General features: G+C 49.3%; 58 protein-coding genes, 1 other RNA gene and 1 other annotated feature (2 of these 60 running past the window's edge). Of the genes, 45 read left to right on the top strand and 14 right to left on the bottom strand.

Annotated elements, in window-relative coordinates:
- Positions 1 to 493: the 3' portion of a YpmS family protein gene (locus tag ACFSUB_RS00680; protein WP_380711265.1), read on the top strand. 83 nt of this gene lie to the left of the window's left edge; only the last 493 of its 576 coding nucleotides appear in the window; its start codon lies beyond the left edge, outside the window; the stop codon is at positions 491 to 493.
- A gap of 12 nt (positions 494 to 505) precedes the next feature.
- On the opposite strand, the gene ACFSUB_RS00685 is transcribed toward ACFSUB_RS00680, so the two are convergent.
- From ACFSUB_RS00685 to ACFSUB_RS00705, 5 genes are all read right to left on the bottom strand, one after another.
- Positions 506 to 1,054 (bottom strand): DUF3267 domain-containing protein, encoded by a 549-nt coding sequence (locus tag ACFSUB_RS00685; RefSeq protein ID WP_380711266.1) that lies wholly within the window; start codon positions 1,052 to 1,054, stop codon positions 506 to 508.
- 424 nt (positions 1,055 to 1,478) lie between these two features.
- The gene (locus tag ACFSUB_RS00690; RefSeq protein ID WP_380713141.1) at positions 1,479 to 2,024 is read right to left on the bottom strand and encodes an HTH-type transcriptional regulator Hpr; all 546 of its coding nucleotides are present in this window, start codon (positions 2,022 to 2,024) and stop codon (positions 1,479 to 1,481) included.
- Positions 2,025 to 2,140: 116 nt separating this feature from the next.
- Entirely contained in the window at positions 2,141 to 2,497 is a 357-nt protein-coding gene (locus tag ACFSUB_RS00695; RefSeq protein ID WP_380711267.1) for a YtxH domain-containing protein, read from the bottom strand.
- A gap of 249 nt (positions 2,498 to 2,746) precedes the next feature.
- Positions 2,747 to 3,829, bottom strand: coding sequence for a 3-phosphoserine/phosphohydroxythreonine transaminase (serC, locus tag ACFSUB_RS00700; RefSeq protein ID WP_380711268.1), 1,083 nt, complete (start codon positions 3,827 to 3,829; stop codon positions 2,747 to 2,749).
- 83 nt (positions 3,830 to 3,912) lie between these two features.
- Positions 3,913 to 4,341 carry an HIT family protein gene (locus ACFSUB_RS00705; protein WP_380711269.1) on the bottom strand — a complete coding sequence of 143 codons (429 nt, stop codon included), beginning with the start codon at positions 4,339 to 4,341 and terminating at the stop codon, positions 3,913 to 3,915.
- Between the two features lie 143 nt (positions 4,342 to 4,484).
- Here ACFSUB_RS00705 and ACFSUB_RS00710 point away from each other — a divergent pair, with 143 nt between their 5' ends.
- From ACFSUB_RS00710 to ACFSUB_RS00725, 4 genes are read left to right on the top strand one after another with little or no spacing between them, the layout of a single operon-like run.
- The gene (locus ACFSUB_RS00710) at positions 4,485 to 5,789 is read left to right on the top strand and encodes an AMP-binding protein (RefSeq protein WP_380711270.1); all 1,305 of its coding nucleotides are present in this window, start codon (positions 4,485 to 4,487) and stop codon (positions 5,787 to 5,789) included.
- Between the two features lie 17 nt (positions 5,790 to 5,806).
- A complete protein-coding gene (locus ACFSUB_RS00715; protein WP_380713142.1) occupies positions 5,807 to 6,544 on the top strand; it encodes an ABC transporter ATP-binding protein in 738 nt (245 codons plus the stop codon).
- Complete coding sequence (locus ACFSUB_RS00720) at positions 6,544 to 7,773, top strand: ABC transporter permease (protein WP_380711271.1); 1,230 nt, start codon at positions 6,544 to 6,546, stop codon at positions 7,771 to 7,773. The genes ACFSUB_RS00715 and ACFSUB_RS00720 overlap by 1 nt, the downstream gene beginning before the upstream one ends.
- A 2-nt stretch (positions 7,774 to 7,775) precedes the next feature.
- Positions 7,776 to 8,516: an EcsC family protein gene (locus tag ACFSUB_RS00725; RefSeq protein ID WP_380711272.1), complete on the top strand. Its 741-nt coding sequence runs from the start codon at positions 7,776 to 7,778 to the stop codon at positions 8,514 to 8,516.
- Between the two features lie 137 nt (positions 8,517 to 8,653).
- Here ACFSUB_RS00725 and ACFSUB_RS00730 read toward each other — a convergent pair whose 3' ends face one another.
- Positions 8,654 to 9,829 (bottom strand): amidohydrolase, encoded by a 1,176-nt coding sequence (locus ACFSUB_RS00730; RefSeq protein WP_380711273.1) that lies wholly within the window; start codon positions 9,827 to 9,829, stop codon positions 8,654 to 8,656.
- Between the two features lie 17 nt (positions 9,830 to 9,846).
- Positions 9,847 to 10,563, bottom strand: coding sequence for a cytochrome c biogenesis CcdA family protein (locus tag ACFSUB_RS00735; RefSeq protein WP_380711274.1), 717 nt, complete (start codon positions 10,561 to 10,563; stop codon positions 9,847 to 9,849).
- Positions 10,564 to 10,724: 161 nt separating this feature from the next.
- Here ACFSUB_RS00735 and ACFSUB_RS00740 point away from each other — a divergent pair, with 161 nt between their 5' ends.
- From ACFSUB_RS00740 to hemY, 5 genes are all read left to right on the top strand, one after another.
- Positions 10,725 to 10,904: a hypothetical protein gene (locus ACFSUB_RS00740; RefSeq protein WP_380711275.1), complete on the top strand. Its 180-nt coding sequence runs from the start codon at positions 10,725 to 10,727 to the stop codon at positions 10,902 to 10,904.
- Positions 10,894 to 13,047 (top strand): transglycosylase domain-containing protein, encoded by a 2,154-nt coding sequence (locus tag ACFSUB_RS00745; protein WP_380711276.1) that lies wholly within the window; start codon positions 10,894 to 10,896, stop codon positions 13,045 to 13,047. Before ACFSUB_RS00740 ends, ACFSUB_RS00745 begins: the two co-directional genes overlap by 11 nt.
- Before the next feature lie 232 nt (positions 13,048 to 13,279).
- On the top strand, positions 13,280 to 14,314 hold the full coding sequence (gene hemE, locus ACFSUB_RS00750) for a uroporphyrinogen decarboxylase (protein ID WP_380711278.1): 1,035 nt from the start codon (positions 13,280 to 13,282) through the stop codon (positions 14,312 to 14,314).
- Positions 14,315 to 14,333: 19 nt separating this feature from the next.
- Positions 14,334 to 15,272 carry a ferrochelatase gene (gene hemH / locus ACFSUB_RS00755; protein ID WP_380711279.1) on the top strand — a complete coding sequence of 313 codons (939 nt, stop codon included), beginning with the start codon at positions 14,334 to 14,336 and terminating at the stop codon, positions 15,270 to 15,272.
- A gap of 10 nt (positions 15,273 to 15,282) precedes the next feature.
- The gene (gene hemY, locus ACFSUB_RS00760; protein WP_380711280.1) at positions 15,283 to 16,659 is read left to right on the top strand and encodes a protoporphyrinogen oxidase; all 1,377 of its coding nucleotides are present in this window, start codon (positions 15,283 to 15,285) and stop codon (positions 16,657 to 16,659) included.
- 259 nt (positions 16,660 to 16,918) lie between these two features.
- Here the strand turns inward: hemY and ACFSUB_RS00765 are convergent, their stop codons facing one another.
- Entirely contained in the window at positions 16,919 to 17,179 is a 261-nt protein-coding gene (locus ACFSUB_RS00765) for a hypothetical protein (RefSeq protein ID WP_380711281.1), read from the bottom strand.
- 147 nt (positions 17,180 to 17,326) lie between these two features.
- Here ACFSUB_RS00765 and ACFSUB_RS00770 point away from each other — a divergent pair, with 147 nt between their 5' ends.
- The 4 genes from ACFSUB_RS00770 to pheA all read left to right on the top strand — a co-directional run bounded on the left by ACFSUB_RS00770 (position 17,327) and on the right by pheA (position 20,624).
- Complete coding sequence (locus tag ACFSUB_RS00770; protein WP_380711282.1) at positions 17,327 to 17,857, top strand: Spo0B C-terminal domain-containing protein; 531 nt, start codon at positions 17,327 to 17,329, stop codon at positions 17,855 to 17,857.
- 9 nt (positions 17,858 to 17,866) lie between these two features.
- Positions 17,867 to 19,147 (top strand): GTPase ObgE, encoded by a 1,281-nt coding sequence (gene obgE, locus ACFSUB_RS00775; RefSeq protein ID WP_380711283.1) that lies wholly within the window; start codon positions 17,867 to 17,869, stop codon positions 19,145 to 19,147.
- A 94-nt stretch (positions 19,148 to 19,241) separates the two neighbouring features.
- Positions 19,242 to 19,694, top strand: a complete 453-nt coding sequence (locus ACFSUB_RS00780; RefSeq protein WP_090925651.1) for an ACT domain-containing protein — start codon at positions 19,242 to 19,244, stop codon at positions 19,692 to 19,694.
- A gap of 45 nt (positions 19,695 to 19,739) precedes the next feature.
- On the top strand, positions 19,740 to 20,624 hold the full coding sequence (gene pheA, locus ACFSUB_RS00785; RefSeq protein ID WP_380713143.1) for a prephenate dehydratase: 885 nt from the start codon (positions 19,740 to 19,742) through the stop codon (positions 20,622 to 20,624).
- A 32-nt stretch (positions 20,625 to 20,656) separates the two neighbouring features.
- Here pheA and ACFSUB_RS00790 read toward each other — a convergent pair whose 3' ends face one another.
- Positions 20,657 to 21,199, bottom strand: coding sequence for a transcription repressor NadR (locus ACFSUB_RS00790; RefSeq protein ID WP_380711284.1), 543 nt, complete (start codon positions 21,197 to 21,199; stop codon positions 20,657 to 20,659).
- Positions 21,200 to 21,398: 199 nt separating this feature from the next.
- Here ACFSUB_RS00790 and safA point away from each other — a divergent pair, with 199 nt between their 5' ends.
- The 10 genes from safA to yajC all read left to right on the top strand — a co-directional run bounded on the left by safA (position 21,399) and on the right by yajC (position 28,906).
- A complete protein-coding gene (gene safA, locus ACFSUB_RS00795; RefSeq protein ID WP_380711285.1) occupies positions 21,399 to 22,346 on the top strand; it encodes a SafA/ExsA family spore coat assembly protein in 948 nt (315 codons plus the stop codon).
- 93 nt (positions 22,347 to 22,439) lie between these two features.
- The gene (locus ACFSUB_RS00800; RefSeq protein ID WP_380711286.1) at positions 22,440 to 23,168 is read left to right on the top strand and encodes a YhcN/YlaJ family sporulation lipoprotein; all 729 of its coding nucleotides are present in this window, start codon (positions 22,440 to 22,442) and stop codon (positions 23,166 to 23,168) included.
- A gap of 176 nt (positions 23,169 to 23,344) precedes the next feature.
- Entirely contained in the window at positions 23,345 to 24,094 is a 750-nt protein-coding gene (locus ACFSUB_RS00805) for a YebC/PmpR family DNA-binding transcriptional regulator (RefSeq protein ID WP_380711287.1), read from the top strand.
- A 61-nt stretch (positions 24,095 to 24,155) separates the two neighbouring features.
- Positions 24,156 to 24,440, top strand: coding sequence for a BofC N-terminal domain-containing protein (locus ACFSUB_RS00810; protein ID WP_380711288.1), 285 nt, complete (start codon positions 24,156 to 24,158; stop codon positions 24,438 to 24,440).
- A gap of 75 nt (positions 24,441 to 24,515) precedes the next feature.
- Positions 24,516 to 25,115, top strand: a complete 600-nt coding sequence (gene ruvA / locus ACFSUB_RS00815) for a Holliday junction branch migration protein RuvA (protein WP_380711289.1) — start codon at positions 24,516 to 24,518, stop codon at positions 25,113 to 25,115.
- Positions 25,116 to 25,144: 29 nt separating this feature from the next.
- Positions 25,145 to 26,149, top strand: coding sequence for a Holliday junction branch migration DNA helicase RuvB (gene ruvB, locus ACFSUB_RS00820; protein WP_380711290.1), 1,005 nt, complete (start codon positions 25,145 to 25,147; stop codon positions 26,147 to 26,149).
- Entirely contained in the window at positions 26,142 to 26,360 is a 219-nt protein-coding gene (locus tag ACFSUB_RS00825) for a DUF2905 domain-containing protein (RefSeq protein ID WP_380711291.1), read from the top strand. The genes ruvB and ACFSUB_RS00825 overlap by 8 nt, the downstream gene beginning before the upstream one ends.
- Before the next feature lie 54 nt (positions 26,361 to 26,414).
- Positions 26,415 to 27,464, top strand: a complete 1,050-nt coding sequence (gene queA, locus ACFSUB_RS00830; RefSeq protein WP_380711292.1) for a tRNA preQ1(34) S-adenosylmethionine ribosyltransferase-isomerase QueA — start codon at positions 26,415 to 26,417, stop codon at positions 27,462 to 27,464.
- Positions 27,452 to 28,591 carry a tRNA guanosine(34) transglycosylase Tgt gene (gene tgt, locus ACFSUB_RS00835; protein ID WP_380711293.1) on the top strand — a complete coding sequence of 380 codons (1,140 nt, stop codon included), beginning with the start codon at positions 27,452 to 27,454 and terminating at the stop codon, positions 28,589 to 28,591. The genes queA and tgt overlap by 13 nt, the downstream gene beginning before the upstream one ends.
- A 60-nt stretch (positions 28,592 to 28,651) precedes the next feature.
- Positions 28,652 to 28,906, top strand: coding sequence for a preprotein translocase subunit YajC (gene yajC / locus ACFSUB_RS00840; RefSeq protein ID WP_090925662.1), 255 nt, complete (start codon positions 28,652 to 28,654; stop codon positions 28,904 to 28,906).
- Between the two features lie 105 nt (positions 28,907 to 29,011).
- On the opposite strand, the gene ACFSUB_RS00845 is transcribed toward yajC, so the two are convergent.
- On the bottom strand, positions 29,012 to 29,386 hold the full coding sequence (locus tag ACFSUB_RS00845; RefSeq protein WP_380711294.1) for a TIGR04086 family membrane protein: 375 nt from the start codon (positions 29,384 to 29,386) through the stop codon (positions 29,012 to 29,014).
- 154 nt (positions 29,387 to 29,540) lie between these two features.
- Between ACFSUB_RS00845 and ACFSUB_RS00850 the strand changes: the two genes are divergently transcribed.
- Together ACFSUB_RS00850 and ACFSUB_RS00855 are read left to right on the top strand one after the other, a co-directional pair.
- Positions 29,541 to 30,836, top strand: a complete 1,296-nt coding sequence (locus ACFSUB_RS00850) for an ArsB/NhaD family transporter (protein WP_380711295.1) — start codon at positions 29,541 to 29,543, stop codon at positions 30,834 to 30,836.
- Between the two features lie 67 nt (positions 30,837 to 30,903).
- Positions 30,904 to 31,551 carry a DUF421 domain-containing protein gene (locus tag ACFSUB_RS00855; RefSeq protein WP_449329208.1) on the top strand — a complete coding sequence of 216 codons (648 nt, stop codon included), beginning with the start codon at positions 30,904 to 30,906 and terminating at the stop codon, positions 31,549 to 31,551.
- Here the strand turns inward: ACFSUB_RS00855 and spoVB are convergent.
- Complete coding sequence (gene spoVB, locus ACFSUB_RS00860) at positions 31,548 to 33,089, bottom strand: stage V sporulation protein B (RefSeq protein ID WP_380711297.1); 1,542 nt, start codon at positions 33,087 to 33,089, stop codon at positions 31,548 to 31,550. The two genes, ACFSUB_RS00855 and spoVB, sit on opposite strands and share 4 nt — an antisense overlap.
- Positions 33,090 to 33,202: 113 nt before the next feature.
- On the opposite strand from spoVB, the gene ACFSUB_RS00865 reads away from it, so the two are divergent.
- The 11 genes from ACFSUB_RS00865 (at position 33,203) to aspS (ending at position 46,493) form a co-directional block, all read left to right on the top strand.
- A complete protein-coding gene (locus ACFSUB_RS00865; protein WP_380711298.1) occupies positions 33,203 to 33,532 on the top strand; it encodes a post-transcriptional regulator in 330 nt (109 codons plus the stop codon).
- Between the two features lie 218 nt (positions 33,533 to 33,750).
- On the top strand, positions 33,751 to 35,055 hold the full coding sequence (secD, locus tag ACFSUB_RS00870) for a protein translocase subunit SecD (protein WP_380711300.1): 1,305 nt from the start codon (positions 33,751 to 33,753) through the stop codon (positions 35,053 to 35,055).
- Positions 35,042 to 35,995 (top strand): protein translocase subunit SecF, encoded by a 954-nt coding sequence (secF, locus tag ACFSUB_RS00875; protein WP_380711301.1) that lies wholly within the window; start codon positions 35,042 to 35,044, stop codon positions 35,993 to 35,995. The genes secD and secF overlap by 14 nt, the downstream gene beginning before the upstream one ends.
- Before the next feature lie 74 nt (positions 35,996 to 36,069).
- On the top strand, positions 36,070 to 36,966 hold the full coding sequence (locus ACFSUB_RS00880) for a cation diffusion facilitator family transporter (RefSeq protein ID WP_380711302.1): 897 nt from the start codon (positions 36,070 to 36,072) through the stop codon (positions 36,964 to 36,966).
- 16 nt (positions 36,967 to 36,982) lie between these two features.
- Complete coding sequence (locus ACFSUB_RS00885) at positions 36,983 to 37,309, top strand: LapA family protein (protein ID WP_380711303.1); 327 nt, start codon at positions 36,983 to 36,985, stop codon at positions 37,307 to 37,309.
- An 82-nt stretch (positions 37,310 to 37,391) separates the two neighbouring features.
- Positions 37,392 to 39,764: a single-stranded-DNA-specific exonuclease RecJ gene (recJ, locus tag ACFSUB_RS00890; protein ID WP_380711304.1), complete on the top strand. Its 2,373-nt coding sequence runs from the start codon at positions 37,392 to 37,394 to the stop codon at positions 39,762 to 39,764.
- On the top strand, positions 39,754 to 40,269 hold the full coding sequence (locus ACFSUB_RS00895) for an adenine phosphoribosyltransferase (RefSeq protein ID WP_380711305.1): 516 nt from the start codon (positions 39,754 to 39,756) through the stop codon (positions 40,267 to 40,269). Before recJ ends, ACFSUB_RS00895 begins: the two co-directional genes overlap by 11 nt.
- Before the next feature lie 166 nt (positions 40,270 to 40,435).
- Positions 40,436 to 42,616, top strand: a complete 2,181-nt coding sequence (locus ACFSUB_RS00900) for a RelA/SpoT family protein (RefSeq protein WP_380711306.1) — start codon at positions 40,436 to 40,438, stop codon at positions 42,614 to 42,616.
- A 24-nt stretch (positions 42,617 to 42,640) separates the two neighbouring features.
- Positions 42,641 to 43,084 (top strand): D-aminoacyl-tRNA deacylase, encoded by a 444-nt coding sequence (gene dtd, locus ACFSUB_RS00905; protein ID WP_380711307.1) that lies wholly within the window; start codon positions 42,641 to 42,643, stop codon positions 43,082 to 43,084.
- 59 nt (positions 43,085 to 43,143) lie between these two features.
- Positions 43,144 to 43,372, top strand: a binding site (T-box leader).
- A 65-nt stretch (positions 43,373 to 43,437) separates the two neighbouring features.
- Positions 43,438 to 44,721, top strand: a complete 1,284-nt coding sequence (gene hisS / locus ACFSUB_RS00910) for a histidine--tRNA ligase (protein ID WP_380711308.1) — start codon at positions 43,438 to 43,440, stop codon at positions 44,719 to 44,721.
- On the top strand, positions 44,718 to 46,493 hold the full coding sequence (gene aspS, locus ACFSUB_RS00915) for an aspartate--tRNA ligase (protein ID WP_380711309.1): 1,776 nt from the start codon (positions 44,718 to 44,720) through the stop codon (positions 46,491 to 46,493). The genes hisS and aspS overlap by 4 nt, the downstream gene beginning before the upstream one ends.
- Before the next feature lie 7 nt (positions 46,494 to 46,500).
- On the opposite strand, the gene ACFSUB_RS00920 is transcribed toward aspS, so the two are convergent.
- The gene (locus ACFSUB_RS00920; RefSeq protein WP_380711310.1) at positions 46,501 to 46,806 is read right to left on the bottom strand and encodes a hypothetical protein; all 306 of its coding nucleotides are present in this window, start codon (positions 46,804 to 46,806) and stop codon (positions 46,501 to 46,503) included.
- Between the two features lie 193 nt (positions 46,807 to 46,999).
- Between ACFSUB_RS00920 and ssrS the strand changes: the two genes are divergently transcribed.
- A non-coding RNA gene (gene ssrS / locus ACFSUB_RS00925) (6S RNA) lies at positions 47,000 to 47,182 on the top strand.
- 126 nt (positions 47,183 to 47,308) lie between these two features.
- Here the strand turns inward: ssrS and ACFSUB_RS00930 are convergent.
- On the bottom strand, positions 47,309 to 47,872 hold the full coding sequence (locus tag ACFSUB_RS00930) for an RsfA family transcriptional regulator (protein WP_380711311.1): 564 nt from the start codon (positions 47,870 to 47,872) through the stop codon (positions 47,309 to 47,311).
- A gap of 142 nt (positions 47,873 to 48,014) precedes the next feature.
- Between ACFSUB_RS00930 and ACFSUB_RS00935 the strand changes: the two genes are divergently transcribed.
- Positions 48,015 to 50,174, top strand: a complete 2,160-nt coding sequence (locus ACFSUB_RS00935; RefSeq protein WP_380711312.1) for an ATP-binding protein — start codon at positions 48,015 to 48,017, stop codon at positions 50,172 to 50,174.
- 81 nt (positions 50,175 to 50,255) lie between these two features.
- Here the strand turns inward: ACFSUB_RS00935 and ACFSUB_RS00940 are convergent, their stop codons facing one another.
- Positions 50,256 to 51,536: a replication-associated recombination protein A gene (locus tag ACFSUB_RS00940; protein ID WP_380711313.1), complete on the bottom strand. Its 1,281-nt coding sequence runs from the start codon at positions 51,534 to 51,536 to the stop codon at positions 50,256 to 50,258.
- 193 nt (positions 51,537 to 51,729) lie between these two features.
- On the opposite strand from ACFSUB_RS00940, the gene ACFSUB_RS00945 reads away from it, so the two are divergent.
- The 6 genes in view from ACFSUB_RS00945 to recD2 are tightly spaced (at most 44 nt apart) and all read left to right on the top strand, a layout consistent with a single transcriptional unit that may run on beyond the window.
- A complete protein-coding gene (locus ACFSUB_RS00945; protein ID WP_380711314.1) occupies positions 51,730 to 52,419 on the top strand; it encodes a YczE/YyaS/YitT family protein in 690 nt (229 codons plus the stop codon).
- A complete protein-coding gene (gene cymR, locus ACFSUB_RS00950) occupies positions 52,364 to 52,783 on the top strand; it encodes a cysteine metabolism transcriptional regulator CymR (RefSeq protein WP_093337724.1) in 420 nt (139 codons plus the stop codon). The genes ACFSUB_RS00945 and cymR overlap by 56 nt, the downstream gene beginning before the upstream one ends.
- A 24-nt stretch (positions 52,784 to 52,807) precedes the next feature.
- Positions 52,808 to 53,956, top strand: coding sequence for a cysteine desulfurase family protein (locus tag ACFSUB_RS00955; RefSeq protein ID WP_380711315.1), 1,149 nt, complete (start codon positions 52,808 to 52,810; stop codon positions 53,954 to 53,956).
- 16 nt (positions 53,957 to 53,972) lie between these two features.
- The gene (gene mnmA / locus ACFSUB_RS00960; protein ID WP_380711316.1) at positions 53,973 to 55,094 is read left to right on the top strand and encodes a tRNA 2-thiouridine(34) synthase MnmA; all 1,122 of its coding nucleotides are present in this window, start codon (positions 53,973 to 53,975) and stop codon (positions 55,092 to 55,094) included.
- A gap of 44 nt (positions 55,095 to 55,138) precedes the next feature.
- On the top strand, positions 55,139 to 55,798 hold the full coding sequence (locus ACFSUB_RS00965; protein ID WP_380711317.1) for a tetratricopeptide repeat protein: 660 nt from the start codon (positions 55,139 to 55,141) through the stop codon (positions 55,796 to 55,798).
- 19 nt (positions 55,799 to 55,817) lie between these two features.
- Positions 55,818 to 57,671, top strand: the 5' portion of a protein-coding gene (gene recD2, locus ACFSUB_RS00970) for an SF1B family DNA helicase RecD2 (RefSeq protein WP_380711318.1). The gene runs 444 nt beyond the window's last position; 1,854 of the gene's 2,298 nt are visible here — the first part of the coding sequence; its start codon is at positions 55,818 to 55,820; its stop codon lies beyond the right edge, outside the window.

A 57,671-nucleotide genomic window follows, 5' to 3' on the forward strand; every position in this document is an offset into this window, starting at 1 on the left:
TTTCTGGTTCACATCGCCGTCGGTAGACAACGGAGAAACTGGATCCGAAGATAACAGCGCCGGCGGAGAATTCCAGGAATATTTCACGGTACAAGCCACGACAGATCAGTTGAATCAACTGCTTCAGGAAGAAGCAGGGTCCGAGCAGGTCAACATTCAGTTTGCCGGAGAAACGGCAGAGGTGACGGCCGGAATTGATTTTCTGGGACGGAGCATTGAAGCGGTCATGACATTTGAGACAGAAGCCGTGGAAAATGGAGATCTTCTGCTGACGCTGCAGCAGGTATCTGTCGGAGCGTTCAATCTTCCCAATCAGCAGGCGATGACGCTGCTTGCCTCTCAGGCAGATCTTCCCGAAGCGGCGGATATCGATGCAGAGAACCAGCAGATCCGAATTCGGATGAACCAAATAACGATTGGAGATGATTATTCGTTAAGAGTGGAGCAGTTTCAGCCGGAAAATAATAACATCGTGTTCAACGTAGGGAAGTAAAAAAAGCAGCCGTTATACCGGCTGCTTTACTAATATATCGAGTCCATTTCTATTTTGTTCAATATAGCAGTGACGCGGCGCGCCAAGAAGCTGCTTGATATAAATCAAGTCATATACCGCAAGACCGGAGTTAAAGGAAAACACCAGTACGAAGTAATGCATGAGCGAAGGAAAGAGAAAGGCCCCCGCTGCAGCACCAACGTTGATGATGCAGGCTGGAAAAATCATGGCTCCGATATAGTAATTGCGGGTAACGGGTCTTGTGAATTTAAGAAACTGCATTGCTTTTCTTTTTCGTCTGAAAAGTAACCGGCTCCAGTCGATGTGGACCCCCGCAAACCGCAACGGTATCACATGAAGAAAGGTGTGCACCGGAAACAGTAATATCAGAAAAAGCAGGGTGTGCAGCATACTAAGTTCCGTATACGCATCATTTCTATGATACAGGCTCAGGCCGAGGTAGCCGAGAATAAACGTGACGATTATCATACTGAAAGAAAATATCATCAACCTGGAAGTATGATAGTCTCTTTTTACATTAATGGATTTCCAGCAGTTCACGGGAGATCCCCCCTTTCAATTCTTACGTGAATAATGTAAGGCTTGCACCTGCAAAAATCAATAGGCACGGCAAAATCCATAAAAAGAAAAAGAATTTCGACAATTTAAAGAGTCGATAAAGCGAATTCACATCCTTAAGGTCAGGAATGGAACACCTATTTTAAATGTAAGCTGCAGGACAGTTCCATGCAGTTATTCAGGTATACAAGGCAATGAAAAGGGAAGCAGCATGAAGAAAGATCCCAGGGTTTTTCGGCATAAAAAGGGAGGATGGTACAAAACATCATCCGTCTGCCGCAGGCGCCGCATGATGTTTGACCATCCCCTTATTCCCGCTTACCGAAAAAGGCGCTGTGCTCTTTCGAGTCAGATACGCCCCGGTTCATTATACAATACTTTCGTACTTCCGTGTATTTGGTATACGTTACATCGAAGGTCCCGAGGTTGTTTTTTCTTCAGGAACCAATGACCCGTTTTCTTCGGTGAACTCTTCATCGAACGTATTGATCGTCTCTTCGAATATATGCATAAAATCTTCTCCATACACATATCGTATAATCGTCAGGAGTTCGGTGAAATCAGGAAATTTTCCGTACAACTCTTTCATTGGAAGGGCTCCGTCATACACGCTGTACGTATCAGGCTCATATGCCTCAATGGTTTCGAGAAACAGACGATCCCCCTCACCGGTCAGCTCAATATACGTATTTCTTTTATCATCTGCATTTTTGGAAAAAGATAAAAGACCTCTTTCCTCGAGCTTTTTTGAGAAATTAAATGCGGTGGACACATGCATGACACCGAATTTTGCAATATCGGAAATGGAGGCACCTTCCAGATGATAGGCAATCCATAATATTTGATGTTCGTTAATATTAAGATTATAAGGTTTTATCCACTGCTGCCAGTCCTTTTCCACTGATTTCCATAGTGCTTTGGTTAACTGGGCAAATTTGTGGCAGAACAACATGGATTGTTTTGTAGAAGCTGGAGAATGTTCCAATTATCTGCCTCCTTCCAAGTATTATTGTAATAAAAAGATATTGTGTGTTCTTACATAAAGATGAATCGACATTTATTGAGGGATTATTCAGACTCTTTACGAATTCGTTCATTCAACTCCGTAATGGAATCGGAAATTTCCTTGATTTGTTCCTGAATGCTTTCCATTTCCGGCTCTACTTCCTGTTTGTAGCGGCTGTAGGTTTTTTTCATCTCCTGGGTAAGGCCGTCTACCGCTTCGAGCCCCTCAGTGGCAGCATAACGCCAATCATAAACGGCTGCCCGCCCTTTTCGGGAAAGAAGACGGTTCACGTTTTTCCAATTGTACTGTTTCATGTATTGTCTCGTTTCATCCCCGGATGCCGGCGCAGAAAGGAGGGAAGCAATGCCTCCTGCCATCAAACCTGCAAAAAGTCCGGAAATTAATGATTTCGAATCCACGATACCACCTATCCTTTCTCTCCTACGTTCTTTCTTTCTATAAATATTATTCTCTGATAACAGTATAGAGAAAAATCAAAAAAATGAAAAGAACAATCTGCTTTTATTAGTTAGAAAAATAGCAGGATGGAAAAAGTAATCGCTTTCATATTTTAGGGATCACGAATCGACACTTCTTTTTACATCACGCCGGATCAACAAAAAAACGCCGGCTGCGCAGCCGGCGTTGACAGGGTGGATGACCCGGGGCTATCCGTGCTTTTTATGAAAGTCCAGCATAAACGTGCGGAGAGCCTCGCATGATTCGAGAGATACTGCATTGTACAGCGAAGCCCGGCATCCGCCGACAGAGCGGTGGCCGTTCAGGCCGACAAATCCTGCTTCTTTAGCTTTTTCAAGAAAGGTTTTGTTCAGCTCTTCGCTCGGAAGGTTAAAGGTGATGTTCATGTTGGAACGGCTGTCTTTTTCTGCGTGTCCTTTGTAAAATCCGCCGCTGTGGTCAATCGTGTCATACAGCAGGGAGGCTTTTTCGTTGTTTCGCTCCTGCATTCCTTCGGCGCCGCCGCGGTTTCGTATCCAGTCGAGCACATACCTCAGCATATAAATCGCAAAAGTCGGCGGTGTGTGATACAAAGAGTTCTTGTCCGCATGCGTGTCATAGCGCAGGAATGTAGGAATGGACTGCGGTATCTTATGAAGCATTTCTTTTTCTATAATAACGATGGTAACGCCCGAAGGACCGAGATTTTTCTGGGCGCCGGCATAAATAAGCGAGAACTGATCCACCGGGACCGGTCTGCTTAGAATGTCACTGGACATGTCGGCGATGATCGGCGACTTCCAGTCAGGCAGTGTCTGCCACTGTGTACCAAAAATCGTATTATTGGATGTGATGTGAACGTAAGCATCCGTCTCATCTACATCCATATTTTCCATCCCGGGGATGTATGTGTAGTTATGTTCGGCAGACGACGCCCCGACCTTTGTCTGACCGAGAAGCTGCGCTTCCTTTAACGCTTTTTCCGACCAGGAACCGGTCAGGATATAGTTGGCTCTGCCGCCGTCAGGCAGAAAATTCATAGGGATCATTGGAAACTGCAGGCTTGCTCCTCCCTGCAGAAACAGGACCTCGTGGGTATCCGGCACCTGCAGCAGTTCTTTGATACCGGCTGCTGCTTCGTTGTGTACTTCTTCATACTCCTTGCTGCGGTGGCTTAATTCCATGACCGACATTCCCGTGCCGTTGAAATCAAGCATTTCCTCCCCGGCCTTTTTCAGTACTTCCTCGGGAAGAGCAGCCGGGCCTGCGTTAAAATTATGAGCTCTTGTCAATGTGCTTCCACTCCTTCAATGTATGTCGGAGCCGCCTGTCTGAAACGTGCAGAAGGTGGTCGACGTAATAAAAATAAATGGTTCTATAAATGGCTGTTGATGCGTTTGGCGACAGCCTGCAGATCTTCGGAAGTGTAATGGGAGCTGTTATCCTCAAACACAGGCTGAAAACCATCATCCGCTCCGTATCTCGGGATGAAATGCAGGTGGTAATGAAATACCGACTGGGAAGCGGCGGAACCGTTGTTGTTGATGATGTTCATTCCGGCGGGCTGAAACTCTTCTTTGATGGCGTTTGCGATTTTTGGAGCTGTTTTAAAAAGATGGGCAGCCGTATCTTCATGTAATTCAAAGATATTTTCCTGATGATCCTTTGGAATCAGCAGGGTGTGACCTTTCGTGGCCTGACCGAGATCGACAAAGGCAAGGCAGACATCATCTTCATAAACAACCGCAGCAGGTATATCTCCGGCGGTGATCTTGCAGAAAATGCAGGTACTGTCGTGTGTCATGGGCAACGCTCCTTTATATTTAATAGTATATCTTTATTCTATCAGTCCGCTCATGCATCGGCAAAAACAACTCTGGATTGTTACAAAAATAAAGCCGTAATGCTATAATCTGTTTAGTACAAATAAGGAAAAGGAGGACTTCCATGTTTGTCCCCCTGCTATTAACGGATTTTCTTGACCGCGCGGTGTCGTTGTACGGAAATAGGACGGCAGTGATAGATGGGTCAAAAGAAGTAACATACGAAAAATTAAATTATAATGTTAATCAACTTTCCCGTGCGTTAAACGATCTCGGTATCAAAAAAGGGGACAAAGCAGCATATTTAACCCGTAACTGTCAGGAAATGGTAGAAGGATATTACGGAGTATTTCAGACCGGGGCGGTGATGACTCCGCTCGGTACAGGTCTGAGCCCTGAAGAATATGTATTTATTCTGAATCATAGTGAAAGCAGGGTGCTGATTGTAGAAGAGGCGTTGTATCCGCGCATCTCTTCCATTACAGACCAGCTTGAAACGATTGAACATATCATCGTCATTGGAAAATCTCCGGTGTCGGAGGGATGCCTGCATTACGATTCATGGAAAAATCAGTTCCCGGGTTATGCATACGACCGGGTGGAACTTGAAGAACAGGATGTTGCAACGCTGCAGTACACACGGGGGACAACCGGCCAGCCGAAAGGAGTGCTTACTGCCCATCGCAGCAACTACCTGCACGCCTTATCAGCTATGCACCATCTCCGGGTGAGTGATGGGGACCGGCTCCTGCATGTGCTGCCCATGCATCACGCGAATGCCTGGGGGGCTCCATTTATTTACACATCCAACGGGGCGGTTCAGGTTATGCAGCAGGACATGGAAGCGCGTGTTACAGCACATAATATCGATGCCTATCATATCACGGTGGTCCACATGACACCTCCTGTGCTGCAGAACCTGCTGGAGTACTACAAAGAAAAAGGCACCGCTCCAAAAAACCGTGATGTGCGTCTGGTCGTATCCGGAGAAATTCCTCCCCGTGATATTGTGCACCGGGTGGAAACGGAACTGGGCTGGGAATTTGTGCAGGTCTACGGTATGACCGAAACCTCCCCGCTTGTTGCTGTGTCAGAGGTGAGACCCCAGCATCAGCATCTGACAGACAATCAAAAAGAAGAGGTGAAGGCGAAAACCGGCTTTCCCATGATCGGCGTCAATGTGAAAGTTGTCGACGATGAAGGAGTGGAAATTCCACGTGACGGGGTGACGAGTGGTGAGATTATTATCCGCTCCAACCATGTGATGGAAAGCTACCTCAAAAATCCGGACGAAACATCACAGTCCATCAAGAACGGCTGGCTTCATACAGGTGACCGTGCTGTAATCGATGCGGACGGATACATTGAAATCAAAGAACGGAAAAGAAAAACGGCATATACATCCCCTCATGTGGATACGACGCCGTAGAAGGAGGCACAATCATGATGGAGCTTCTTGAACTGAATCAGGTCAGTGGAGGTTACAATATCCACAAGCCGGTCCTGCATGAGCTTGACTTTCACGTGCAGGCAGGCGAGATGGTTGGTCTTATCGGGTTGAACGGAGCAGGAAAAAGTACAACCATTAAACATATTCTAGGCTTGATGGAGCCGGCAAATGGCGATATTCGGATACAGGGAGTGCGGTGCCGGGAAGAACCGGAAACGTACCGGCGGACCTTCACGTATATTCCCGAAACGCCTATCCTGTATGAAGAACTCACACTGTGGGAGCATTTAAGGCTGACGGCGGCCGCTTATGGAGTCGAAGATAACCTGTTTGAGGAACGGGCCGCCAGCCTGCTGAAAGAATACCGGATGGAAAAGATGAAACACTGGTTCCCAAGCCACTTTTCTAAAGGCATGCGTCAGAAGGTCATGATTATGTGTGCCTTTCTTGTGCAGCCCAGTCTTTATGTTGTGGACGAACCATTTGTCGGTCTTGACCCTGTGGCCATCAAGTCACTGCTGGATATGATGGAGGAGAAAAAACAGGAGGGAGCCGCCATCCTGATGTCGACTCATATTCTGGCTACAGCGGAGCGGTACTGCGACCGTTTCATTCTTCTGCATGAAGGACGGATCAGGCATCAGGGAACGCTTGCGGAACTGCGCGAACAGACAGGCATGCCGGAAGCCGATCTTGACGACTTATACATAGAAGTGACCAAAGGGGAAGTTTGATGAATATACAATCGCTGTGGAAAGACCGTGTCCAGACGTTCTGGTATCAAGCCGTGCGCTATCTGCGCCTGATCGGCAACAGCGGCTTTATGTTCAGCCTGTATGCTCTGTTTCTGGCCGGTGGATATTTTTATCCATCGTTTATGGAATGGCTGCCTTCCTCGGTCCCGGTTCCGCTTCTATTTACACTGCTTTTTGCATATCTGTTAACGAGATGTCCGCTCCGCACGTTTCTAAAAGAAGGCGACCTCGTCTTTTTGCTGCCGCTGGAAAACCGGTTAAAATCATATTTTAGAAAATCGGTTATCTATTCATACGTGTTTCAGTCGGCATCGGTTGTTATTGTGTTTTTGCTGCTCGGTCCGTTATTTAGAGACCGGGTCGCTGATGACAATTTGTACATGTATACGGTCCTGCTGCTGCTTCTTGTCATCAATGGTTGGAATTACGCTTCATTCTGGGCGGAAATGCGGTTCCAGGAAGAATCCATCCGTTTTAAACATACAGCCGGCCGTGCGGTTTTAAATGCAGGAGCCGGCTACCTTCTGTTTCACGGGGCTCCGCTGTGGTTTCCGGCGGCGGTCGTTATTCTGATGGTGTTTGTGTACGTCTTTTATTACTACCCGCTTCTCGGCCGTCATCTGCTGAAATGGGAAGTGCTTCTGCAGCAGGAGCAAAAGCGTTTGTCCGCATTTTACCGGTTCGTGCGCTCGTTCACCGATGTCGGGTACGTCAAGACAGGGGTGAAGCGCCGCCGCTGGCTGAGTGCGCTGATGGACCGCTGGGTCTGGAACAAAGGCTCCGTGTTCTTGGTTCTGTTCGGCAAATCCTTTATACGATCGGGCGAATACTTCGGCATGTATATCCGGTTAATACTGGCCGCGGGGCTCGTTATGTATGCTTTTCCAAACGACTGGTTCCGGATGGCGGCTGCGTTTCTTTTCCTTTACATGACAAGCGTACAGCTTCGAACTCTCTGGCATCACCTCGACGTGACCATCTGGCCGGACCTTTATCCGGTGCCGTTTGAGCATAAACAAAACGATTTTAAAGCACTCGTGAAAACACTTCTTGTCATTCAAACGTCCCTGCTTACTGTCGTCTATCTATTGACAGCGGGTTCATGGTTGCCGGGTGTGGTTCTATTTGGTGCAGGTCTGCTGTTTTGTGTTGTGTATCCATTATCCCAAAAAGACAAGGCGATGATTCAGCCGGATCAGGAGGCGTGATCATGAACGATTACGAACAAAAAGCGCTTGAAGAAGCCCGGGTGTGGCTGCGGCAGCTGAAAAAACCACAAAGCATGACGCGCAGCGCGGCGGCAAGAGTGCAGGGCCGGATTAACCATTTGATGCCCGGAGCGTTTCACCGCTCCATGGGGAAGGCTGTACAGCAGATGACAGGAGGCGTATTGACAGGCTCGGATTATCTGCCGAATAAAAAATTATCCCCGGCTGAAACGCTTGAGGAAGCGGATCAAAAGCTTGAAGAGCTGATCCCGTTTTACCAGAGAGGGGCGGCTGTGGAAGGAGCCGGGACCGGGGCCGGCGGCATCCTCCTTGGAGCCGCAGACTTTCCACTTCTGCTGGGTTTCAAAATGCGTTTTCTTTTTTCCGCGGCGATGATTTACGGGTTGGATGTCCATGATTTTCGGAACCGGCTGTATCTGCTCCACATTTTTCAGGCGGCGTTTTCCAGTCCGGAGAAACGAAAAGAAACCGCGGACCGTCTCGAGACGTGGGACGACTATATCAAAGAAAAACCGAGAAAATTGGAGATTGCTGAAGAATGGGACTGGACGGCATTTCAGCAGGAATACAGAGATCATATTGATCTGGTGAAAATGCTGCAGCTGATGCCTGGTTTCGGCGCTGTCATAGGTGCAGCTGCCAACCATCATCTGCTGGCGCAGCTGGGAGAGGCCGCCAAGCAGGGGTACCGCTGGAAGTGGCTGATGGAAAAAGAAATGTGAAAGAAGTCCGGGCTGCTCTGTTTAGAGCTGCCCGGACTTCTTTGGTTGGATTGGTCGTGCAATGGGCACAGAATCCCCCGGCAGGATGGTAGTGTCCACACCCTGGCTGCATTCTGTTTTTCATAACGTTTACTTCATCAGGCCGGTTCGTAATCGATGACGGCTTTGCCGAGAATTTTAGCGGCCAGAAGAATGGCCCGTTCATCAATATCAAACTTCGGATGGTGATGGGGATACGGTGTTTCCCAATCAGGATGGGCTGCACCGGTGAAGAAATAGGAACCTTTCACGTGATGAAGATAATAGGCAAAGTCCTCGCCTGTCATCTGTGGTTTCATGTATTCTGTTTCTGTTACACCCGGCACTTCAGCAGCGCAGGAGGCAAGAAATTCCGCTTCCCGGGCATGATTTTCGACAGCAGGATAACCCCGGAAATACCGGAAGTCCGCTTCTGCCCCGGCACTGTCACAGGCCGCTTTTGTCATGCGGTTCAGCTCCTGTTCAATGGTGTCCCGTACCTCGTTGTTGAAGGTGCGGACCGTGCCGACGAGGCGGGCCTGGTCGGCTATGACATTAAAAGCGTTCGCTGCTTCAAACGACCCGACCGAGACGACCGCGGATTCCTGCGGATCGATACGGCGGCTGACGAGCTGCTGGATTGTCGTTACGAGCTGCGAGCCGATAACGATGGCGTCTTTCGTGAGGTGAGGGGTGGCCCCGTGTCCGCCCTGGCCGATAATATCTATTTCAAACCGGTCGGCCGCTGCCATCATGGGGCCGTCCTTGTACTGCATCACCCCGTAAGGCACCGTTGCCCAGAGATGTGTCCCAAAGATGACATCCACGTCGTCCAGACAGCCATCTTCAATCATGGCTGCTGCACCGCCGGGAGCCAGTTCCTCCGCATGTTGATGAATAAAAAGAATGGTGCCGGACAGTTCGTCCTGGAGTTCGTTCAGTGCCTTGGCAAGAACGAGCATTTCAGCCGTATGTCCGTCGTGGCCGCAGGCGTGCATCACGCCGTCGTGTTTAGAGGCAAACGACAGGCCGGTTTCTTCCTGAATCGGAAGCGCGTCAAAGTCCGCCCGCAGCGCGATAACAGGGCCGGGTTTCCCGCCTTCGAGTCTTGCGGTCACCCCGCGTCCGCCGACTCCCGTATGTACAGTGTGCCCGAGTTTGCGGTGGTACTCGGCAATATAGGCAGGCGTTTCTTCTTCTTCAAAAGACAGTTCCGGATATTGGTGAAGGTAACGCCGGATCTCCACCATTTCATCATAGCCCTGGTCAAGCAGCTCAAATAACTTCTGTTCCATAATAAACCTCCTCCGTATTAAATACTGAACGGATTGAATTGGGAGAAATACGCAGACAGCATCTGAAAATAACCGGTGAAAAGCAGAATGCCGAGCGCAATCATAATAACGCCGCTTCCCCGCTGAATCCGCGGGAGCCATCTGTTAAGCCGTTTTAATTTATGCAGGGATTTCGAATAAAGCAGGCCGACGATCAAAAAAGGAAGACCCAGCCCCATAGAGTAGATGAAAAGCATAAACAAACCAGTGTACATGGTTTCAGCCGAACCTGCCAGTGTAAGAATACCACCGAGAACCAGCCCGATACATGGGGTCCAGCCGGCAGCGAATACCAGCCCGAAAAACACCGCGCCGGCAAAACTCGTTGATTTTTTCGGCGTTCGGTGTATTTTCTTATCGGTCATTAGTGCTTTAATGGATATAAGTCCGGTCATCTGCAAGCCGAACAGAATAATTACAATACCGCCCACCTGCTGAATGACCTTCTGATTATTTTCAATTAAAGAGCCGAGCGCGGTGGAAGTAGCACCGAGAACCATAAATATCAACGTAAACCCGAGAATAAACCCAAGACTCCGCGAGACGATAATCCGCCTTCCAACCTGCACTTCCCCATCTGCCACAGTGGCCCCTGTGAGCTGGGCAAGGTAAGCCGGGACGAGTGGAAAAATACAGGGGGATAAAAAAGAAACAACCCCTGCACCAAAAGCGAGCCAGATGCTGATGTCATTCACTGATACCCCTCCTGTTTGTTACTCCGTGATGCCAAAAATCCAGCCGGAAAAGCGGCTGTATCTTAGTGTACGAGCGGATGCGGGTGTGCATGCCCGTCCTTTTAGTGTGTGTAGTGAGCAATATATATTTTATCATATCATGATAGCATTGAGCGGGGGAATTGGAAATTCAGGATGCAATTGGACAAGGTTTGATAAAAGTTGTTAAAATCACGCAGAATAACAAAAGCTGTGAAAAAAGATGCCGAAAAAGAGGAGAATACTTTATAATAGCAGCAGAACGTATGTATATTGAAATTATCGTGCAACATGAAGGAGCCGCTGTTCGAAATGAAAAATAAATGGGTGAAATGGGGTCTTCTGCTCATCGGATTTATGCTGGTCAGCGCCGGTATATATTTATCGTCAGTTGTGATAGGCGCAGCTGCCATCGATGAAAAACAGCTTGTTATGAACGAAACGTCTGTGCTCTATGATGAAGATGGTACCAAACTGGCAGAGCTCCATCAGGAAGACCGGAACGTTGTACAGGTTGAATCGCTCCCCGACCACGTAAAGCAGGCGTTTGTTGCGATTGAAGATATGCGTTTTTATGAACACCAGGGTATAGACCCGCGCGGCATTCTGCGTGCGCTTTACCGTGATATTCTTGCGGGAAGTATCGTGGAAGGCGGCAGTACGATTACCCAGCAGCTTGCCAAGAATTCGTTTTTAACCAATGATCAGACCCTGCTGCGCAAAACGAAAGAAGTATTGATTGCGATGGGACTGGAACGAAAATTCAGCAAGGATCAGATTCTTGAATACTACTTGAATCAAATCTACTTCGGGCACGGGGCATACGGTGTGCAGTCTGCAGCCCAGCTCTATTTTAATAAAGATGCGGCCAAGCTGTCGGTGGATGAGGCCGCTATGCTCGCAGGCATTCCGAAAGCACCGTCGAATTACTCACCGGTGGATGATGCCAAAGAGGCGTTGGACCGCCGCAACACGGTCCTCTCCCTGATGGAAGAGCAGGGGTATGTAGGAGCGGAGGAGGCTGTCTCCCTTCAGGGGAAGACGCTTCCCGATACGCTCCATGAAAGAGAAAACAGTCCGGCTTATTATACGTATATTGATATGGTTCTAAACGAAGCCGAAACGAAGTATAATTTGTCGGCTGAAGAGATATACCGGGGAGGATACGACATTGTCGTCCCAATGAATAAAGAGATGCAGCAGGCATCGTATGATCTGTTTCAGCAGGACTCTTACTTTCCGGAGGGATCAGACAATGTTCAAGGGTCTTTTTTCATGATGGATCACCAAAGCGGTGGTGTGGCAGCGGTGCAGGGAGGAAGAGACTACGTACGTCAGGGGCTCAACCGTGTCACAGCCAAGCGCCAGCCCGGTTCGGTCATGAAGCCGCTCGCCGTCTACGCTCCTGCACTGGAATCGGGAAATTATCAGCCGTATTCTCTCCTTCAGGATGAAAAAACAAGGTATGGCGACTATACACCGAAAAACTATAACGACGAGTATGCAGGCGAAATAACAATGAACAGGGCGCTTACAGAATCGACAAATGCGGCGGCGGTGTGGCTTTATGATCAGCTTGACCGAAGCACGACCTCGGAATGGCTGGAATCTGCGGGGCTTGATATCGAGGATAATGGTTTAGCCGCGGCGCTTGGCGGATTGTCGGAAGGGCTGTCGCCGTATCAGATAGCTTCCTCTTATACAGCTTTTGCTAATAATGGAGAGACAACGGAAGCTTATTTCATTTCAAAGATAGAGAATCGTGACGGGGAGGTCATTGCGGAGGCACAAACCTCAACGAAGCAGGTCATGAGTCCCCAGAATGCCTGGTACATGACCAGAATGCTGCAGAATGTGGTGGAGGAAGGGACCGGCACCGCTGGTTCTACGACGTACCCGCTTGCCGGTAAAACCGGGACCACGTCTTTTGTAGAGGTGGAAGGAGCGACGAGGGATGCCTGGTTTGCAGGCTTCACTCCGCAGTGGACCGGCGCATTGTGGATGGGATACGACCAGACGACCGAAGAACAGTACCTGCAGGCCGGCAGTTCTTTCCCGACCCGGCTGTTTAAAGATATTTTAAATGAGGTGCCGGAAGAATCGGATGTCCGCACCGCTTTTGAACAGCCCGACGGCGTACAGGATCTTGAAGCGCCGGTGGAGATGGGAAACGTGGATGACTTATCTGCGTCCCTGAGTCTTCGCGGAGGCGGTCTTTTCAATGTCCAGCTGGAGTGGACGGCTGCCGAAGATGAACGCGTCATCTACAGAATCTACGAAGTGACAGACGGGGCGAGCAGGAAAGTTACCGAAGTACAGGGAACAGGAGAGCATACGATTGAAGGAGTGAACATCTTCAACATGAAAGAGTATATGGTGGTTCCCTATAATCCCCAGACCGAAAAAGAAGGCGAAGCTTCCAATGTGGCAGAAGCCTCGATGGGATCGATTTTCGGGGGCGGATAATAGAAGGAGCAATGCGGGGTTGTCCATCCAAGGGCAGCCCCCTGCTTTATTTATAGGGCTTCCATTGCCCAGGGCGCCCCGCGCTTTTTTATATCTATCCATTTTATGAACAATGGCTGGAAGTGCTGTACATGACAATGCTTGTGGAGTATGGTAAAAAGGGTATGGAAAGATAGACGAATGCAGGAAAGCCGCTGAATGAACAGGCTTACAGGAACAGGAGGAAATGGCTATGACCGAACAGAAAAAAAACATGACGTTTCTGCAGGCTGCAAGAAAAGAAGCAGTGGACCATGTCCCGGTCTGGTATATGCGCCAGGCGGGCCGTTCACAGCCGGAGTACCGCAGACTGAAAGAAAAATATTCGCTATTTGAGATAACAAGAGATCCGGAATTGTGCGCCTATGTAACGAAACTGCCGGTAGATCAGTACAATACCGATGCTGCCATTTTGTACAAAGATATTATGACGCCTCTTCCTTCCATGGGGGTTGAAGTCGATATTAAGCCGGGAGTCGGCCCGGTCATTCATAATCCGATTAAGCATCACGAAGATGTCGATAAACTTGGGATGATTGACCCCGAACAGGAAGTCCCGTTTGTACTGGACACGATCAGTCTGCTCCGGGAACAGCTCCATGTCCCGCTGATCACGTTCAGCGGCGCACCGTTTACGCTCGCAAGCTATATGATTGAAGGCGGCCCGTCCAAAAACTACTACCACACAAAAGCCTTCATGCATGCCCGGCCCGAGGCCTGGCAGGCACTCATGGACAAGCTCGGGGATATGACGATCCGTTACGTGAAAGCACAGATCCGGGCAGGAGCGGAAGCCATCCAGATTTTTGATTCATGGGTCGGAGCGTTAAACGCAGCCGACTACCGCCGCTATGTAAAGCCGGTTATGACAAAAATATTTGAAGAACTGAACCACGAGAACGTTCCCATCATTATGTTCGGAGTAGGGGCTGGACATCTGATACAGGAATGGAACGACCTGCCGCTTGAAATTATTGGTCTTGACTGGCGCACGTCTGTGTCAGAAGCGAGAAACCAGGGAGTGAAAAAAGCCCTCCAGGGGAACCTTGATCCATCCCTGCTCCTTGCACCGTGGGACGCTATTGAAGAACAGGTCAAACCGATTCTCGACCAGGGCATGCAGGAAAACGGGTTCATTTTCAACCTGGGACACGGCGTATTTCCGGAGGTAGATCCGGATACGCTGAAACGGTTAACAGCATTTGTTCATGAATATACACAGAAATAATAAAAGGGGGTCATCCTATATGGCAGTGAAAATCGGACTGCTCGTGATGGCATACGGAACACCTCGCAGCCTTGATGAGGTGGAATCCTACTATACGCATATCCGCCGCGGCAGAAAGCCGTCGGAAGAAGCGCTTCAGGATTTAATTTCAAGATATGAAGCAATAGGGGGCGTTTCCCCTCTGGCCAAGATTACAAACAATCAGGGCCGGAGCCTGGAGCAGCGGCTGAATGAGCGGACAGAAGATGTCGAATTTCATTGGTACCTCGGTCTGAAGCACATTGATCCGTTTATTGAAGATGCCGTGGCCCAGATGAAGGAAGACGGTATCGAAACAGCATACAGTATTGTGCTTGCGCCGCATTTTTCTACATTCAGCATTAAATCATATAACGGCCGGGCGCACGAAGAAGCCGAACGTATTAACGGCCCGGAGATCCACTCTGTTGAGAACTGGCACGACGAACCGAAGTTCATCGAATACTGGGTGGATCAGGTGAAACGCACGATGGAGCAGACGCGTCCGGATGAAAAGACGTGTGTGATTTTTTCAGCACACAGCCTCCCGGAAAAAATTATACAGGCCGGCGACCCTTATCCTGAGCAGCTTGAAGAAACAGCGAAATGGGTTGCAGAAGGAGCCGGTATTTCTGATTACGCGATCGGCTGGCAGAGTGAGGGGAATACACCGGATCCATGGCTCGGCCCTGATGTTCAGGATTTAACAAAAGATCTCCATTCCAATTATGGATACAATGCTTTTATATACTGTCCGGTTGGATTCGTGGCGGATCATCTTGAGGTTCTGTTTGACAATGATGTCGAGTGCCGGCAGGCCTGCGGGGAAGTTGGTGCGTCCTATTACCGTCCTGCTATGCCGAATGCGGAGCCTGAATTTATTGATGCACTGGCAGATGCCATTTTAAGAAAAAGGCAGACAGAGGCAGAGAGTAAGTGAGGAATGGATCATGAAAACAGCTATAATTGGAGGCGGCATTACCGGACTTGCAGCCGCCTACTATCTGCAGAAAGAGATTATGACCAATTCACTGGATATGGAATACCATCTTTTTGAAAAAGATTCACGTCTCGGTGGCAAAATAAAAACGGACTACCACAAGGGTTTTGTTATTGAGCAGGGTCCTGATTCTTTTCTCGCCCGGAAAGAGAGTGCTTCCATCCTGGCAAAAGAAGTAGGCCTTGAAGAAGAATTAATATCAAACAACGCCAGCGGCGCCTATATTCTGAAAGGAAGTTCCCTGCACCCGATTCCGGAAGGTTCTGTGATGGGAATTCCGACTAAACTGGGTCCTTTTTTAACGACAGGGTTGTTTTCCATACGTGGCAAACTGCGGGCAGCAGGGGACTTTATCCTGCCCCGCTCCAAATCAGAGACAGATCAGGGGCTTGGTGTTTTTTTCCGGAGACGCCTTGGAAGTGAAGTGGTGGATCATCTGATTGAACCACTTTTGTCCGGTATTTACGCCGGAAACATTGACCGGTTAAGCCTTCAGGCGACGTTTCCCCGTTTTTTTGAAGTGGAGCGGCAGTACCGGAGCCTCATTCTTGGAATGAAAGGGGAACGCCCTTCCTCCGGAGGCGGGCGGAAAAAAGCTGGTTTTTACAGTTTGACGAAGGGACTTCAATCGTTTGTGGAAGGTATTGAGAATCACCTGGATGAAGATGCGGTCCACAAAAATTCCGGTCTGCAGTCGATCCGCAGAAAAGCAGGGCAGTATGAGCTCATCTTCAACGACGGGAGCACGTCTCTGTTTGACCGGGTGATCATGACAACCCCGCACGATGTTACCGCAGCGCTGCTGGGTTCAGACGTGCTGAACGAAGAACTTGCTTCCATTCCCGCAACGTCTGTCGCGACGGTAGCGATGGCCTTTGATGAAAACCAGCTCAGCGGTGATTTTGACGGTACCGGATTTGTCGTTTCCAAAAAGAGCGGATACACCATCACCGCCTGCACCTGGACACACCGCAAATGGGACCATGCCGCTCCTCCCGGAAAGGCGCTGCTTCGCTGTTATGTGGGAAAGCCCGGCGGCGTCGAAGTGGTCGAAAAATCGGACGAAGAACTGGTGGATATTGTTCTGAAAGATTTGAACCAGGTGATGTCTGTGGACGGTAAGCCGGAATATTCCAATGTCACACGCTGGCGTCACGCCATGCCGCAGTATGAAGTAGGACATTTCGAAAAAATGGAACGTATAGCAGACCATATGAAAACAGAATTTCCCGGCATCTACATGGCGGGAGCCGCATTTGAAGGGGTTGGTCTCCCGGACTGCATCAGCCAGGGAGAGCAGGCCGTGCGCCGTTTGATGGAACAGTAATCGATGTGGGGAGCCGGCCGGACTCCGCCGATTTCGACAGGCAGCTGATCCGGTGGAACCCCGGCCGCGAGCCGGTGCGGCCCTTGTGCTCTGGAAAAAAGCAAAGCATGTTGGCGCAGCAACGAAAAATGCCGAACGGATTTAAAAAATCGTTCGGCATTTTTCGTTGCTTTTAAAGGTTTTGTCCCAGACTCTTTCTTCATGAACCGGATTTTATCCCGGCTTTCCTGCTTCCATTACTTCTTTTAGTTCCTGCTGGTTACTGCTGGCTCTGCTGTACCTGCTGCAAATCTTGCTGTGCCTGCTGCAGATCCTGCTGAGCCTGTTGGAACTGTGGTTGAGCTGTCATGCTGGTCTGCTGCTGTCCGGCCTGCTGTAATTGCTGCTCAGCCTGCTGCAGCTGCTGCTGGCACTGCTGGAGTTTCTGTGGATCGTTGCCGGCATTCTGCATATTCTGTTTGGCTTGCTGGATGGCTTGCTGCGCCTGCTGCATTTGTTGATTCTGGTTTTGCTGTGTCATCTAAAATCCCTCCATGATTGTGGATTTAGTGGAGCACTACGTAGTGTGACCGCAGTTGCTCAAATTATGCATGATGATGCTGAAAGACAATCGGTATGATACAATATACTATACCTTCAACAACGGCAGATCAGGAGTGTAAAACGATTGGATGAACACAGAGAGTTGGATATTCTAAGACATGCAAGGCATGACTGGATGAATGTCATACAGATTATAAAAGGTAACCTTTCCCTGAACCGGACAGACCGGGTGGAGGAAATACTAAATGACACGATACGCAGATCCGAGCATGCGAGCCGTCTCACGCGTCTTGGGATACCCGGGACGGCTCTCTTTCTGCTGTCGTTTAACTGGGAACCGCACCGGTTTGCGCTCGATATGGAAGTGACCGGAGAAGTCCGGGACTGTTCAAACATGGAGGAATGCTGGTATGAAATAATTTCCTCGTTTACACAGCAGCTCGATGCGGCTGCTTCACCGGGAAAAGACAATCAACTGCTGATTACGATTCACACGGAGCAGGAACCTTACGTGGAATTTGATTTTCAGGGCAGCATTGAAAACCGTTCCGGGCTTCAGGACTGGCTCGCCGTTTATTCGGACACCGGCAGATGCCGCATCGACCAAGTTATCTGGAATGAAAAGGAATTAGTCTTTGTATTGACAAGTGAATGAGGTGAAAACATGTTTATAGATAAAGTGAAAATATACGTGAAGGCCGGTGACGGCGGCGATGGTATGGTCGCCTTCCGCCGTGAAGCCTACGTCCCGGACGGCGGCCCCGCCGGCGGCGACGGCGGCAGAGGCGGAAACATTGTTTTTGAAGTGGATGAGGGGCTGCGTACGCTGATGGATTTCAGGTATCAAAAGCATTTTAAGGCCAAACGGGGCGAAGACGGCCGCTCCAAAAATCAACATGGAAAAAACGCAGAAGATCTGGTTATTTATGTGCCTCCTGGTACGACGCTGCGCGACAGTGATACAGGAGACGTTATCGCGGATTTAACGACCCACAAGGAACGTTTTACCGCTGCCCGCGGGGGAAGAGGCGGCAAAGGGAATACCCGTTTCACAACCCCGGCCAACCCCGCGCCGGAGATTAAAGAGAACGGAGAGCCGGCACCGGAACGAAACATGGAATTGGAACTGAAACTGCTTGCAGATGCCGGTCTTGTCGGTTTTCCAAGTGTCGGTAAATCTACGCTGCTGTCGGTCGTTTCAGCAGCCAAACCCAAAATCGGTGATTACCATTTCACCACCATACAGCCGAACCTCGGTGTGGTGGAAAGTGAAAACGGGAACAGCTTTGTCATGGCTGACCTTCCCGGGCTGATTGAAGGCGCCCATGAAGGGACAGGGCTCGGCCAGCAGTTTCTCCGCCATATTGAACGTACGAGAGTGATTATCCACGTCGTTGATATGTCCGGGTTTGAAGGAAGAGACCCATTTGAGGACTATGAGATGATTAATGAAGAGTTGAAACAATACAACATGCGTCTGCTGGAGCGTCCTCAGATTATTGCAGCCAATAAGATGGACATGCCCGGGGCCGATGAGAACCTGGCTGCATTCCGGGAAAAGATCCCGGAAGAAGTGAGTGTGTATCCCATTTCCTCCCTCACAAAAGGGGGACTGACCAATATGCTGAGAGAAACAGCGGAACTTCTGGAACAGACACCTGAGTTTCCATTGTATGAAGAGCAGGAAGAATCAAAAGTGGTGTACCGTTATCAGAAGTCTGAAGCGCCGTTTACAATTACCCGGGCCGATGACGGTGCATTTGAGATTTCCGGAGCAGAAATCGAAAAAATCTTTAAAATGACGGATATGACAAAAGATGATTCGATTAACCGTTTTTCCCGGAAGATGCGGCAGATGGGCATCGATGAAGCGCTCCGGAATAGAGGGGCCAAAGACGGCGATACGGTTCGTCTGCTTGACTTTGAATTTGAATTTATTGAATAATGACGGGTTCCGGTTTGTTTAAAAAATGAATGCAGCGCAGCGAGGAACGCGGTACCGCGGCTGCGCTGATTTCAATCCGGCTGGTGGTGAACGGATGACAGAGAAAATCGACAACTTTTATCTGGTCAGGCAGGATATGCTGACAGAGGCGATGCAGAAAACACTGGAGGCGAAATCTCTGCTTGAAAGTGGGAAAAAACAGAAAGTAGCAGATGCTGTTCATTCTGTTGACTTAAGCAGAAGTGCGTTTTACAAATACAGGGACGCTATTTTTCCTTTTCACACTGTCATTAAGGAAGAAATTATTACGCTTTCGATTCAACTCACCGACATTTCCGGCTCGTTATCCACGCTGCTGCAGGAAGTGGCGCGGGCGGAATCGAATGTGCTGACCATCAACCAGACAATACCGCTGCAGGGGAGAGCAAACGTAACACTCACCATTGATACGTCGGCACTTCGGATGGAAATCCGCTCCCTTGTGCAGCGTCTTGAACGGATGGACGCAGTGGAAAACGTGGAGATTGTCGGGTCAGGATCGTTATAGGAAAAAGCACAGTTCACAGTAAGGAGTGGAGAGTCTGATATGACAATGAAAGTTGGGTATCTTGGTCCGCAAGGGTCATTTACGGAAGTGGCAGCAAAGGCGGTAATGCCGGATAGTGAACGGAGCTCCTTTCCGACAATACCTTCCTGTATGGAAGCTGCGGCGGAACATGAAGTGGACATAGCGGTCGTTCCGCTTGAAAATGCGATTGAAGGCTCCGTCAATATGACACTCGATTACTTAATTCACAAGCACGAACTGCCGATTACAGCGGAGGTGACGGTGCCGATTGAACAACACCTGCTCGTTCACCCGGACCGGACGAACAATCTGGAGCAGATCACCGACGTTTATTCCCATCCGCAGGCTATTGCACAGTGCCATGAATTCATTCAGCGGGAACTGCCGAATGCAAGAATTCATTATACGAATTCCACAAGTGCCGCTGCTTTGGAAATTCAGGAAAATCCAGAACGAAATGCTGCCGCTGTGGCCAACCTCCTGGCCGCCGGAACGTACGGCTTAACCCCGGCCAGAGAGAACATTCATGACTACGGCAACAATCATACCCGTTTTGTTTTTGTTTCTGATTCCAAAAAGGAGCCGGTTCTAAAAGAAGCAAAAACACATAAAACGACCATGGTCATTACATTGCCGTCGGATTATTCCGGAGCCCTTCATCAAGTGTTGTCGGCTTTTTCATGGAGAAAGCTGAATTTGACGAAAATCGAATCAAGACCGATGAAAACCGGCATCGGGAATTACTTTTTTGTGATTGATGTGGAAAAAGAGATGGATGATGTGCTGCTTCCAGGTGTCATTGCTGAAGTTGAAGCCCTCGGCTGCGGTGTCCGGGTGCTGGGAAGCTATCCCTGCCTTCTTTCTTCAGAAATAGATCATACAAACAAAAAGGAGCTGTCCCCTAAATAGGGACAGCTCCTTTTTATTCACGCAGCGTATGTTCAGGTCAGTAAAAAACCATCCTCATAAAGAGCCTGTTTGATTTCTTCGATGACAGCGTCTGATCCTGCTTCCAGCGTGTGCATGTGTGTTCCATCGGTTAATTCGGAGAGCAGTGGTGCACTGGTTTCCTGCAGACTTTCAATGAATTTTTTCACATCGCGGCGGCTTGAGAGCATCAGCGGTGCAGAGATATCGCCGTAGAAAGGATGCTCAATCGACACATCAATCACCCGGGCTCCGTGATCGACCATAATGTACAGTTCATCTTCCGTTCTGTGTAAATCCGAGGAGTGAAAGCAGGCAAGCCGGCGCCGGACCTGATGGTGCTCGGGTTCTGAAAGCATAACGTAACCCTGTGACGTAGCAAGGATAGGGTGATTTTTTGCTTTCAGCAGCGACATATCCTGAACAATCACCTGCCGGCTGACGTTGGTCCGCTCTGCCAGATCTTTTCCTGTTATCGGATTTGAGGTGTCCTGCAGCCACTCCAGAATCAGCGATCTGCGCTGTTGTCCCGGTATTTTATCGGATTGATTTCCCATTGCCATTTCCTCCATTACATATATCTGACTGTTATTTTACAGCAAAGGTGCCGGTATGAACAGCCGCACCGGGTAATTGTGCATATCCTGTATTCCTGCGGCATATGCTTGCTGTAGATAAGACGTTCGAATATAGAACGGACAAACGCAGTAATGGAAGCAAAGCAAGATTTTTGGATGATGGTGAAGGAGGAAAAACATGCAGATTCATATTGCACAAAAAGGTGATACCTTATGGAAGCTGGCACAGCAGTATAATGTTTCATTCGAAGAAGTCAAACAGGCGAATCATCATTTGGCAGATCCAAATCAAATCATGCCGGGAATGAAAATAAAGATACCGGCAAAAAGTGTGCAGGTAAAAAAAGAAGAGCCCAAGGCCGATCAGCAAAAAGAAAACCAGCAAAAGCAGGAGACGGTGAAAGAGAATATGAAGCAGCCTTCCGGACAACAGGCGAACGTCCCGCCCATGTACCAGCCGGCTCCGATGCCATCCCATCCTAACGCGCCCTCGTCAGAAGAAAATCATTATAATATGAATGTCCATTTTTATCAGCAGGGCGGGAATCAAAAGCAGAACGAACAACAGCAAAAACCCGAAACTCCATCATCAAAGCCAAGTCCGAAAAAACCCGAAGATGTTATGCCGTCCCAGACGAAACCACCTAAAATGCAGCAGAATCCAGCGGCGGCTGGAGCTCATATGACAGAAGAAAACATGGCAGGTATGACAGAGCAAGGTCCATGTATGTATATTCCAGTGGTTCCGGTTATGCCTCCTTGTCCTCCAGCCGGTACCGGACACCCGCATTCCTTCTCCCCTGTGATGTCCTCTCCATGCTCTGGTCCGGACATGCAGCAGCAGATGATGCCGATGGCGCCGCCGCAGCACATGCCGGGGATGCCGATGCCTCCTTCTCCAAATAGCATGGAAATGGGATGGATGCCACAGCCCGGACAACCGGAAGGGATGATGCCGGGTGGTATGATGCAGCCGGCAAATGAAAACAGCTCCGGTAAAAAACGCGAAACAGACGAAGGAAATCAATATACCGGAAATGGTACAGGGTATGCAGAGATACCGGAATCATTCGGCAGCGGCCCGTATTCCCCGTGGATGAATCCTTACCGGCCGCCGCAGTCCTGAAGGGTTTAGGTAAAGGACTACCGTTATTACCTCTAAATAACAGTGTAAAATCGCCTCCTTGAACCAAACTAACAGGTGAAAGGAGGTTTTTTAATGAAGAAAACAGCGATCACGTTGACAGCCTGCGCTCTTATCGCCGGCGGTTTCACCGGATGCGGCAATGCCGAAGAAAATCAAGGCGCCGCACCGAACCGGTACAACACAAATACCAACTACGATCAGACCGGTTACAATGACCAAGGCAGCCGACGCGGGGAAGGTCCAATGACAGACATGATGACAGAAGATGACCGGATGCAGGGCGGTGCCGCTAATTATGGACGAAATAATAATGATAATGGCTACCGTGGACAAATTGGTGACCGTCCCGGTATGGTAGGCGAGCGCGGCATGCTGAATTCGCGGAATGTCAATGACGGTGCTGCTGAAAATACGCCCCAAAATCAGAACATGAATAACAACGGCGGCAGTAATGCAGAAAACAATGGACAGGCATCGGACATTGAAACGCAGGTGGAAAGTATGGAAGGCGTCGATGACGCGCGAGCCATCGTCCATGGTAAGGATGTCGTAGTCGGCATTGACACACCGGAAGAAGGCAAAAAAGCAGAACAGCTTGCCGGCAAGGTGAAGAGCAAGGTTTCATCCAATATGAACAACAAAAATGTTCATGTCACCCACGATGCCCAGAAATTCGGCGACATTCAGAAGCTTGGGGATAATATGGAAAACGGAAACGGCCTTAATGAAGCCGGCGATACCATCAATGATATGATCAACGATATCGGAGATGCAGCAAGCAGACCATTTGAAAACAGTTAATCGAAGGTAGAGCGTTCCACCCTCAGGAAGCGGTGGAACGCTTTTTCATTTTTAAATAAAACCGTTCACACATATCTGTATCAGAAAAGAGACACGCTTTGCGATGCCTCCTTCCTTCAATGTTTGGGCTGAATATGCTATATTTTATAAATGGATAGAAAGAGGAGGAATGAACAATGGCAGGACATTCCAAATGGCATAACATAAAAAGAAGAAAAGAAAGCCAGGATGCCAAACGCGCAAAAGTATTCACGAAATTGTCGAAGGAAATATTCGCTGCGGTCCGGGAAAGCGGCGATGATCCCGATACGAATCTTCGTCTGCGGATGGCTCTTACCAAAGCAAGAGCGGAGAACGTACCGTCGGACAATATAGAACGAACCATCAAAAAAGCTTCCGGTGAAAGCGGGGCTGTGGACTACGAAGCCTTCACGTATGAAGGCTACGGCCCCGGCGGTGCAGCCGTGCTCGTCCAGACATTGACCGAGAACAAAAACCGAACCGTATCGGAAGTCCGGCACGCTTTTTCCAAACATGGCGGCAATCTCGGGGAAAACGGCTGTGTATCGTTTATGTTCAACCGGAAAGGACAGTTGATCATTGAGCGGGAAGAAGAAATGGATGAAGAGGACTTCACCCTTGAAGCTATTGAAGCCGGAGGCGAAGAGATTGATTACGACGAGAACTGGTTCTATATCCAGACCGAGCCGGACGATTTTGAAAACGTAAAAAAGACCCTCGAAGACAACGGATATACGTTCTCGAAAGCGGAGATCATTCTGTTTCCGGATGTGAATACAACCCTGAACGATGAGCACGCGGAGAAAATGATGAAACTTATTGATGCGCTGGAAGATAACGATGATGTCCAGAATGTCTATCACAATTTCGAAGTGGAAGAAGAGCAGTTAGCACGTCTTTCATGATTCAGAGAATAAACCCTCAGACGGACGGGCACGCTGTCCAGTAAAAAAGGGTGGATTTTTCTTGAATAAAAAGACAATAGGTGCAGCTTTATGCATTGTTCTGCTGCTGGGTTCAGCCGCGACATTTTTCCACGACGATCCGTCTTCCTCGTCTGAGAGAAAATCGGGGCCTGCCCGTTATACCCTGATTCTGGAGCAGGAAATGCCGGACGGAGAGATGGTAACCGAGCAAAAGATGGAGACGGTGTGGTCGGTGGAAGATTTCTGGATGAAATACAGAGACTGGAAGGTAGTGGACCAGAACCAGGAAGAAATCACACTGCGCCGGTCCGGACGCGGCAAATGAACTGGTTTCTATCACGCGGTAATTCTGCTATGATAGAAGGAAAGCATGTTCGGCAGGAGAAGAGGGAAATGACGGTTGATTGAATTTTTACGAGGAACCATTGTACACACAGAACGCGAAACGTTGACGCTTGAAGTGGGAAATACCGGCTACTTGATCTACTGTGCCAATCCTTTCGTGTTTAACAGGCAGGAAGAGGAAGTAACCATCTATACCTATCAGTATGTCAAAGAGGATGTACTGCGGCTCTACGGTTTTCCTACGAGGAAAGAGCGGGGGCTTTTTGAACAGCTTCTGCAGGTGTCGGGTATCGGGCCGAAAGGAGCACTGGCCGTTTTGGCTGCCGGCGCGCCGGCTCAGGTTGTACAGGCGGTGGAAGAAGAAAATGAAACCTTTCTTGTGAAATTCCCCGGCGTCGGAAGAAAAACAGCCCGGCAGATCATTCTCGATCTGAAAGGAAAGCTGACGGAAGTGATGGAGGATACGTCCGGCACAGCCATGCCTTCTGCAACGGAGGAAATAGAATTCAATGAGGCGCTTGAGGAAGCACTGGAAGCCTTGAAAGCCCTCGGTTACGGGGAGAAGGAAATCGCGAAAGTGAAACCGGCGCTTAAAAACGAACAGTTAACGTCGGATGAGTATGTAAAAAAAGCATTGCAGTGGATGCTTTCCTAAACTGATAAGGAGCAGGTGGTGCTTCAATCATGGAAGAACGAGTCGTTTCACAATCGGCATACGCTGAAGACGATGCTGCGGAGAACAGCATACGGCCCCTTGATTTCAGCCAGTATATCGGTCAGAAAAAAGTGAAAGATAACCTGGAAGTATTTATTGAAGCGGCCAAAATGCGGGAAGAGAGCCTGGACCATGTCCTTCTTTACGGCCCGCCCGGTCTTGGAAAAACCACCCTGGCCATGATTATTGCAGGTGAAATGGGGGTTCATATCCGCACGACGTCGGGTCCGGCCATAGAGCGTCCGGGCGATCTGGCTGCTGTTTTGACCGCTCTGGAGCCGGGGGATGTTTTGTTTATCGATGAAATCCACCGGCTTCCGCGGTCGGTCGAGGAAGTGCTTTATCCGGCAATGGAGGATTTCTGTATTGATATTATCATCGGAAAAGAATCAACGGCACGGTCCGTCCGCCTCGATCTGCCCCCATTCACATTAATCGGGGCCACAACGAGAGCCGGCATGCTTTCTTCCCCGCTGCGCGATCGCTTTGGCGTGCACGCAAGACTTGAATATTACGAAGAAGAGGATTTGTCCCGCATCGTCACCCGGAGCGGGGATATGATGGGGGTGGCTGTCGAAGATGATGCTGCCCGCGAAATGGCAAGACGTTCGCGGGGAACGCCGAGGGTGGCAAACCGCCTGCTGCGACGGGTCCGTGATTTCGCGCAGGTGAAAGGAACGGACCGGATTTCTCTGAACGAAGCGGATTCTGCGCTGGAGAACCTGCATGTGGATAAACTGGGGCTTGATGACATTGACCACCAGCTGTTGAACACGATTATCACAACATTCCGCGGAGGACCGGTAGGGGTGGAAGCTGTAGCTGCCGCTATCGGGGAAGAGGCGAACACGCTGGAAGACGTATATGAACCGTACTTAATGCAGATAGGCTTTCTCGTGCGCACCCCACGAGGGCGGATGGTGACGCCGCACGTCTATGAACATCTGCATCTGGAGGTGCCGGGCCGTGAATGATATTCCCAAACTTCTCATCGGCCTGGGTGCAGCGCTCGTTATTTTCGGGCTGATCTGGCAGGTTGGCGGCAGGTATATCCCGCTTGGCAGACTACCCGGTGATATCATCATCAAAAATGAAAATTCAAGTTTTTACTTTCCAATCGTGACATGCATCGTCGTGAGCATCGTCCTTTCCTTTGTGTTTTATATTATTGGACGTTTCCGGTAGATGAATGCTGTTCTGATCCGTGTATGGAGAGACAAAAGTGAGGTATAAGAGATAATGAATGTGGAGGATTTTAATTTTTCGCTTCCGGAAGAGCTGATTGCCCAGACCCCGCTTGAAAAACGGGATGCATCCCGGCTGATGGTGCTGGATCCGGAAGCAGAAAAGACGCACCATGACTCGTTCCGGAGTATCCTGGATTATCTGGATGCCGGCGACTGCCTCGTGCTGAACGATACGAGGGTACTGCCGGCGCGGCTGCATGGAGAAAAGGAAACAGGCGGCCGGGTGGAAGTACTTTTATTGAAACAGGAAGAACAGGACGTCTGGGAAACCCTGATTAAACCGGCAAAGCGGGTGAAACCGGGCACTGTGCTGTACTTTGGAGGAACAAAGCTGCGGGCGGAATGCGTGGATACGCTGGAGCATGGCGGACGGCTGCTGCGTTTCAGCTATGACGGTGTTTTTCTTGAAATACTCGAAGAACTCGGGGAGATGCCGCTTCCGCCTTATATCAAAGAAAAGCTGGAAGACCAGGAGCGGTACCAGACCGTGTTTGCTAGAGAAGAGGGTTCGGCAGCTGCTCCTACAGCCGGTCTCCATTTCACACAGGATCTACTGACTGAAGCGAAGAACAAAGGGGTGCATGTGACAACCATTACGCTCCACGTGGGCCTTGGTACCTTCCGGCCGGTCGAGGCGGAAACGGTGGAAGACCATCACATGCACGCCGAATTCTACCAAATCAGTGAAGGGACGGCCGTCCTCTTAAATGAAACGAGAGAAAACGGCGGGAAGATTGTGGCAGCAGGTACCACATCCGCCAGGACACTGGAGACGGCGGCGGATGAGAACGGAAGGTTTGAAAAGGTATCAGGCTGGACCGATATTTTTATTTACCCCGGTTACACGTTCCGTGGTGTTGACGCGCTGCTTACCAATTTCCACCTGCCGAAGTCCACCCTCGTTATGATGGTGAGCGCCCTGGCGGGAAGAGAATTTTTGATGGAAGCTTACCAGGAAGCCGTCCGGCACCGCTACCGCTTCTTCAGCTTCGGGGATGCGATGTTTATTATGAAGGGAAGTCAGCATAGATGGCAGCAGTAACATATGAATTAAAAAAGACATGTAAACAGAGCGGAGCGAGACTGGGAACGATACATACGCCGCACGGTTCCATCGACACGCCGATGTTCATGCCGGTCGGAACGCTTGCCACGGTTAAAACACTCAGTCCGGAAGAGCTGGAGGATATGAACGCCCAGATCATTCTCAGCAACACGTATCACTTGTGGCTGCGTCCCGGAGAGGATATTGTACAGGAAGCGGGCGGCCTGCATTCGTTCATGAACTGGGACCGTCCGATTCTGACCGATTCCGGAGGGTTCCAGGTGTTCAGCCTCAGTGACTTCCGCAATATTAAAGAAGAGGGCGTGCATTTTCGCAATCACATCAGCGGGGAAAAGCTGTTTTTGTCACCGGAAAAAGCGATGCAGATTCAGAATGCGCTCGGCCCCGACATTATGATGGCACTTGATGAATGCCCACCGTATCCTGCCGAAGAGTCCTATATGAAAGCGTCGGTGGAGCGGACGTCCAGGTGGGCGGAGCGGTGCCTTGAGGCCCATCAGAACAAGGAGACCCAAGGGCTTTTTGGCATTATTCAAGGCGGAGAATATGAACATTTGCGTAAACAATCGGCAGATGATTTGATTTCGCTTGATTTTCCGGGTTATGCTATAGGCGGACTTTCCGTAGGAGAACCGAAAGATGTGATGAACCGGGTGCTTGAATTTACAACCCCGCTCCTTCCTTCCCACAAGCCAAGATATTTGATGGGAGTCGGATCAGCGGACTCTCTTATTGATGGAGCCATCCGGGGAGTGGACATGTTTGACTGCGTGCTGCCGACCCGCATCGCACGTAATGGAGCCTGTATGACAAACCATGGCCGCCTCGTTGTACGTAATGCAGCTTATGCAAGGGATTTCAGCCCGATTGACAGGGATTGTAACTGTCATGTATGCCGGAATTATTCCCGCGCGTACATCAGGCACCTCATCAAATCCAATGAAACATTCGGTTTCCGTCTCACGTCCTATCATAATCTATACTTTCTGCTCGACTTAATGAAAAAGGTGCGGGAAGCGATTATGGAAGACAGACTTCTCGATTTCCGGGAAGAATTTTTCGAGCAGTACGGATTTAACCGGCCGGATGCAAAAAACTTTTAGCTTATCCTTCAGGTTCTGTGTTAGCCTGTACTATAGGGAAGTAATGGAAGGAGGGGAACGATGGCACCATTTATTATGCTCATATTGATGGCGGCGATTTTCTATTTCCTGCTGATCCGCCCGCAGCAAAAGCGGCAGAAGCAGATTAAGGAAATGCACGCGAACATGCAGAAAGGCGACCGTATTATTACGATCGGCGGGATGCATGGCACGATTGACGCCATTGATGAAAATAAAATTGTACTTGCCGTTGACGATGACAACAAACTGACATTTGACCGTAACTCTGTCAGAGAAGTCGTCAATGAAGACTAACGGCCGCTTGCTTTACATAAGCGAATGCCCCTTTTGAACACGTGTGCGTTGAAAACCAAGAAGACTGCCCGGCACACAGCCGGGCGGTCTTTTTTTTTGTTTGTTTCAACGTGATGCGGAATGAACCCCGATCACTCCTCCGAAAGCTGCGCATGCGGCGAATGCAGCGAAATACAGGAGCTGCCCGGCAGTAATGGTACTGTCAAACCCAAGGTATTCAAGCAGCGCGAAAACAAGAATCATACCTGCAGCTGCGGTGGCCCCGGTAATCATTCCTTTCTCCTTCGTTTTTCTTCCCGCAAAGAGACCCCCGGTAAAAAAGCTGATCATGGCGGTTATCAACAGCAGCCAGCGCACAGAATCCTCGGACACGGACGTAAATCGCAAAACGGTTGCTACAACTATGCCTGAGATGAGCAGCATACCGATAATGACAATCATACCGGTGCCGGCTCCGCGAATTTTCCCTGTTCCTTCCATCTAATTCTCCTCCTTTGCTTTGTTTTATGCTTATGGACAACACCACCGAAATAGAAGAACAATATAACAAAATAAACAGAATCCTGATTTTATGTTCAGACTGGAAGAGGAGTTTCATAAACTTGTACAAACCGTAAAAAAGGTGGTCGCTTTCGTGCAAGACGTTCTCCCTGCCTTAACAATCTTTATCATCAGCTATGCGCTGCTTATAGCAGAAAAAGGGGACCGTGTCCTGGTGGCTTGTTCAGGCGGTTTATTCATGGTCCTCTTCGGGATACTGGACTTACATCTCGTTTTTTTTCGTTACATAGACTGGCACACGATTATTCTGCTCCTGTCGATGATGATCATCGTTTCCATCACAAGTCAGAGCGGCATGTTTGAGTATGCTTCAGTCAAAACAGCACAGCTCGTACAGGGGAAACCGGTACCGCTGCTATTTCTATTGTCCGTGCTGACAGCGGTTGGTTCGGCTTTTTTAAACAATGTAACAACGGTTCTGCTCGTAACACCGGTTGTATTCACGCTCACGAACATGCTGCAGCTGAAGCCTGTTCCTTTTTTGATGGCGGTGATCGTAACGTCCAATATCGGCGGCACCGCTACACTAATCGGCGATCCGCCGAATCTGATGATCGGACAGGCTGCAGCAGGATTGACGTTCAATGATTTTTTAGTGCATCTCGGTCCGCCTGCCTTATTCATTTTTATCTTAGTCACCGCCGGGCTCGTGTATTATTACCGCGGGGAATGGAAAGGAAAAAGAAGAACAGAGGTCCGGCAGCAGTTACAGGATTTGAAAGCATCCGACTATATTACGGATAAGAGCCTCCTATTTAAATCCGGATTCGTCCTCGTCCTTACTATCAGTGCTTTTATGATGCAGCCGCTGCTTCACATGGAAATTACGGCCATTGCGATGGCTGGGGCTCTTCTGCTTCTCTTTTTAACGAAAGACGATGCGGATCCGGAGAAGGTGTTTCAGCGGATGGAATGGACAACTATCTTCTTTTTTGCGGGGCTTTTTATGCTCGTCGGGGGTCTGGAAGAAACCGGTCTTCTGGAAGAGCTGGCACGGGGGTTGATCTTTATGACAGAAGGGGAGATGACAGCGACTGCCTTGTCCATGTTGTGGATTTCAGGGATTGTGTCCGGGTTCGTTGACAACATCCCGTTTGTGGCGGCGATGATTCCAGTCATTCTGGAAATGGAAGGGTACGGCATCGGGGATCTGCGTCCCATCTGGTGGGCCCTTGCCCTTGGTGCGTGTCTCGGCGGAAATGCCACCCTGATCGGAGCGACGGCGAATGTTATTGTAGCAGGGCTTGCCAAAAAGGCCGGTCACGGCTTCAGTTATATGGACTTTTTTAAAATAGGCATGCCCGCCGCCATTCTCTCTCTCCTGGTGTCCACTATCTATATTTACTTTCGTTATCTTATGTTTTATTAAGACACATGGAAAAAAAAGAGCAGGCTATACTAAGGGAGGCAGAGTGAAGCAAAGGTGGATGGATAGTGTGGAAATATGGACAGTGGTGCTGCGGACAATCGTGGTGTATTTTTTTCTTTTGATTGTCCTTCGATTGATGGGAAAACGCGAGATTGGGGAGCTTTCCGTCCTCGATTTTGTCATTTCGATTATGATTGCGGAACTGGCTGTCGTGTCGGTGGAAGATACAGATGTATCCTACGTGAGAGCATTCACTCCGATTCTTGTCCTCTCTCTCCTGCAGATCGTTCTTGCCTGGTGGTCGCTCAAAAGTGACCGGATGCGCCACATTCTGGACGGCCGGCCGACAGTGCTTATCCGGGAAGGAAAAATCGATGAAAAGGCGATGAAAAAGCAGCGCTATAATTTTGATGACCTGCTGATGCAGATCCGTCAGAAGGATATAAAAGATGTCTCCGATGTTGAATTTGCCATCCTGGAGCCTTCAGGTGAATTGTCCGTATTTGAAAAAAAAGAAGAAGCGGAGGATCTTTCCTATCCGCTTCCTTTTATCATTGACGGTCATATTCAATGGGATCATCTTGAAAAGGCCGGAAAAGATGAAATGTGGCTGCGGCGCGAACTGCGTAAAGGGGGGATTGATTACGTGAAAAAAGTGTCCTACTGCGCGATGCAGGAAAACGGCGTATTGTACATTGACGAAAAAGACGATTAACGTATAGAGGAGATTTTGCGCCAGTGGGACCAATTGAAATAACCGGCTGCCCACAACAACGCAGCAAAAACAAAACCTGCGCCTGCGGATGCAGTCAGTAACTCGGCTAACTCTGGAATCGCCGGTTCCCACCAATGCAGCAGAGCATTGGTTCCAAACACGGCGCACGCGGCGGCGGCTGGAATGAACAGTGCTGCTCTTCCTTCCAGAATCATGCCTGCCGCTTTGGTAACCACCTTAAAATGAAGCAGTGTCACAAGGACCATGTTGACGGCAACGGCAAGAGCAGCCCCGGTGATGCCAAGTTCCGGCTGTGACGTAAAAAGAAACAGCAGACTCATTTTGATGACCGCACCGGAGAGCGTATTGAACATCGCGGTTCTGGCAAGATTCATTCCCTGCAGTACAGCCTGAAGGGGACCCTGCATGTACAAAAAAAGGCTGAAAGGCGCCATGACCTGAAGCAGATAAGCACTTTCCGGGGAATCATACATAACATTCATTACCGGATGGGCGAAGACAAACAAAAAGCAGGCACAGAAACTTCCTGCTATCAACCCTGTACGCAGTGTCTGCCGAAGTCTTCGTTGTATCATACCGTAATCCCGCGCAGCAGCTGCTTCACTGACAGCGGGAACGAGGGCAACCGAGAATGAATGGGTGATGAACGTTGGAAGTAGCAGCAGGGGAATGACAAAGCCACTTAACTCCCCGTACTGGGCTGTCGCAGCGGCCGTGCTGAATCCGGCGAGAGCGAGGCTGTGGGCGATGATGATCGGCTCCATAAACAGCGATACAGAACCAACAAGCCGGCTCCCGGTTGCAGGCAGGGCGACGGCCATCAAATCCTGAAAAACTCTGCCTCCGCCTTTCAACGAGTGAAAAAACCGATGCCGCAGCGGCAGTGGCTTGTCGTGTTTGAAACGCCACAGCATGTAAAGGAGGGAGGCTCCTTCCCCGGCAACAACAGAAAGCATGGCCCCCGCTGCCGCAAACTCAAGCCCGTAAGGAAGAAGCGCATTCGTACATACAGCGACAAGGGAAATCCGGACGACCTGTTCGATCACCTGGGAGACTGCCGTCGGCTTCATATTCTGTTTTCCCTGAAAATACCCGCGGAGTACCGCCGAAACAGCTGTCACCGGAATAATCGGGGTGATGGCAAGAAGAGAATATAGAGCTCTTTCATCCGTAACAAGATGCTTTGCGAAAAACGAGGCGCTCCATACTAAAAATATAGTAAAAATAATACTCAAAATCCCTGTGACTGTAAGAGAAACGGCAAGAATCTGCTTTATTTTCCGGTTGTTATGTTCCGGCGCGGCTTCTGCTGTTAATTTGGAGATCGCCACAGGAAGCCCGAGTTGTGTTAAAGTTATAATTAAAAGCAGGGTTGGAAACGCCATGTTATAGAGCCCGATTCCTTCGGCGCCGAGAATGTTTGCGGTGACGATTCGATTGATGAAACCGAGAATACGGGTCGTTAATCCTGCAGCAATCAATATAATTGTTCCTTTAATGAAAGTACGTGTCCCCATAGCCGCCCCGCCTTCTTCGTAATCATGAAGCTTCAAAAACTGAAACGTGTTTTCATGTATATGCCAAAAACAGGGACGAGCATGACAATTTTAAAAAACAGGAGGACTAAAAAATGAAGACCAAGCCATTTGAAGTATGGAAAGAAGATATAAAGCCGGCGCTGGAAAGTAAAGTGGAGGAATTTCACCGGTTTGGGTACACGAGCGTGAAGGAGGAGGATATATGGGCGCTCACGATGAAAAAACTGCAGAAAGAGGAAGTCAGTCTCCGGATACACTCCCTCGTCCAGGCGGTGCTGCATCTGTCCATCCGTGATTATATGAATGACGTAACGATTGCCTCCTATAAAGAGAGCGCTTCCCTGTATTCATCGGAAACGGCTCTGCAAGAACTGCTGGAGGATATCGACGCTGGTGGTTCATCGGACCGTCATTTGACATGACAGAAAATCCATCAGTATAATTAACCTGTTGCTGACACAGGTATTGGTAAATTTGTACATAATCAGCCGTATTCCCTGGCAGCGCCCGGTTGCTGAAGCTGCAGTGCCCGCCCGGCAGCTGCTTTTTTCCTGCGCTCCAGGCTGTCAGCACTGCCGGGAAAATGGGAGCAGTCCGCGTATCTGTAAAAGGGTGCCGGCTGAAGGAGGATGGAGCGTTCATGATAAAGAAATGGAGAATTGTCACGTTTTTTGTGATTATCCTGGCACTCGCCGGCGTTATTTCGCAGACCGTCATGGGAACCGCCAAAGGAATCAACCTTGGTCTTGACCTGCAGGGCGGTTTTGAAGTGTTGTATGAGGTCACGCCTGCCGAGGATGGCGAAGAACTCACAGATGAAACAATGCAGGCCACCGTCAGTGCGTTGAACCAGCGCGTAAACGTTCTCGGGGTCTCGCAGCCGAACATAACGATTGAAGGAGAAAACCGAATCCGCGTGCAGCTCGCCGGAGTGGATAACCAGCAGGAAGCAAGGGATCTTCTGTCCACGCAGGCGGAACTGAGTTTCCGGGACGTGGATGACAATGTGAGATTAACCGGCCAGGCTCTGCAGGAAAACGGAGCCAGTGTCGGATTTGACCAGGCGAACAATCCGGTCGTCACGCTTTCTTTGAAAGATGCCGATAAATTCGGACAGGTGACAGAAAACATACTTGAAGAGTACAATCCGCCGAATAACCGTCTTGTCGTCTGGCTTGATTATGAAGAAGGGGATTCCTTCCGTGAAGAAGTCCAAAAGCAGGATCCGAAATATTTGTCGGCGCCGCAGGTTAACAGCCCGCTTTACCAGCAGGACATTCAGATTGAAGGGAATTTCGATGTGGAGGAAGCGGAATTTCTCGCGGAAGTACTGAACTCCGGGTCGCTTCCGGTGGACATGGAAGAGATATACTCAAACGCCGTCAGCGCATCGCTTGGAGAGCAGGCGATGGACAACACCATTTTTGCCGGATTCATCGGCATCGGCTTAATTCTTGCCTACATGATCGCCTATTATCGTTTTATGGGTGTTATTGCGGCTGTCACGTTGTCCGCTTATATTTACATCGTTCTGCTCATCTTTAACTGGATGCAGGGTGTGCTTACGCTTCCGGGTATCGCAGCCTTAATCCTCGGTGTCGGGATGGCGGTTGACGCCAATATCATCACCTATGAACGGGTGAAAGAAGAGATCAAATCCGGCAAAACCATCTTATCGGCATTTAAAGCAGGAAGCAGACGGTCCCTGTCTACTATACTGGACGCCAACATTACAACAATTCTTGCCGCCGGTGTACTCTTTTATTACGGAACGAGCTCGGTACAGGGCTTTGCTGTCATGTTGATTGTCAGCATTGTGACAAGCTTTCTTACGGCAGTGTTTGGCTCACGGCTGCTGCTCGGCCTTTGGGTGCAGAGCAGAATTTTCAACAAGAAACCGCGGGTATTCGGTGTAAAGGAGAATCAAATCCATGAATCCCAGTGAAAATAAACGATCCATCCCATTTGTCAAACACAGGAAAAAGTTCTTCACGTTTTCGGCGGTCTTCTTTTTAGCCGGTATTATTCTTCTTTTCACTGCCGGTCTGAATCTCGGTATCGATTTTCAAGCCGGCTCGAAAGTGGAAGTGCTTGCCAATGATACATTGACGGCAGAAGAAGTGGAGCAGCAGTTCGCTTCCATTGGGGACGGTTATGAACCAGATGAAATTACGCTTGCCGGGGACAACAATGAGTTGGCTTATGCCAGCTTTATCGGGACGCTGTCTCAGGATGAAATCGCGGAAATTCAGACGTATTTCGGCGACCAGTACGGGCAGCAGCCGACGATAAGCACGGTTTCTCCGCAGGTTGGCAAGGAACTCGCGCAGAATGCGCTCATTTCGGTTCTCATCGCATCGATCGGCATCATACTGTATGTCACGATACGGTTTGAATTCTGGTACGGGCTCGCTTCGATTGCTGCCCTGATGCATGACGCGTTTTTCATTATCGTCGTGTTTTCGATTGTGCAGTTTGAGGTCAACGTGCCGTTTATTGCAGCCGTGTTAACGATTGTTGGTTATTCCATTAACGATACGATTGTGACCTTTGACCGGATACGGGAGAATATGAGCTATGAGGAGGAAATCACGTCCTTCGATGACCTTGCCAGAGTGGTCGATCTCAGCTTAAACCAGACGATTGTCCGTTCCATCAACACAGTGCTGACTGTTGTGTTCGCTGCAGGAGCGATTTTCCTTTTCGGCGGCGAAGCGATCCGGTCGTTTTCGTTTGCCCTTGTTATTGGTCTTGTGGCAGGAACGTATTCCTCTTTGTTTCTCGCATCCCAGCTTTGGCTGTCCTGGAAATGGAAGAGCATCCAGCGTGGATGGAATAAACCTCAGAAAGAAGAGGAACCGGAGGATATGGAACCAGAAGTCTAAGTCATGGTGTACCACCATGACTTTTTCCTTGATATAATGCATACACATTCTTGTGAAAATGGGGGTTCAGGCCGGTGGATACAGAAGATAAACGATACCGTATGGTACGATTTGGGGCTATTATCGGAATAGCCGGGAATGTGCTTCTTGCCATCTTTAAAGGGATCACAGGGATTATGACGGACAGCCGCGCCTTGACGGCGGATGCTGTTCATTCCGCCTCGGATGTGGTTGGATCTGTTGCCGTATTAATCGGAGTGCGCGCGGCGAACCTCCCTCCTGATCGTGACCACCCATATGGACACGGCAAAGCGGAGTCGGTGACAGCCATTATTGTTGCGGTTCTGTTGTTTATAGTCGGAGTGGAAATCGGTCTTAATGCACTGCAGGATCTTGGGGAGCCGGTCTCCATTCCAGGAACGGGTGCACTGTATGCCATTATATTTTCGATTATAGTCAAAGAAGGTATGTTTAGGTACAAACATTTCCTGGGAAATAAGTTTAACAGCGAAGCACTTATCACGGACGCCTGGCACCACCGTTCCGATGTTTTCTCATCAGCGGCAGCGCTTGCCGGAGTGGGAGCTTCCATCGCAGGAAATCATCTGAATATTAGCTGGATGCTGTACGGAGATCTGGCTGCCGGACTCTTTGTCTCCATCTTAATCATGAAAATGGCCTGGACGCTCGGAAAGACGTCGATTCACAATGCTCTGGATCATGTTCTTCACGCGGAAGATACCCAGGAAATGCGTGAAGAAATCAGCAGTGTGGAAGGCGTCCTGCATGTTGATGAATTTTTTGCAAGAGAGCATGGCCATTATGTCATTATTGATATCAAGGTTGCTGTTGATCCTTCCATAACTGTGCAGGAAGGCCATGACATCGGCAAAGAAGTAAAAGAACGCCTGCTTTTGGATGCGAAAGTGAAAGATGTATTCGTGCACATTAATCCTTACGAAGAAGAGTGAGAGGGAGGTTTTTATTATGAGAGGGCAGTCCGCGTTAATACTTGGTGCTGCCGCAGCGCTTATTATTGCTGTTTTTGCTGTTATTAATGTAGACGGGGTGGAGGTTAACTACATATTCGGGACGGCGGAATGGCCGCTTATTCTGGTCATCCTTGGTTCCGTTCTGATGGGTGCTGTCATTACCGGTTCGCTTGGAATTATTAAAGTGTACCGGCTGCAGCAGGAAATCAAACATCTGAAGCAGGGAAAAAGCAGCAATAAGGAGAAACAAAACGCCTCATCCTCTGAAGCATCACCCGAAACCAGGAATGAAAACCGGGAAAATTCATCATCGCCAAAATAACCACCCCCCCAGAATCCGACTCCACTAATTGTAACCCCTGCCCTGCTTTAGTATAATGAGTAGGTCAGGGGTGGTTTTTGTCATGTTAAGACCAAAAACACGCTGGATGATGGAGGAGGCTGATTTTTCCGGCAAAGAACAGCTGGAAAAGGAACTGAATGTCTCCTCGATGACCGCAGCGTTGTTATCCAAAAGAGGATATCGTACAATCGAAGATGCTTCCGACTTTCTGAAAAAATCCATGGAGGACCTTCATGACCCGTTTCAGCTGAACGGCATGCAGGAGGCCGTGGAACGCATACATCAGGCAGTGGACGATAATGAAAAAATACTTATATTCGGCGATTATGATGCAGATGGAGTTTCAAGCACCATCATCATGATTCATGTATTAAAAGAACTGCAGGCCGATTTCGGCTGGTATATCCCGAACCGGTTTACCGAAGGATATGGCCCGAATATTCCAGCACTTGAGCAGGCAGCAGAAGAAGGGGCATCGCTTGTTATTACGGTGGATACCGGAATAGCTGCTGTTCCGGAAGTGAAAGCAGCGAACGAAATGGGGCTGGACGTCATTGTGACGGACCACCATGAGCCGCAGCCGGAACTTCCCGATGCTTACTGCATCATCAATCCCAAAAAACCAGGCTGCCCGTATCCATTTAAAGAACTGGCCGGAGCCGGCGTGGCGCTTAAAACCGCCGAAGCGGTGCTGGGATCGTTCCCGTCTCATTTACTGGATATCTTCACAATCGGAACGATCAGTGATCTTGTTCCCCTTCTTGACGAAAACAGAATTCTCGTCTCCCGTGGACTTCAGGCTCTTTCGGTATCCAAAAAACCCGGAATTCAGGCATTGAAACGTATTTGCGGCATAGAAGAAGGACCGATGGAAGAAGATAACGTCGGCTTTGCGATCGGCCCCCGTATTAACGCGGCAGGGCGGATGGAAGCAGCAGATCCCGCGGTTCACCTGCTTGCTTCCACGTCGCAGGAAGAAGCCGATGAATGGGCCAAAATGATAGACGGACTGAACAGGGAACGCCAGAAAATCGTGAATGAAATGACAAAAGAAGCGGTGGAAGAAGTGGAAAACAGCTATCCACCGTCGGAAAACAGGGTTCTCGTCATTGCAAGAAAAGGATGGAGCCCCGGGGTTATCGGTATTGTTGCCTCGAGATTGATTGAACAGTTTTACAGGCCTGTTATTGTTCTCGGCATTGATGAAGAAACCGGCGAAGCCAAAGGTTCTGCGCGCAGTATTGAAGGGTTTGATATGTTCCGGGAACTGTCCGAAAGCAGGGATATTCTTCCTCATTTCGGCGGGCATACAATGGCAGCCGGCCTGACGATGAACGCAGGCGACATTGAAGAGCTGAGAAGACGGTTGGAAGAGCAGGCTGCTGTCTCCTTGAACGAAGAGGATTTTATCCCCTCTACTATGGTGGATATGGAAGTCCCGATCAGGGAAGTTACGACAGAAGCGCTTGACGAACTGCAGAAGCTGGGACCGTTTGGCACAGGCAATCCAAAGCCGGTGTTTATGCTGGGGAATGCAGCACTTACATCCAAACGAAGAATTGGAAGCGGGAAAAACCATCTGAAACTTGAACTGGAGCAGGACGGGAAGCGTCTGGACGGTGTAGGCTTTCACCTCGGTCATCTGGATGACCATACAACAGAAAATGCTTCGGTCCGCGCGGTTGGTGAACTATCCATTAATGAGTGGAACGGCTACCGGAAACCGCAGTTGTTTCTTAAAGACCTTGCGGTGGATGAATGGCAGCTTTTCGACAAGCGGCAGCAAAAAGATATAGAAGAGACAGTAGGGCTTCTTCCTGATGCAGATACGATCGTCGCAGCCTTTCATGAAGAGAATGCCCAGCGTCTCCTTTCCAGGTTTCCGGAAAAAACAATCCTTACCGCCCGGGACGTCTCTTCTTCTCCAAGACAGGCAGCCAACCTCGTCTTTGCCGATATGCCCGTGCATATGAGCCACCTTGAAAATTGTCTGGCACAGGTTCAGGCCGTGGAGAATGTGTATGTCTTTTTCCGGTCCGATGATGTTCTTTACTTTCAACTGGACCCCGGACGGGAGGACTTCAAGTGGTATTACGGCTTTTTGAAGAAACGGGAAAGCTTCAATCTTGAACAGCACGGGGAAGAACTGGCCCGCAGAAAAGGATGGAAATACAACACCATTTCTTTTATGAGTCATGTGTTTTTTGAGCTGGACTTTGTTACAATAGAAAACGGTATTGTCAGCATGAAGGAAGCGCCGGCAAAACGGGATCTGCATGACTCAGCTTCCTATCAGAAACATAAAGACCAAAGGGAAGCAGAACAGGTGCTGCTGTATTCTACATACACCCAGCTGAAAGAAAGGTTGGCACTTTTCATCCAGGCAGCCGCTGGTAATAACGAGACAAAGGAGAAAGTAGGCAATGGATTTTAAAGATTATATAACTATTATTGAAGATTACCCTCAGGAAGGCATCCGCTTCAAAGATATTACGACGTTAATGCAGAACGGTCCGGTTTATAAACAGGCGGTCGACAAAATGGCTGCTTTTGCGGCGGATCGTCAGATAGATGTCGTCGTCGGACCTGAGGCCAGAGGATTTGTGGTCGGCTGTCCGATTGCTTATTCGCTGGAAAAAGCATTTGTTCCGGTCCGCAAAAAAGGAAAACTACCTCGTGAAACAGTGGATGCAGACTACGGTCTGGAATACGGGGAGTCAAGTCTTTCCATCCATAAAGACGCGATCCTGCCGGGCCAGAATGTATTGATTACCGATGACCTGCTTGCAACCGGCGGGACGGTGAATGCCACAGTTCAGCTGGTGGAAGAGCTGGGCGGAAATGTGGCGGGTATGGCTTTCATGATTGAACTGTCGTATTTAAGCGGCAGAGACAATCTGGATGGCTATGATATCTTTTCTCTCGTCACATTCGAATAATTGTCATCAAAGGTGCTCTGTTACAGAGCACTTTTTACTATCCATGATGTTGTGCCGCTGATGTTTTCTTCGTTTTTCGACAAATTTCTTTATCCTTTACAGAAATAGAAATTTTAAAGATAATATACTATACGAATCATTTTAGAAAGGCTTGCAGGGTGATTGAATGACCATCGATGAAGTGCTCGAAAAATCCAGAGAATTTTTGACGGAGGATGATGTTTCTTTTCTGCAGCGTGCTTATAAATATGCCGAAGAAGCTCATAAGGACCAGTACCGCAAGTCCGGCGAACCCTACATTCTGCATCCCATCCAGGTTGTTGGAATACTGGTCGAACTTCAGATGGATCCGGATACGTTGGCTGGAGCTTTTCTGCACGACGTCGTAGAGGATACGGAAGTGACAGTAGAGGATATCGAAGAAGCATTCAATGAGGAAGTCGCTATGCTGGTGGATGGTGTCACCAAGCTGAAAAAAATAAAATATAAATCGAAAGAAGAACAGCAGGCGGAAAATCACCGCAAAATGGTGGTGGCGATGGCCAAAGATATCCGGGTCATTTTAATCAAGCTCGCTGATCGTCTGCATAATATGCGCACCCTGAAGCATCTTCCTCCGGACAAGCAGCGGAGAATTTCAAATGAGACGCTGGAAATTTTTGCGCCGCTTGCCCACCGGCTCGGTATATCCACGATTAAATGGGAACTCGAAGATACGGCTCTGCGCTACCTGGACCCCCAGCAGTACTACCGCATCGTGAACCTGATGAAGCAAAAACGCGCGGAGCGGGAGCAGTATCTGGATGAAGTGATTAATGAAATAAAGAAAAATATGGATAAGACGAATCTCGAAGCATCCGAATTATACGGGCGGCCCAAGCATATCTACAGTATCTACCGGAAAATGGTGAAACAGAAGAAACAATTTAATGAAATCTATGACCTGCTGGCCGTTCGTATTATCGTGAAAAGTATTAAAGACTGTTATGCGGTACTTGGAATCATTCATACGTGCTGGAAACCGATGCCGGGACGCTTCAAAGATTATATTGCAATGCCCAAAGCCAACATGTACCAGTCCCTGCACACAACGGTTATTGGACCGAAAGGGGAGCCGCTCGAGGTGCAGATCCGCTCGGAGGACATGCACAGCGTGGCAGAATTCGGGGTTGCCGCGCACTGGGCCTACAAAGAAGGGAAAACGGCGTCGGGCACGTCTCTTGAGGACAAGCTCACCTGGTTCCGGGAAATCATCGAATGGCAGAATGAAACAGCGGATGCCCAGGACTTTATGGAATCGCTGAAAATGGATCTGTTCTCCGACATGGTCTTTGTTTTTTCACCAAAAGGAGATGTTATCGAACTTCCGCGCGGGTCGGTGCCGATAGATTTTGCGTACCGGATTCATACGGAGATCGGCAACCGCACGATTGGTGCAAAGGTCAACGGAAAAATGGTCCCCCTTGATTATCAGCTCAATACGGGGGACATCGTTGAAATGCTGACGTCCAAGCATTCCTACGGTCCGAGCCAGGACTGGCTGAAACTGACCCAGAGCTCCCATGCCAAAAATAAAATCAAGCAGTTCTACAAAAAAGAACGGCGTGAAGAAAATGTATCAAAAGGCAGGGACATGGTAGAAAAGGAACTAAAAAACCAGGGCTTTGATACAAAACAGGTCATGACCGAGGAGACAAAACAGGACACAGCGGAAAAGTTCAGCTTCACAAGCGAAGAGGACATGTTCGCAGCGGTTGGATATAACGGTGTCAGTCCAAAACAGGTCGTGACAAGATTGACAGATAAAATCCGCCAGCAGCAGGAGGAAGAAGAAGAACAAAAGCCGGTCGCCGAAGCGGTTAAAGAAGTGACAACCCAGACGGAGTCCCAAAACACAGGCGCCGGTGTGAAAGTAAAAGGGATGGACAACCTCCTGATCCGGCTCTCCAAATGCTGTAACCCCGTCCCCGGGGATGAAATCATCGGTTTCATTACGAAAGGACGTGGAGTATCGGTTCACCGCAAAGACTGTCCGAACGTAAAAAATGTAGAAGAAACTTCCCGTCTCCTGGAAGTGGAGTGGGAAGCAGCCAACGACCAACGCAAAAACTACAGCGTCGACATCGAAATTACCGGATACGACAGGCGCGGTCTGTTAAATGAAGTCCTGCAGGCGGTAACCGAAACAAAAACCAACATCACGGCTGTGAACGGCCGTTCCGATAAAAATAAAGTGGCCGTTATCGATGTAACGATTTCGATATCTAATATAGATCATCTTCACCGGGTGGTGGAAAAAGTGAAAAAGCTGTCCGATATTTATTCGGTGCGGCGCAGGGTTCAGTGAAACGGACAGGAAAGGATGGGAACGATGAAAGTAATCATTCAGCGCTCAAGCGGCGGAAGCTGTGAGGTGGATGGAACCGTCACCGGCTCGATTGAAGATGGTATAGTGGCACTCGTTGGATTCACTCATGAAGACACCGATGACGATATCAGCTGGATGGCGGAAAAAATCGTAAACCTTCGCATCTTCGAAGATGCCGAGGGAAAGATGAATGAATCCCTGCTGGACCAGGGAGGGAAAATCCTGTCCATTCCCCAGTTCACTCTTTACGGGGACGCGAGGAAAGGAAGGCGGCCGAATTTCATGCAGGCCGCAGCACCGGAAAAAGCAGAATCCCTGTTCGAGCGGTTTAACGCACGGCTCGCTGAAAAAGGGGCGGAAGTGGAAACCGGCCGGTTCGGCGCGGAAATGAATATTTCTTTGACGAATCACGGACCGGTGACCTTCGTGCTGGATTCTCCTTCCTGAAACTCCCTTGACAATCCGCCTGGAGATTCGTATGATATATATCAGTTATGAAAAGATAAAGAAAGCTGACGACAGAGAAAGTAAACAGGAATAAGGCGTTTCAGAGAGGAACTGCTGCAGCTGAAATCAGTTCCACGTCCCCCTGTTGAAAGACACTCCCGAGGCTTCGTTTCGAAGGCTTGTGAAGCTGGTAGGGACGGACGTATTCAGGCGTTAACGTAAAAGAAGCGGAAATATGCGCAGCATATTTCAAGCAGGGTGGCACCACGGGAAAAACTCGTCCCTCGTATTATACTACGTAGGGGGACGGGTTTTTTTAATGCCGCAATAAGTCGTAGAAAGGAGCCTTAGATATGAATATACGTATACCAAGAGGAACGCAGGATATTCTGCCGGGGCATTCGGAAGAATGGCAGTATGTGGAACGTATCTGGCATGACATCTGCCGCCGTTACAATTACGCAGAAATTCGTACTCCTATATTTGAGCAGACGGAACTGTTCCAGCGAGGGGTCGGTGACACGACCGACATTGTACAAAAAGAAATGTATACATTCGAAGACCGAGGCGGACGAAGTTTGACGCTGAGGCCTGAAGGAACCGCATCTGTTGTTCGTTCTTACGTCGAAAACAAGCGGTTCGGCCTTCCGGACCAGCCGGACAAGCTGTATTACACCGGTCCGATGTTCCGTTATGAACGGCCGCAGTCCGGAAGAATGCGCCAATTTGTTCAATTCGGGGTGGAAGCTGTCGGCAGTGCCGATCCGGCAGTGGACGCGGAAGTTCTCTCCCTTGCGATGGAATTTTACCGGGAAGCCGGATTGAAAGGGCTGAAGCTTGTTCTGAACAGCCTTGGCGACCAGGAGAGCAGAAACGCCCACCGCAATGCGCTGATCAGCCACTTCAAGCCGCGGATTGACGAATTCTGCAGCGACTGTCAAAGCCGGCTGGAAAAGAATCCGCTCCGCATTCTGGACTGTAAAGAGGACAAAGACCATCCTCTTATGCAGAATGCACCATCCATTCTGGACTATCTGAATGAATATTCGACAAAGTATTTTGAGACAGTGAAAGAAATGCTGAGCAAAATGGATATCCCTTATGAAGTAGATCCAAATCTCGTGCGGGGACTTGATTATTATAATCACACGGCCTTTGAGATTATGATTGAAGGAGAAGGGTTCGGCGCCATTTCCACTCTGATGGGCGGAGGACGCTATAACGGACTCGTCGAAGAACTTGGCGGTCCGGAATCCCCTGGTATCGGCTTTGCTCTGAGTGTGGAACGACTGCTCATGGCTCTTGAGGCCCAGAACGTGGAAGTTCCGATGCAGGCGGGACTGGACTGTTATCTTGTAACACAGGGCGAAGAACCGGATAAAGATGCAGCAGCGCTTTTGACGGAACTCCGCCGGGCAGGGATAACCGCAGATAAGGATTATATGAACAGAAAAATGAAAGGACAGTTTAAAGCCGCCGACCGGCAGCAGGCTCTGTTTACGGCAGTGCTTGGAGAAGAAGAATGGAATGCCGGAATAATCAACCTGAAAAACATGCAGAGCGGCGGCCAGGAGGAAGTAGCAATCAAAGAACTTCCAGCCCGTTTGTCCAAGCAATTGAAGGAGGAAAAAAAATGATAGGTCGAACGCATTATTGTACAGATATTACGGAATCAACGATTGGTTCCGTCGTTGAATTAAAAGGATGGGCCCAGACGAGACGTGACCTCGGCCAGGTGATTTTTATCGACCTGCGTGACCGCAGCGGCATTGTGCAGATTGTAGCCAATCCGGAAATTTCTCCGGGGGCTCTTGAAACGATGGATAAAGTAAGAAGTGAGTATGTGCTGGATGTAAAAGGCACCGTCGTAAAGCGGGATGAGGAAACATTTAATGAAAAAATTCCGACCGGCACCGTTGAAGTCCAGGTCGATGAAGTGACGATTCTTAATGACGCGAAGCCGCTGCCGTTTCAGATAGAAGACGACACGGAGGTATCAGAAGATGTCCGTCTGAGATACCGCTACCTTGACCTGCGACGCGCGGGGATGCGTGAAACATTTAAAATGCGCCACCGCACGACGAAGCTGATCCGGGATTTTCTGGACGAACAGGATTTTCTTGAGATGGAAACACCAATGCTGACCAAAAGTACACCGGAAGGCGCACGTGATTATCTCGTACCGAGCCGGGTGCACCACGGACAGTTTTATGCCCTGCCGCAGTCTCCGCAGCTTTTTAAACAGCTGTTGATGGTGTCAGGCTTTGAAAAATACTACCAGATTGTACGCTGTTTCCGGGATGAGGACCTCCGTGCAGACCGGCAGCCGGAGTTTACACAGGTCGATATTGAAGCATCTTTCATGAATACAGAAGATTTCCTGCCCATGATGGAAAACATGATGCGCCGGGTCATGAAAGACATTCATGACGTGGATATTGAAGCGCCTTTTAAGCGTTTGACGTATGAAGAAGCGATGCACCGCTTTGGTTCGGATAAGCCGGATACCCGTTTTGGAATGGAACTGGTAGAACTGAGTGATATTGTGAAAGACAGCGGCTTTAAAGTATTCAATGACGCTGTGAAAAACGGTGGTATTGTGAAGGGACTGAATGTTAAAGGCGTTGCTGACTCCATGTCCCGCAAAGAAATCGACGACCTGGCAGAATTCGTTGCGATTTACGGTGCGAAAGGGCTCGCCTGGCTGAAGGTCGAAGAGGAGCAGCTGAAAGGCCCGATCGCCAAGTTCTTTACGGATGAAGAAACAGCAGAGCTGCGGAAAGCAATGGATGCCGAAGCCGGAGATCTGTTGTTCTTTGGTGCCGACCAGAAACAGATTGTCTTTGATGCGCTTGGAGCGCTTCGTCTGAAGTTTGGAAAAGAACTTGGTCTTATTGACGAGAATGCCTTTCATTTTCTGTGGGTGACAGAATTCCCGTTAATGGAATATGACCCGGAGACAAAGAAATACTCCGCCATGCACCACCCATTCACCAGACCAATACCTGAGGATATCGATAAACTTGAGGATCGTCCGGAAGAAGTGAAAGCAGAAGCTTACGATCTTGTGTTGAACGGCTATGAGCTTGGCGGCGGTTCCCAGCGTATTTTCGAGAGAGACCTGCAGGAGAAAATGTTTTCCGCGCTTGGTTTCAGCCGCGAGGAAGCAGAAGAACAGTTCGGTTTTCTGCTGAACGCATTTGATTACGGCACTCCGCCGCATGGTGGAATTGCGCTCGGGCTGGACCGCCTGATTATGATTCTCGCCGGAAGCAATAATCTGCGGGATACCATCGCCTTTCCTAAGACAGCAAGCGCCAGCGACCCGTTAACCGGAGCTCCCGGAGAAGTCAGTGACAGCCAGCTTGATGAACTGGATCTGAAAGTAATTCCCCGGGAAAAAGAGTGAGACGGAATTAAATGTGGTCAGTCTTCCGGAACGCGGTGATAAAAGGGGAAGGATCCGTTTTGATCTGAAAGGTGCGTACGCCGCTGGTCGTATGCAGATAGAGAAATCCTATCTGACCGGGTTCCCAGCGGAAGGATATGTCAAATACGTCGCGCAGCGGATAATGGTGAACATGACTTTCAATCCTGTCTTCGTATAAATCAAGCCAGCCGCTGTATTCCTTCTGTTTTTTCTCGAGCCATTCAATCGTCTGTTCCACGTGAATGACTTCCTGTCTGGCAAGCCGGTTGGCGTCTTTATGTTCATTACTCATTTAGAAGCGGACGTCCTTTCTTCTGGTTGGTTTCATGACCTTGAGTCCAACCTATACCCTGATCAGCCGTTTGTTAACCCCTCTTCTTTGAAAAAACAGGGGCTTTCCTTCATTTTCAAAAATACCGGCAGAAAAGAGGACTCATTCTTGACCACCGCATCGATCCATGCTATGATGTAATCAATCAATTTGAAGAGTCCTGAGGTGTACGTGGGACACTAATCGTTTTGAGCCAACAGTTTTACATTGGGAGCCCGGACGTTTCAATTGGAATGACACGCCTCTTTATTGTGGAAGTCTGAACAATTGAACAGGGCACCCACCTGCCGATGCAGGCTTCAAAACCAGGTCAGTTTGACGGCACATCGGGACTCTTCTATTTTTGAAAGCAGTAACCCCAGGGGATTACTTCCTCTGGGGTTTTGTATGTTTTCAGACAGAAGATAATCAGGAATTTCTTCATTCCAGGGAGCAATTGTGAGATAATGAGAAGCAGTGATTTTCAGGCATTCTCCATCTTTTCCAGATTTCCATTCCGGTCCATTCGGAAAAAGTTGGAAACCTGATTTGTCTCCTCGGTAACAGCCATTTCTCTGGCCCGGTTCATCATATTTACGATGGTGTCATAATCCTGTTTTACGGCCAGATAGTCGTTCGTTATTCTGTTGATTTCCTGCTGCAGTTTTTCATGCCGGGATTCCAGCCGGGCGATGGTTTCTTCGGACGTCTCTGACAAGGCAGGTTCCAGCCGTTCCAAAGCTTTAATGATAGATTCCAATGTTACATACGAAGGTTGACTGTTTTTCTTCAGGCTGGAAGCGGCCTGATGGGCTGATTTTTTTAATTTTTGTTTACGTTCCCGTTTAGCTGTTTTAACTTCTTGCTGATACCTGGACCGCACGATGGCATTCCAGCGGAAGCCGCATGCAGCTGATGTTCTGTCCAGTGCATCTCCTGCTTCATCAAAAGCATGCAGCTGCGTGCTTCCATCCCGGATGTGCTGCAAAATGGTATCAGCAAGAAAACGATCATCCCGGTCGGACCAGGCATCCTGTCTTACACTCACAGCTCGATCTCTCCTTTCGGTTTCCTGTCCATAGATTGACAGGTTCTAGTGTAGCCTGGGAAGAAGGGATGTATACCTGGGACAAAAGCGGGGAAGAGAAACCGCGAAGCAAGAAGATGTGGACTCGAGGTAGGTGAGAAGAATGAAAACCCTCCGCTCCAAACTTTTACTTATATTTTTAGTGATTACCTGTTTGCCGCTTACGGTGGCAGGTATCATTTCCTATCAGACACAGAAAAATGATTTAACGAACCGCATCGAACAGACACTGTTTATATACTCGGACAATCTATCGGTGGCGGTGGAAGATATTGTGCGTGAGCGGCTTTTTGATCTTGAACAGTTATCGGACAATCCTGTGTTGATGGATGAAGAGGCGGGAAAAGAAGAAATGCAGCAGGAATTTATGAAATTTATACATAACCATGAGCTGTATTACGGTCTTATCTTTGTCAGTCCACAAGGGCAGGTCACTGTTGATACAGATGGCACCGTAGTTGGAAACAATGTTTCTGAAAGACAATGGTTTCAGGAAGCAAAAGAGGGTGGTGTGTTTCTGTCAGACATATTCAACTCCCCCGTCGTAAACAGTCCTATCCTTGCGATGGCAGCGTCGGTGGAGAACGAAGAGGGAGAGGTTATCGGTGTCCTTTCTCCTTCCTTTGATCTGGAAAACCTGTGGTCGTTTTTATGGGAGCGGACCAGTGAATATTCCGCGCAGCAGAACAATTTAAACCCATCAGGAGACACCTTTATTTTGAATCAGTCCGGGGATTATATTGCCCATCCTGATCAGGACTATATCCTGGAGAAAAACTTTCTTGAAGAATCACACAAGAACATGAGTACTATGGAAGGATTCGGGGAACAGCCCGGTCTTATTCACAATGAAGAGACACAAAGTGTGAGTGCCATTGCGCCTGTAGAACAGATGGAGGGGTTCAGCAATGATTGGTATGTCGGAGTATCGGTTCCTGAAGATGAAGTATACGCCCCGCTCCGGAGCCTGCTTTGGAAATACGTGGCCTTGTTCAGCGTTGTACTGTTAATCACAGTGACGGCGGTGTTTAAGCTGTCACGCTATATCACCTCCCCGGTTGAAAATCTGGTATCGGCTGCCAGTTCTTTTGCGGAAGGGAAAAAAGTAACACCGCTTCATTCCAACGCGTATGAAGAAATTAACAAGTTGAACCGGACATTCAATGACATGACAGAGCGTCTGGAAGAGCGGGAAAAGGCCCACCAGAAGTCCTCACTGATTCTCGAGGCAACAGATAACGGCGTTATTTCGATCAACCGGGAAGACCTTACGATCACGACATTCAACCGGACGTGTGAAAATCTTTTCGGCTGCAAAAAAGAGAAAGTGCTGGGCCGCCCCCTCCATGAAGTGAAGGAAATATGTCCGGAATTTGCTTCTTTCATGGGACATGTTCCGTTGTCTGACGACAGGGACCACCGTTCAACGATCTTTGAATTTGACTGCACGATTCATGGGTGGACTCACTCTTTTTTCCTCAGTAACACACCTCTTCCATCGTTTGAAAATGACGGCAGAGTGGAAGATTTTCTGTTGGTATTTAAAGAAATTACAGAAAAAAGGGAGATGGAACGAGAGCTGCTCCGCAGTGAAAAGCTGAAAGTAATCGGCCGGCTTTCGGCAGGTTTTGCCCACGAAATCAGAAATCCGCTGACAACCATCCATGGTTTTATGCAGTTGTTCAAGGAATCACCGGATGCAGGCGGGGTGAGCAGCTATCACTATCAGATTATCATCTCGGAAATTGAGCGGGTGAACAGCATCGTGGAAGATCTTTTGACGATTGCCAGACCGGACAAAACAGAGGACAAAGATTATATCAATGTGAATGAAATCCTGGCCCATACTATCTATTTATTCCAGGCACGTGCCGATCACAGCAATATTTCGGTGGAACAGGAACTGGATGCAGAACTTCCGAAAGTGTACGGGGAAGATAAGAAACTGAGGCAGGTATTTATGAATCTCATTAAAAACGCGGTGGAAGCGGTGGAACACAATGGTCACATTTTCGTAGAGACAAAGAGCCGTTCTGATTTTTCCCGGCAGGGCGTGAGTATTCGTATCATGGATGACGGATGTGGAATGGATGCTGAAACACTGGATAAACTGGGGAGTCCATTTTATACAACGAAGGCTGATGGTACCGGGCTCGGGCTGATGACCTGCTTTCAGATTATTGAAGAAGCAGGCGGCAGCATTGATGTGCACAGTGAGGAAGGAAACGGCTCCGAATTTGACATTTGGCTGCCGGTACAATAAGGAAGTATGGATGATATCGGCGGTTTTGCTGAATTACCGAAGGCACGCAGCAATCACTCAAAAAAAAGACAGAAGAGCCCGTCAGGTTCTTCTGTCTTTTTCCATATTGTAATAAACATCGGCCAGCGCACGTTCGAATTTACCGGTGGTTTTTGGTACATAATATTGATCATGTTTGACAGCATCAGGGAGATACTGCTGGGGAATCCACCCTCTTGCATCATGGTGCGGGTACTGATACGTATTGCCGTGTCCGAGTTTTTCAGCACCTTTGTAGTGAGCGTCTTTCAAATGAAGCGGAATGTCCGGCGTTCCGTGTTTCAGCAGTGCTTCCCGGGCCTGATCAAACGCTGTATAGGCACTGTTTGATTTAGGCGAAAGGCATAGTTCCACGACAGCATCGGCAAGGGGAATTCTTGCTTCCGGAAAGCCGAGACGTTCCGCTGCTTCCACAGCGGCAAGTGCCCTTGGTCCGGCCTGCGGACTGGCAAGGCCGATATCTTCATAGGCGGTAACAACCAGGCGTCTGCCGATGCTGACAAGATCCCCTGCTTCCACCAGCCGGGCGAGATAATGAAGAGCCGCGTTTACATCGCTGCCCCGGATGGATTTTTGGAACGCAGAGAGTACGTCATAGTGGGCATCACCGTCTTTGTCATGCTGGAAGCTTTTTTTCTGAATGCATTCTTCTGCCGCAGCAAGGTCGATGGTAATGGTTCCGTCTTCATCCGGAGGCGTGGAGAGCACCGCCAGTTCCAGAGCACCAAGAGCTGTACGGAGGTCTCCGCCGCCGGCTTCAGCGAGATGACGGGCGGCATCTTGCTGAAGTTCAGCCTGATAGTTCCCGAGGCCGCGCTCTTTGTCCTGAAGAGCATAGTAAAGCGTGTCCATCACCTCTTCGATGGAAAGGCGCTGCAGCTCAAAAATCTGACAGCGGCTCCTGACAGCGGGGCTGATGGCGTGGTAGGGATTGGCTGTCGTCGCGCCGATCATGATAATCAACCCTTTTTCCAGGTGGGGAAGCAGAAAATCCTGCTTCGTTTTATCAAGGCGGTGTACCTCGTCCATAATAACGATCAGCTGGTTGGAGATCTTCGCCTCCTCGACCGCTATTTCCATATCTTTTTTGTTATGTTCGACCGCATTCATCATTTTAAACGGTATATCTGTGCTTCCTGCTACCGCGGAAGCGATGGATGTTTTTCCGGTGCCCGGCGGACCGTACAGAATCATCGACGTCAGTTTTCTCGTCTGAATCATACGCTGAAGCAGTCTGCCTTCGCTGAGAAGGTGGCTCTGCCCGATAACTTCGTCAATAACCCGCGGCCGCATCCGGTACGGGAGCGGCTGCTGTTTATTCATAAGAAACGCTCCTTTTATGCAAGAACATCAGTTCTAATATAACACATTCAACGGAAACATAACAGAGAAAGATGGATCGTATCAATCAGCTCTTATGCAAAAGACGGCCTGTTCATGCTATAATAACAAAGGATTAAATCGAAATAAGCAGAAGCCGGATACCGGGTGTTCTTGATGGGAGACGTAAGATAGGATGGAGAGAGAATTCGCAAAACATGAACACCTTTTGGCAAGGTGGCTTATTTTTATGCTCGGGATCATCATCATGTCCTTTGGCATTGCGCTTATGATCAAAGCCGAACTTGGGAGTGCCCCGTGGGATGTACTCCATGTCGGGCTCCAGCATCAGTTTGGTTTGACCGTCGGTACGTGGAGTATTATTATCGGTATTGTTATTATCGGGCTGTCGTCCCTTATGGAACGACGTCTGCCCCAGGCCGGCAGTGTAGTGAATATGCTTATCGTCGGGATATTTATCGACCTGTTTTTATGGGTCCTGTCCACCCCGGACTCCTTCCTGATGAGACTGCTCATGCTTATGGCGGGAATTATAGTGATAGGATACGGCATCGGTACGTACATTGCTCCGGGATGCGGGGCGGGACCAAGAGACAGTTTAATGCTGGCCCTGCAGAAAAAAACAGGTTGGAAGGTCTCCCGTGTCCGCAGTTTGATGGAAGTGCTAGTTCTTATTATTGGTTGGGTTCTTGGAGGCCCTGTTTTTATAGGAACCATTCTGTTTTCGCTTGGAATCGGGCAGGTGGTGGGATTTACTCTCCCTCAATGCACAATAATGGTGAACCGATTGTTAGGAAGAGGTGGAACGCGTGAAAATATCAACCAAAGGTCGTTACGGACTTACGATTATGATGGCACTGGCTGAAAAGTACGGAGAAGGGCCGGTGTCGCTGAAATCTATTGCAAAAGAACATGAGTTATCAGAACATTACCTGGAGCAGCTGATTGCCCCGCTGCGAAACGCAATGCTCGTAAAAAGTGTCCGCGGTGCGCACGGCGGCTATATGCTGACCAAAAACGCAGCCGACATTACGGCCGGCGACATTATCAGGGTACTCGAAGGCCCGATCAGCCCGGTGGAGGTTCTTGATGATGAAGAACCGGCAAAACGCGATTTGTGGATTAAAATACGGGATGCGGTCAAAGATGTACTGGATAACACAACACTTGAGGACTTGTCTTCGTACAAAGGAGACGACGACCACGAATATTACATGTTTTATATTTAATTCACCAGGCGGGAGGGTGAACCAATGTCCGCTATTTATGTAGACCATGCGGCGACTACACCTGTGTCGCCGGAAGCTGCGGCTGCCATGATGAATGTGCTGCAGTCTGACTTTGGCAATCCGTCGAGCATTCACGCCCACGGAAGACAGGCGCGCAAAACGCTCGACGAAGCACGCCGGACACTGGCGGCCACAATCCATGCCGCTCCGGAAGAACTGGTACTTACAGGAACCGGAACAGAAGCTGATAACCTGGCTGTCACCGGGTACGTGCATGCTCATCAGCATAAAGGAAAACACATTATTACGTCTGCCATAGAACATCATGCCGTGCTGCATACGTGCCAAAAATTAGAAAAAGAAGGATTCGATGTGACGTACCTGCCGGTGGATGAAGAAGGCCGGGTGCATGTTGATCAGGTGAAACAGGCGGTGACAGAAGAGACGATACTGATTACAATCATGCACGCAAACAATGAAGTCGGCACCTTACAACCGGTAGGCGATATTGCAGCGTATGCAGCAGAAGAGAAGATAGCAGTGCATACCGACTCGGTTCAGTCTTATGGACTGGAGAAACTGGATGTGCGTGAAACGCCTGTGACGATGCTTACTGCCTCCTCGCATAAAATAAACGGCCCGAAAGGAGCGGCATTTCTGTATGTACGAAAAGGAACGACGCTCACTCCGGGTGTGACAGGCGGGGAACAGGAACGGAAAAGACGCGCCGGCACGGAAAATGTCCCCGCAGCCGCCGGGTTTGCTGCTGCAGCAGAAGCCGCAGTGGCAGACAGGCACCGGCGCCGGGAACATGCGGAAGCACTTAGAAACTGTTTTCTTGCCTCCTTACGGGAACATGAGGTATCGTTTATGGTAAATGGTCCAAACGATCATTATCTGCCTCATATCGTCAATATTTATTTTCCCGGGATCGAAGTGGAGTCATTTCTGGTACGCCTTGATATGGAAGGGATCTCCGCATCAAGCGGGTCCGCCTGTACCGCCGGATCTGTGGAACCGTCCCACGTCCTGCAGGCGATGTATCAGGACGACAAACGGGCGGAAGCATCTGTGCGCTTCAGCTTCGGAACGGAAAACACAATGGAAGAAATGCAGCGGCTCGCTGCCGTTATAAAAAAGATTACGGACAGCATGATGGTGGATATCTTTTAAATGGGAGGTGAAGTAAATGACTGGAAACAATAAACGACCGGCGGATACAAAAGTGGTTGTCGGTATGTCAGGAGGGGTGGATTCCTCTGTCACGGCCGCCCTTTTGAAAGACGAAGGATACGATGTTATCGGAATTTTTATGAAGAACTGGGACGACACCGATGAAAACGGCGTCTGCACAGCAACGGAAGATTATGACGATGTCATCACCGTCTGCAATCAGCTGGATATCCCGTACTATGCCGTGAACTTCGAGAAAAAATACTGGGATACGGTGTTCACCTATTTCCTGGAGGAGTATCAGGCCGGACGGACGCCGAATCCCGATATTGTGTGCAACAAGGAAATCAAGTTTAAGGCTTTCCTGCAGCACGCCTTAACGCTCGGCGCTGATTATGTGGCCACTGGTCACTATGCCCGTGTGCATACAGAAGAAGACGGCACTGTATCGATGCTGCGGGGAGTGGACTGGAACAAGGACCAGACGTACTTTCTTAATCAGCTCAGCCAAAAACAGCTCTCCCGCGTGATGTTTCCGCTTGGCAGCCTGCAAAAGCAGGAAGTAAGAGACATTGCACGGGAAAAGAATCTGAGCACAGCAGATAAAAAAGACAGCACCGGCATCTGCTTTATCGGCGAGCGGAACTTCAAGGAATTTCTGAAGTCCTACCTGCCCGCGCAGCCGGGAAATATGGTAACACCCGACGGCATCGTCAAAGGTACTCATGAGGGATTGATGTATTACACCCTCGGCCAGCGTCAGGGTCTTGGAATCGGCGGTCCCGGAGAACCGTGGTTTGTGCTCGACAAAAACCTGCCGGACAATGAGCTGATTGTCGGACAAGGATACCACCATGATGGACTTTATTCCGAAGGACTGTATGCTTCAGGATTCAACTGGATCGACCAGGCCGAACGGACAGAGCCGCTCACCGCTGCAGCGAAATTCCGTTACCGGCAGGCCGACCAGGAAGTAACCGTGTATCCAAAAGCGGACGGCAGTGCCTACGTGGCATTTCATGAACCACAGCGCGCCATCACACCGGGACAGGCTGTCGTATTGTATGACGGGGACGTGTGCCTCGGAGGCGCGACGATTGAAGAAGCGGTGAAAACGGGGGAAAGCGTGGTATCGTAACCGCGTTTTCCCTTTTTACTATGACCGCAAAAAGGAGAATCAAGATGGACGAAAATGAACAGGCAATCCAGGCGATATCAGAGGGAGAACTTGAAAAAGCACTGGAACTTCTAAACCAGGCGATCGAAAAAAACCCGGATGACGCGACCGCTTATATTAATTTCGGCAACATCCTGTCCGAAGCCGGAGAACCGGAACGGGCGTTGTCCTTTTACGATCAGGCGCTGAAAATAGATCCGGAGGCGGCTGCAGCTTATTACGGGGCAGGAAATGTGTCTTATAATGCAGAAGAATACGACAAAGCCCTTCACATGTACCAAAATGCCAATAAAGCCGGTCTTGATGACGCCAGTCTGCACTATATGACGGGCCTCACCTATTATCAGACGGAGAAAATCCCCCATGCGCTTGCGTGCTTTCAGCGGGCGGTGGAATGCGACGAGACCGACACCGAAGCGCGCTTTTACTACGGGATGTGTCTCGCACAGACCGAACAGATTGAGGAAGCCGCAGCACAGCTGAAGCATGTGGTTGAAGAGGACGAGACGCACGCAGATGCGTGGTACAACCTCGGGGTGGCACGTCTTATGAACGAGGAAGTGGACCGTGCCATCTTTTGTTTCGATAAAGCCGTCGAAGCACAGCCCGATCATATGCTGGCCCGTAATGGACGGGAACAGGCGGAAAAACTACGGGAAGAATAAGGCCCGGAAGGTGGTTATCATGACGAATGTTTCCATGGCCGGAGAATCTTATATCAGTGGCACGGTTATACATATTATTTTTCGGAATGAAGAAAACGGCTATACCGTGCTGCTTGTGAAAGTCCAGGAAGCCTCTGAAGACTGTCAGGAAAATAAGGTTACAGCGGTCGGCCATTTTCCGGTTATTGAAACCGATGAACGATACCGTTTTGAAGGACAATTTAAGGAGCACCCCCGATTCGGGCGCCAGTACCACGTACAGACGTTTCAAAAAGAACTGCCGACCGAACGGGAGGCTTTCATCCATTATCTGGCGAGTGACCGGTTTCCGGGCATCGGAGAAAAAACAGCGGAAAAGATGGTGGATACATTTGGTGAAAATGTCATTACCATCATTCTGGACGACAAAGAAAAGCTGAAAAAAATAAAAGGGCTGAATGAAAAGACAAGGCAGAAAATTTATGAAGCGATGCTTGAAAATCAGGGGATGGAAAGGGCCATGACGATGCTGACCCAATACGGGTTTGGAATGGATCTGGCTGTTAAAATATATCATGCATACCGTGAAACGACATTTGATGTTATTCAGGAAACACCGTACAAGCTCGTGTGGGATGTGGAAGGTATCGGGTTTGTAAAAGCCGACCGGCTCGGCCGCAGTATGGGAATCGGCCTGGATGATCCGGAGCGTTTGAAAGCAGGCCTTCTGTATGTGTTGTATGAAAAAACCATGCAGGGTGGCCATGTTTATGTTCCGCACGAGTATCTGCTGGCCGAAACCGGAGTGCTTTTAAGCGGAGAGGATTTCCAGGTGGATACGGAGATGCTTCAAGCACCGCTTCTGCATTTAATGGAAGAAGACCAAATGGTGGAAGAAGAACAGCGGGTGTACCTGCCGTCTCTCTATTTCGCAGAAAAGGGTTTTGTAACGAAAATAAGACACATGACCGCTTTTCAGGAAACAGAGGTTTCCTACTCCGAAGCAGAATTTCTGAAAGCCCTGGGGGAAACCGAAGAAGAGTTCGACATTGAATACGCAGAGCACCAAAAAGAAGCAATCAGACAGGCTCTCTCTTCTCAGCTCATGATATTGACGGGTGGTCCCGGGACCGGAAAGACAACCGTAATCCGTGCGATTGTGCAGATGTTTTCCAAACTACACGAGTTTTCACTGGACCGCACGAAATACAAAAAAGATGAACCGTTCCCGGTGCTGCTGGCAGCTCCGACCGGCAGAGCAGCAAAACGGATGAAAGAATCCACCGGTCTGGAAGCTTCCACCATTCATAAATTACTGGGGTACAGCGGCGAAGGAGAAGAAGACGTATTTGAAAAAGACGAAGACGAACCGCTGGAAGGAAAACTGCTTGTTGTAGATGAAGTGTCGATGGTTGACATGTGGCTGGCAAACCAGTTGTTCCGCTCTATTCCAGAAGGCATGCAGGTGATACTCGTCGGGGACGAAGATCAGCTTCCCTCGGTCGGCCCGGGGCAGGTGCTGACTGATCTTATGGAGTCAGGCATAGTGCCGGTTACCGCCCTGTCTGTCGTGTACCGCCAGGCGGAAGGATCGTCCATTATCCAGCTGGCCCACTCCATTAAACAGGGAGCGCTGCCGCAGGATCTGCCGGAGGCCTATGAAGACCGGCGCTTTTTCCCCTGCAGCAGAGATAATGCAGCTGACCTGATTGAGCAGGTATGTGCCGGAGCGTTTAAAAAAGGATACCCGCCGATGGATATTCAGGTGCTGGCACCGATGTATAAAGGCCCGGCCGGCGTGCACGAGCTGAACCGGAGGCTGCAGCAGCTGTTCAATCCCCCGGAGAGTAAATCGCGGAAAGTGACATTCGGCGATGCGGTCTACTCGAAGGGA

Source organism: Salibacterium lacus (assembly GCF_042684865.1).
GTDB classification, from domain to species: domain Bacteria; phylum Bacillota; class Bacilli; order Bacillales; family Marinococcaceae; genus Salibacterium; species Salibacterium lacus.

Bases quoted from the DNA above. Each gene is read 5' to 3' on its own strand.
- ACFSUB_RS00690 (WP_380713141.1), bottom strand. From the start codon at position 2,024: ATGTTGTTCTGCCACAAATTTGCCCAGTTAACCAAAGCACTATGGAAA.
- ACFSUB_RS00705 (WP_380711269.1), bottom strand. From the start codon at position 4,341: ATGACACACGACAGTACCTGCATTTTCTGCAAGATCACCGCCGGAGAT.
- ACFSUB_RS00710 (WP_380711270.1), top strand. From the start codon at position 4,485: ATGTTTGTCCCCCTGCTATTAACGGATTTTCTTGACCGCGCGGTGTCG.
- ACFSUB_RS00715 (WP_380713142.1), top strand. From the start codon at position 5,807: ATGGAGCTTCTTGAACTGAATCAGGTCAGTGGAGGTTACAATATCCAC.
- ACFSUB_RS00720 (WP_380711271.1), top strand. From the start codon at position 6,544: ATGAATATACAATCGCTGTGGAAAGACCGTGTCCAGACGTTCTGGTAT.
- ACFSUB_RS00725 (WP_380711272.1), top strand. From the start codon at position 7,776: ATGAACGATTACGAACAAAAAGCGCTTGAAGAAGCCCGGGTGTGGCTG.
- ACFSUB_RS00730 (WP_380711273.1), bottom strand. From the start codon at position 9,829: ATGGAACAGAAGTTATTTGAGCTGCTTGACCAGGGCTATGATGAAATG.
- ACFSUB_RS00745 (WP_380711276.1), top strand. From the start codon at position 10,894: ATGAAAAATAAATGGGTGAAATGGGGTCTTCTGCTCATCGGATTTATG.
- hemE (WP_380711278.1), top strand. From the start codon at position 13,280: ATGACCGAACAGAAAAAAAACATGACGTTTCTGCAGGCTGCAAGAAAA.
- hemH (WP_380711279.1), top strand. From the start codon at position 14,334: ATGGCAGTGAAAATCGGACTGCTCGTGATGGCATACGGAACACCTCGC.
- hemY (WP_380711280.1), top strand. From the start codon at position 15,283: ATGAAAACAGCTATAATTGGAGGCGGCATTACCGGACTTGCAGCCGCC.
- ACFSUB_RS00765 (WP_380711281.1), bottom strand. From the start codon at position 17,179: ATGACACAGCAAAACCAGAATCAACAAATGCAGCAGGCGCAGCAAGCC.
- obgE (WP_380711283.1), top strand. From the start codon at position 17,867: ATGTTTATAGATAAAGTGAAAATATACGTGAAGGCCGGTGACGGCGGC.
- ACFSUB_RS00780 (WP_090925651.1), top strand. From the start codon at position 19,242: ATGACAGAGAAAATCGACAACTTTTATCTGGTCAGGCAGGATATGCTG.
- pheA (WP_380713143.1), top strand. From the start codon at position 19,740: ATGAAAGTTGGGTATCTTGGTCCGCAAGGGTCATTTACGGAAGTGGCA.
- ACFSUB_RS00790 (WP_380711284.1), bottom strand. From the start codon at position 21,199: ATGGGAAATCAATCCGATAAAATACCGGGACAACAGCGCAGATCGCTG.
- safA (WP_380711285.1), top strand. From the start codon at position 21,399: ATGCAGATTCATATTGCACAAAAAGGTGATACCTTATGGAAGCTGGCA.
- ACFSUB_RS00800 (WP_380711286.1), top strand. From the start codon at position 22,440: ATGAAGAAAACAGCGATCACGTTGACAGCCTGCGCTCTTATCGCCGGC.
- ACFSUB_RS00805 (WP_380711287.1), top strand. From the start codon at position 23,345: ATGGCAGGACATTCCAAATGGCATAACATAAAAAGAAGAAAAGAAAGC.
- ruvB (WP_380711290.1), top strand. From the start codon at position 25,145: ATGGAAGAACGAGTCGTTTCACAATCGGCATACGCTGAAGACGATGCT.
- queA (WP_380711292.1), top strand. From the start codon at position 26,415: ATGAATGTGGAGGATTTTAATTTTTCGCTTCCGGAAGAGCTGATTGCC.
- tgt (WP_380711293.1), top strand. From the start codon at position 27,452: ATGGCAGCAGTAACATATGAATTAAAAAAGACATGTAAACAGAGCGGA.
- yajC (WP_090925662.1), top strand. From the start codon at position 28,652: ATGGCACCATTTATTATGCTCATATTGATGGCGGCGATTTTCTATTTC.
- ACFSUB_RS00845 (WP_380711294.1), bottom strand. From the start codon at position 29,386: ATGGAAGGAACAGGGAAAATTCGCGGAGCCGGCACCGGTATGATTGTC.
- spoVB (WP_380711297.1), bottom strand. From the start codon at position 33,089: ATGGGGACACGTACTTTCATTAAAGGAACAATTATATTGATTGCTGCA.
- ACFSUB_RS00865 (WP_380711298.1), top strand. From the start codon at position 33,203: ATGAAGACCAAGCCATTTGAAGTATGGAAAGAAGATATAAAGCCGGCG.
- secD (WP_380711300.1), top strand. From the start codon at position 33,751: ATGATAAAGAAATGGAGAATTGTCACGTTTTTTGTGATTATCCTGGCA.
- secF (WP_380711301.1), top strand. From the start codon at position 35,042: ATGAATCCCAGTGAAAATAAACGATCCATCCCATTTGTCAAACACAGG.
- ACFSUB_RS00885 (WP_380711303.1), top strand. From the start codon at position 36,983: ATGAGAGGGCAGTCCGCGTTAATACTTGGTGCTGCCGCAGCGCTTATT.
- recJ (WP_380711304.1), top strand. From the start codon at position 37,392: ATGTTAAGACCAAAAACACGCTGGATGATGGAGGAGGCTGATTTTTCC.
- ACFSUB_RS00895 (WP_380711305.1), top strand. From the start codon at position 39,754: ATGGATTTTAAAGATTATATAACTATTATTGAAGATTACCCTCAGGAA.
- ACFSUB_RS00900 (WP_380711306.1), top strand. From the start codon at position 40,436: ATGACCATCGATGAAGTGCTCGAAAAATCCAGAGAATTTTTGACGGAG.
- dtd (WP_380711307.1), top strand. From the start codon at position 42,641: ATGAAAGTAATCATTCAGCGCTCAAGCGGCGGAAGCTGTGAGGTGGAT.
- hisS (WP_380711308.1), top strand. From the start codon at position 43,438: ATGAATATACGTATACCAAGAGGAACGCAGGATATTCTGCCGGGGCAT.
- aspS (WP_380711309.1), top strand. From the start codon at position 44,718: ATGATAGGTCGAACGCATTATTGTACAGATATTACGGAATCAACGATT.
- ACFSUB_RS00920 (WP_380711310.1), bottom strand. From the start codon at position 46,806: ATGAGTAATGAACATAAAGACGCCAACCGGCTTGCCAGACAGGAAGTC.
- ACFSUB_RS00935 (WP_380711312.1), top strand. From the start codon at position 48,015: ATGAAAACCCTCCGCTCCAAACTTTTACTTATATTTTTAGTGATTACC.
- ACFSUB_RS00940 (WP_380711313.1), bottom strand. From the start codon at position 51,536: ATGAATAAACAGCAGCCGCTCCCGTACCGGATGCGGCCGCGGGTTATT.
- ACFSUB_RS00945 (WP_380711314.1), top strand. From the start codon at position 51,730: ATGGAGAGAGAATTCGCAAAACATGAACACCTTTTGGCAAGGTGGCTT.
- ACFSUB_RS00955 (WP_380711315.1), top strand. From the start codon at position 52,808: ATGTCCGCTATTTATGTAGACCATGCGGCGACTACACCTGTGTCGCCG.
- mnmA (WP_380711316.1), top strand. From the start codon at position 53,973: ATGACTGGAAACAATAAACGACCGGCGGATACAAAAGTGGTTGTCGGT.
- ACFSUB_RS00965 (WP_380711317.1), top strand. From the start codon at position 55,139: ATGGACGAAAATGAACAGGCAATCCAGGCGATATCAGAGGGAGAACTT.